This is a genomic window from Paraburkholderia dinghuensis, assembly GCF_003837865.1.
GTDB classification, from domain to species: Bacteria; Pseudomonadota; Gammaproteobacteria; order Burkholderiales; family Burkholderiaceae; genus Paraburkholderia; species Paraburkholderia dinghuensis.
In genome coordinates this window covers 230687-287949 of record NZ_RQIS01000001.1, presented here as the reverse complement: position 1 = coordinate 287949, position 57263 = coordinate 230687, and the positions used below count along the sequence as shown (strand labels likewise).

Below are 57263 nucleotides of genomic sequence, written 5' to 3'. Positions count from 1 at the left end.
GAGCCGACCCGTCACAAAGCCAACGATTACGACCATGAAACGAACGAGAACGACACAGTCGTCTGCAAACACGCTTCGCCTCGCGCCCGCCGCCGCCGCTGCACGCCAGCTCTTTCCCGTCATCGCCGTCTGCTTCTCCGTCTGTTCTGCCGGTTTCTCATCGCAGGCGCTCGCAGCCGATGCAGCGAGCGCGCCGACATCGGCGCCGGCGTCGAACGTTTTGCCGACCGTGAGCGTGCAGGCAACCGGCGCGACGCTGCCGGGCGACCTGTCCGCCGCTTACCCCGGCGGACAGGTGGCGAGCGGTGCGCAGATCGGCGTGCTCGGCCAGCAGAAGCTGATCGACGTGCCGTTCTCGGTGACGAGCTACACGTCGAAGCTGATCGAGGACCAGCAGGCCCGCACGCTTGCCGACGTCGTCGCCAACGACCCGGCCGTACGCACGGCACTCGGCTACGGGAATTTTTCGGAAACCTACATAATTCGCGGTTTCGAGGTCTACTCGGACGACGTCGCGCTCAACGGCATGTACGGCCTCACGCCGCGCCAGATGGTCGACACCGGCGCGATCGAGCGCGTCGATATCTTCAAGGGCGCCAATGCCTTCGTGAACGGCGCGTCGCCGGGCGGCTCCGGCGTGGGCGGCAGCATCAACGTGCAGACGAAGGTCGCCGACGACAAGCCGCTCACGCAGCTCACGGTGGCCGGCAGCGCGTCGGGCGAACTGGCCACGCACGTAGACGTCGGTCGCCGCTTCGGCGAGAACGACCAGTACGGGATTCGCGTGAACCAGACCGTCCAGGGCGGCGATTCCAGCATCGACGACGAAGCACGTCACGCACAGCAGACCGCAGTCTCGCTCGACTATCGCGGCGACAAACTGCGCCTCTATGCCGACTTCCTGTATCAGAAGGAGCGCATCACGGAAGGCCGTCCTGGCGTCTTCGTGAGCGGCGACGCACTGCCGTCCGCCCCGTCGGCGACGCACAACTACACGCAACCGTGGACGTGGTCATCGCTCGAAGACACCGTCGGGATGCTGCGCGGCGAATACGACATTGCACCGGACTGGACCGTTTATGCGGGCGTCGGCACGCGCCACACGCACGAGAACGGCGACTACCTGACCGCGACCTACGGCATCAACGGCGCGACGAGCGCATACCGTCTCGGCTCCGCGCACGACGAGTACTCGCTCTCCGCGCAGGCGGGCGTACGCGGGAAATTCGTCACCGGCGCGGTTAGCCACGCGATCAGTGCGGGATGGCAGATCAACCGCGTCGCCGCGTACAACGCGTTCGATTTCAGCCCGTCGTTTCCGACCAGCCTGTACAACACGCAGCCGGTTGCCCGTCCCGACGGTTTCTTCAGCGGCGGCGATTTCGCGGACCCCGGCCTGACAGCCGTGACGCTGATGCGCGGCTTTGCGGTGTCGGACACGATGGGTTTCTTCGGCGACCGCTTCCTGTTCACAGTGGGCGTGCGGCAGCAGAACCTGATCCAGAACGGCTACGACTACGGCACCGAAGTGCAGAATGCGGCGTACAACGCGTCGGCGACGACGCCGGTGTTCGGTGCGGTCTACAAGCTTCAGCCTAACCTGTCGGTTTATGCGAACCGCAGCGAGAGCCTCCTTTCGGGCGGCACCGCACCGGGCAACGCGGTCAACGTCGGCGCGGTCATCGCGCCGTTTCGCGCGACGCAGTATGAAGCGGGCGTGAAGTACGACGCGAATCACTATGGCGCTGCACTGGCGCTCTATCAGATTCGCCAGCAGGTCGCGTATACCGACAGCGTGACCGGCATTTACGGCGCGAACGGCATCCAGCGTCACCGTGGCGTCGAATTCTCGATGTACGGCGAGCCGCTCAACGGCGTGCGTCTGATCGGCGGCGTGTCGTATATCAACGCGAAACTGGAAGACACCAATTACGGTGCCGAGAACGGCAATCGTCCGATCGGCGTGCCCGCCTGGACCTTCAACGCGAACGTCGAATACGACGTGCCGCATGCAAGCGGACTCACGCTGATGGCGCGCGCGCTGTGGACCAGCACGCAGTATCTGGATCAGGCGAACACACTGCAGGTACCTTCATGGACACGCTTCGACATTGGGGCGCGTTATAAGACCCGTGTGTTCAATCGCGACACGAGCGTCAACATGATCGTGACGAATCTGGCGAACCGCTCGTACTGGTCGTCGGCGCTTGGTGGCTATCTGACACAGGGTGCACCGCGTACCGCGTGGTTCTCGGTGACGACGGAATTCTGATGGTGTGGTGACGGGATACGAACCGCGGAAAGCGGCCGTATGCCGTCACAAACTCGTAGGTGTAGTGGGTTTCAGCGAGACGATGGTAGACAGTCGAACGCGGAAAACCAGAATTATTTCGACGGGCTATGGCCGTCCGGAGACGTGCTGAGCATCCGCTCCACGTACCGCGCAATCAGATCGATCTCCAGATTCACAAGCGAGCCAGCCTGCAGATGCTTGAGCGTAGTGACTTCGACGGTGTGCGGAATCAGGTTGATCGAGAATTCGCAGCCATCGGCGCGGTCTTCGACCGAGTTCACGGTGAGGCTGACGCCGTTCACCGTCGCCGAGCCTTTGTACGCGAAATAACGGCCAATCTCGGCGGGCGCGAGAATGCGCAGTTCATGCGATTCGCCCACCGGCGCAAAGCGTGTGACGGTGCCGAGGCCGTCCACATGCCCCGACACGATGTGTCCGCCGAGCCGGTCGTTCGCCCGCAGCGCTTTTTCGAGGTTCACTTCGCCAGTTGCGGCGAGCCCCACAGTGCGATTCAGGCTCTCACGCGATACGTCGACGTCAAAACCCGTCGCCGATTTTTCGATCACGGTCATGCACGCGCCCTGGATGGCGATGCTGTCGCCGATCTGTACGTCGTCGAGGCCGAGCCCGCCGGCGTTGACGGAGAGACGCACGCCCGCATCGGCACCCGCGCCGAGCGGTCTGATCGATTCAATGCGGCCCACTGCCGCGACGATTCCGGTAAACATCGTGCTGTTCCTTGTGTTCGATTCGTTAGCGAGATTCACTGCGCCTGCAGGTCCTCGGCACGCACGAGCCGCGCGAGGATGCGCAGGTCGTCGCCGATGCGCTCGACTGAATGGAAGGTGAGTTGCTTGCGCTCGTCGAGCTTCGCCGGGGCTGCGAAGTCGATCATGCCGAGCGCGTCGGTGCCGAGCAGCGACGGCGCGACGTAGAGCAGGAGTTCGTCCACGCAGCCTTCACGCAGCAGCGAGCCGTTGAGTTTGTTGCCCGCTTCGACGTGGAGTTCGTTCACGCCGCGTGCGGCCAGTTCGGTGAGCATCGCGGGCAGATCGACCTTGCCGTGCTCGTTGCCTAGCGCCACCAGTTCAGCGCCGTGCGCGCGCAGCAGGTCTGCGCGCTCGGCGTTGCGCTCGTCGAGCGAGGCGCAGAACACGAGCGTCGGCGCGCCCACGAAAATCTGCGCTTCGGGCGTCACGTCGAGCCGGCTGTCGACGAGTACACGTTTCGGCTGGCGCGGCGTGTCGACTGCGCGCACGGTCATGCGCGGATCGTCTTCCTTCACGGTGCCGATGCCGGTGAGAATCGCCGAGGCGCGCGCGCGCCACGCGTGGCCGTCGGCGCGCGCGGCCTCGCCCGTAATCCACTGGCTTTCACCCGAGGGCAGACCGGTGCGGCCATCCAGCGACGCGGCGATCTTCATGCGCACCCACGGGCGCTTCCTCGTCATGCGTGAAACGAAGCCGATGTTCATCTCGCGCGCTTCGCTGGCAAGCAGCCCGCAACGCACGTCGATGCCCGCGTCTCGCAGCATCGAGAGGCCGCGCCCGGAAACGAGCGGATTCGGGTCTTCCATGGCAGCGATCACGCGCGCGACTTTTGCCTCGATCAGCGCATTGGCGCAGGGTGGCGTGCGGCCGAAGTGGCTGCATGGCTCGAGCGTCACGTAGGCCGTGGCGCCGCGTAGTTCGTGGCCGCGCGCGCGAGCATCCTTCATCGCCTGGATTTCGGCGTGGTCCTGGCCGGCCGGCTGCGTGAAGCCTTCGCCGATCACGATGCCGTCCTTCACCAGCACGCAACCGACGCGCGGATTCGGATCGGTCGTGTAAAGGCCGCGCGCCGCGAGGGCGAGCGCGCGTTCCATGTGGACGAAATCGGTTTGCGAGAACATCGTCGTGCTTTCTCCGCGGCGGCGGGTCGGGTGAGCCGGGTGAGCCACCCGGCGCTCTCTCGTGGCGTGCGTGGCGTGTATCGCTTCCGTTATGCCGTCGCGAATGCGCTTCGCGCGGCAGCGATGGTTTCGTCGATGATCGCGTCGTCGTGCGTACTCGACACGAAGCCCGCCTCGTAAGCCGACGGCGCGAAGTAAACACCCGCGTCCAGCATCTGATGGAAGAAGCGGTTAAAGCGTGCGATGTCGCTCTTCGTGACTTCCGCGAAGCTCGCGGGGACCTTGTCGGCGAAGTAGAGGCCGAACATGCCGCCCACCGAATCCGCGACGAACGGCACCTTCGCCTCGCGCGCCGCCTCGGTGAGACCGTGAGCGAGACGCGCCGTTTGCGCCGAGAGGCGATCGTAGAAACCGGGTGCCTGGATCAGTTCGAGTGTCTTCAGACCGGCCGCGACCGCCACCGGATTGCCCGAGAGCGTGCCCGCCTGATACACGGTGCCGTTGGGCGCGAGGTGGTCCATGATCTCGCGCCGGCCGCCGAACGCCGCCGCGGGCATGCCGCCGCCGATGACCTTGCCGAGGCACACCATGTCGGCCTCGACGCCATAGAGCGCCTGGGCGCCGCGCAGGCCCACGCGGAAGCCGCACATCACTTCGTCGAAGATCAGCACGGCGCCGTGCTTCGTGCACAGGCTGCGCAACGCCCCGATGAACTCCGGCGAGCCCTTCACGAGGTTCATGTTGCCCGCGACGGGTTCGATGATTACCGCAGCGATTTCGTCGCCGAACGCCTTGAACGCCTCTTCGAGCGCCGCGACGTTGTTGTACTCGAGCACGGTGGTGTGCTTCGCGATATCGACCGGCACGCCAGCCGAAGTCGGGTTGCCGAACGTGAGCAGACCCGAGCCGGCCTTCACGAGCAGGCTGTCGGCGTGGCCGTGGTAGCAGCCCTCGAACTTCACGATGCGGTCGCGCTTCGTGAAGCCGCGCGCGAGACGCAGCGCGCTCATGGTCGCTTCGGTGCCGCTCGACACCATGCGCACCTGTTCCATCGACGGCACGATCTTGCAGATTGCCTCGGCGATCTCGATCTCGGACTCCGTCGGCGCGCCGAACGAGAAGCCTTTCGCGAGCACCTGTTCGACGGCCTTGAGCACCTCCGGGTGGACATGGCCGACGATCATCGGGCCCCATGAACCGATGTAGTCGATGTAACGCTTGCCGTCGGCGTCCCAGATGTACGGCCCGGCAGCGCGCTCGATAAAGCGCGGGGTGCCGCCGACCGAGCGGAAGGCGCGCACGGGCGAATTGACGCCGCCCGGAATGGTGCGCTGGGCGCGTTCGAAGAGGACTTCGTTCCTGGACTGGGTGTTGGACATGAGTGCTAGATCTGCGTGAGTGGCGTGGCCGCTGTGGCCAGTGTGGCCGATATGGCGCGAAGGTCTCGCGCGGCGAAGGGACGTTCTCCCGAAATTGTACCGGAGTCGAACGCAACGGGCGGAGGCGCAACGTCGCCCCGCGCCGCACCCGCACAACGCCATGGCTGGCGGGGCTTCGCACCGTTTCGCCACCTCGCGGGTTCCGGTCCTGAGGCGCCAGATCGGCAGAAATGCGCTCGCGAGGCGGGCCGCGAGCCAGTGAAGGTCTGAAGCCGCCGGGCAACGCGAGGCAAAACCCGGAGCCGGTCCGGCCACGGGGCAGGGCGGCGGCGGCCTTGTTTCCGCGCAAGGCGCTTCAAAGCGTCGGGTACAATTGCGTGCTCTGACGCCGCCTCTCGTTACGCGCGAAGCGGCCTATAACACTTGCGGCCGCGACGCACCGCACGCGGCCCGTTTCCTCTCGCTCCCATGCCTCATTCGTCACGCCGCCGGCCCGATATCCGGTTGATCCTGCTGCTCGGCGCACTCGCGGCCTGCGGCCCGCTCGCGACGGACATGTACCTGCCAAGCCTGCCCAGCATCGCGCGGGCGTTCGAGGTGCCGACGGCTGCGGCGGCTGCAACGCTCACGAGTTTCATGGCCGGCTTCTCGATCGGCATGCTGCTTTACGGCCCGGTATCCGACGCCTACGGCCGCCGTCCCGTCCTGCTCGGCGGTATTGCGCTCTTCACCGTGGCGAGCGTCGCGTGCTGGCTGTCGTTCTCGATCCACGAACTCATCATCGTGCGCTTCCTCCAGGCGCTCGGCGCAGGGGCGGCATCGGTGCTTTCGCGTGCCATCGCCCGTGACGCCCACGAGCCGTCCGACGCCGCCAAAGTCCTCTCGATGGTCGCCATCGTCACGGCGATCGGGCCGCTGCTCGCGCCGCTGATCGGCGGACAGTTGCTGCTGCTCGGCGGCTGGCGCGTCGTGTTCGTTGCGCTCACGCTGTTCGGGCTCGTGTGCGCCGTCGCGGCATACCTTGGCGTGCCCGAGACCTGGCCGCGCGAGAAGCGCGAAAGCTCGGCCGTGTTCCGGTCGTTCGGGGCCTACGGGCGTCTGCTGCGCGATCCGCTCGTGTGGGGGCACATGCTCTGCGGCGGCATGGCGTTCGCGGCGATGTTTACGTACATCTCCGCCACGCCGTTCGTCTACATCGAGTACTTCCACGTCTCGCCGCAGCACTACGGGCTTTTCTTCGGCACGAACATCCTCGGCATCATGCTCGGCAACTTTCTCAACACGCGGTTCGTCGGACGATTCGGCGCGCTGCGCATGGTGTCGCTGGCGTCGACGGTGAGTAGTGTCGCGTCGATCTTCGTCGCGCTGATGTGCCTGACGGGGTGGGGCGGGCTATGGTCGATCGTGTTCGGCCTGTTCTTTGTCGTGGGCGTGGTGGGCGTGCTCAGCGCGAACTGCGCGACCGATCTGATGTATCGCTATCCGAAGAACGCGGGCGCGGCGGCAGCCGTGTTCGGCGCAACGCAGCTCGGCCTCGGCGCGTTCGCGAGCGCCGTGGTCGGCCGGTTTCCCGGTGTTTCGCCGTTCGGCATGGGCATCACGATCGGTGCATGCGGCGTGCTGACCTACGTCGGGCGCATCCTCGTCGTGCGCTGGCACAACCATCCGGTGCCGGGGCAGGTGCAGCAGCCCGTCTCGACGTGATCGTGCGAAAGCCGCCGCAATGAAAATGGGACGCCGAGGCGTCCCATTTTTTTCGAGCGTGCAAAGTGCAATCAGTCGCGCGTTGTCGAAGACGCCCCGTGGCTCAGCCAGTCGAGCACGGCGGACGCGTCGTCGTCGGCTTGCTCGCGCGCTCGCTCCACGGCGTCGTGCAGTTCGCCTTCCGACGACGCACGGCGGATCGCAACACCCACCGCGAGAATGTCGATCATCAGGAGATGCAGGATGCGCGAGATCATCGAGAGCTGCGACTCGCGTATCTCGATGTGATCGGTTTCGAGCGCGACGGTCGCGCGTTTCGCGAGCGGCGTGTTGCTCGACGTGATCGCGACCACCTTCGCGCCGGCCTGCATGGCGACGTCGAGCACGCGCAGCAACTCGGGCGCACGGCCCGATTTCGACACGGCCACGATCACGTCGCCCTTGCCGAGCAGTGCCGCCGACGCTGCCTGCATGTACAGATCGCCGTACGCGATGGTCGGGATACCGAAGCGAAAGAACTTGTAATGCGCGTCCTGCGCGACGATGTGCGAGTTGCCGAGCCCGTAGAACTCGATGCGGCGTGCGCCGTTGAGCAGCGTGATGGCTTCTTCGACGTGCTCGAAGTTCAGGTGCTCGCGCAACTGAAGGATCGCGGAAACGGTGTTGTCGAGCACCTTCGCGCCGAAGTCGGTCGCCGTGTCGCCGAGATGCACCTGGCTGTGGCTCACGGGGATCGTGCCCGTGAGACCCGTGGCGAGCTTGAGCTTGAAGTCGGAGAGCCCCTGGCAGCCGAGCGAGCGGCAGAAGCGGATCACGGTGGGCTGGCTCACGTCGGCCTTGCGCGCGATGTCGACGATCGGATCGTTGATGATCGAGCGTGGATGGTTCAGCGCGAGGTCGGCTACGCGGCGCTCGGCGGGCGTGAGTGCGTCGCGCATCTGGCGGATGCGCTCGAACACGGCCGACGAACTGCCGCCCGCGCGGTTCGACAACTGCTCCGCGAGAATCGCCGAGACGCCGAGGAACGCCGGATATTCGGCGGTGATGACGTAGGTCGGGACGTTCGCGAGATACGCGTCGAAGCGGCCCTTGGCTTCGAAGCGCTGGCGGAACGACGAGCGCGCGAACAGCTCGCCAAGACGCGGCACGACACCGCCGCCGATATAGATGCCGCCGAGCGAACCGAGCGTCATGGCGATGTTGCCGGCGAAGCTGCCGAGAATGCCGCAGAAGCATTCGACGGTTTCCAGCGCGAGCGCATCGCCTTCGTGGGCGCGCTTTACGATGTCGGCGGGGTCGACGTTCGGGTTCACGCGCTTCTTGTCGCGCGCGGCGAGCGCGCGATAGATCAGTTCGACGCCGGGCCCTGCGCACACGCGCTCGAACGAGACGTGCGGCCACTTCTTGCGCGCGAACTGCAGCACGATGTCTTCGCGCTCGTCCTGCGGCGAAAAGCTCGCGTGACCGCCTTCGCTGCCGAGCGCGATCCAGCGGTCATCGGCGGGAATCAGACCCGAGACGCCGAGGCCGGTGCCCGGACCCAGCAGGCCGATCACGCTGTTCTGGCGGCGCGTGCCGCCGCCCACCTGCGTGCGCTGGGCGTCGGTGAGCCCCGGCAGCGCCATGGCGAGCGCGGTGAAATCGTTCACGACGAGCAGCGTGTCGAAGCCGAGCGCGCGGCGCGTCGCCTCGATCGAGAAGGTCCAGTCGTGATTGGTCATGCGCACCTGGTCGCCGTCGACCGGATTCGCAATCGCAATCGCCGCGTGGTTCACGCGTGCTGTCTTCGTGTCGTGCAGGTATTGCTGGATCACTTCCGCCACGCCGGGATACTCGGCGCACGGATACACGCGGACCTGGCCGATCTCGCCCGGGCCGGTTTCGAGCGCGAAGCGCGCGTTGGTTCCGCCGATATCGGCGAGCAGCCTCGGTCCGTCGGCGTGCTGGCCCGCGGACGGGGCAGCTTTGTTAGGCACACCAGTAGACATCGAGTCTTACTCCCTTATCGTTCGCCAGCTTCGAGATGGCGTTGTTCTGTTCCGCCGCGGCGGCCTGTTGCAGGACTTCGAGCTTGCGCTCTCCCGCGATCAGCAGGAAGAGGCGGTCGACCTGGCGCAGCGCCTGCATCGACCACGACACGCGCGCATGCGGCGCTGCCTGCGGATGCACGGCGACGAACGGGCGCGCCGTCGTGATGGCCTCGTGCCACTCGGGCGCGTCCGCGAAGATCGACGCCGTGTGGCCGTCCTCGCCCATGCCGAGCACGGCGACGCTCGGCAACCGGCGCTGCGGATCGGCGTTGAGCGCGGCGACGTGCGCGTCGAGCGTGGTCGTTACGTCCACGAGCGGCAGGAAACGCACGTTCGCGGCCTCGTTTTTCAGCAGTGTTTCGCGCACCAGGCGCGCGTTGCTGGCCGGATCGGTTTCCGGCACCCAGCGATCGTCCACCAGCGTGACGTCGATTCGGGACCAGTCGAAGCGGTGCGTCGACAGGGCTTCCAGGAAGGGGCGCGGGCTTGTGCCACCTGAAACCGCAAGCGTCGCACGATGCGCGCCGGCGCCGGGCGCCGCCTGCTGAGCGATGAGCGACGCACGTAGTGCATCGCCCACGGCTCGCGCCAGCGCGTCGCATTGTACGCGCGGGTCGTCGAATACATGAAGCTCGATCACTTCTCCTCCATGCTGCTTTCTTGTACGTCTCTACTGCGTTTCGTCTTTCAGGTTCCGGCGGCCGCGCTTCGTGTGACCGCCGGCATGGCCATCATGTGTCAGTTTTCTTCTTCGAGCCAGCACGTCCCGTGCTGCGCGAGCATGGCGCTCGACGCGGCCGGTCCCCACGAGCCTGCCGCATAAGGCTTCGGCTGACGGGGAGTCGTTGCCCATTCGTTCAGGATCGGCTCGACCCACTTCCAGGCCGCTTCCTGTTCGTCGCGGCGCACGAAAAGCGCGAGCCTCCCATGGATCACGTCGAGCAGCAAGCGCTGGTACGCCTCCATCTGACCTTCGCGGAAGAAACGGTCGAACGCGAGGTCGAGGTACACGCTCGCGAGGTTCATTCCCTCGCCGGGCTGTTTCGCGAGGCAATACAGGCGAATGGTTTCGTTCGGCTGCAGGCGGATCACGAGGCGGTTCTTGCCGGCACGCAGCGCGCTCGGGCCGAGCGCCGAGTGCGGTACCGGGCGGAAGTTCACGACGATTTCGGCGACGCGGTCCGCGAGTCGCTTGCCGGTGCGAAGGAAGAACGGCACGCCGGCCCAGCGCCAGTTCTCGATTTCCACCTTGAGCGCGACGAACGTTTCGGTGCGGCTGTCGGGCTTCACGCCCGGCTCGGTCGCGTAGGCCGGCACGGCCTGGCCGCGGCTCACGCCAGCATGATACTGGCCGCGCACGGCGACCTTGTTGATGTCGTCGGCGTCGAGAGGTTTGAGCGCGCGCAGCACGCGCAGCTTCTCGTCGCGCACCGAGTCGGAATCCATCGAGTGCGGCGGCTCCATCGCCACGATCGACAGGAGCTGCAGCAGGTGATTCTGCACCATGTCGCGCAGCGCGCCGGTGTTGTCGTAGAAGTTGCCGCGCGCCTCGACGCCCAGTTCTTCAGCAATGGTGATCTGGATGCTCTCCACCCATTCGCGGCGCCACAGCGGTTCGAAGAGCGCGTTGCCGAAACGCAGCGCGAGCAGGTTCTGCACCGGCTCCTTGCCGAGGTAGTGATCGATCCGGTAGATCTGCTCTTCAGCGAAGATCTCGCCGACGGCATCGTTGATCGCATTCGATGACTTCAGGTCGTAACCGAGCGGCTTTTCCAGCACGATGCGCGCGCCGCTGTTCAACCCGACCGACGCGAGCGCCTGGCAGATCGGCACGAAGAGCGACGGGCCCGTCGCGAGATAGAACACGCGGATGCCCGGTAGCGGCGCGATGGCCTCGCGCAGCGTCGCGAAGTCTTCGGCGCGCGAGAGGTCAAGCTTCACGTAGTCGATGCGTGCGAGAAAGCTGGTCCACGCGGCTTCGTCGAGGCCGTTTTTTGCGGCGTAGGGCTTCACGTGCGTGTCGACCCAATCGATGTACTGCGCGCGGTTTTCCTCCTGGCGCGCGACGCCCACGATCTTGCCCGACTCGGCGAGCATGCCCGAACGGTGTGCCTCGTACAGGGCCGGGAGGATCTTGCGCATCGACAGGTCGCCGGTGCCGCCAAAGAGAACGAAGGTAAAGCCGGAATCAGTCGGGAATTGCATAGTCTCCAACGCAGTGCTGAGGGGCCGCTGCAGGAGAGCTCGGGCGGCCGTAGTCCGATAAAATTTTTTTTGACACTGAATTGTAGTTTAACTACAATCCAAATCAAGAGGTAACGTTCATTCGATAAAAAAAGCGTGGCCAACAGCGGTATAACGGCATCTTCACGCGCTTTCCCGGGTGGACCGAACATCCCTCATGCCATTGGACGAGAGAGTTGTCGTTTGGCGAGCCGGGCGGCCGGGTGGGCTGCCCTGAGGGACGTGGGGCCGTGTAACGTAGCGGCGCCTCGACCAGGCCCTGGCGCCGCGCAATCTGCATGTTGCCCGCCGAGCCGGTGAAAAACAGAAGAGGAGACAATCAGTTGCATCCCGAATCACTCATCTCTTGAGCGTCCGGCGGCTGCACGCCGGCACGCAGTTCGCGCGCGTTTGATGAAAACACGCGCGCGGCACTCCGGCACCCGGCCGTCCCGTGTTTTGCCTGTTTGAACCACAACCAAACCCTGGCGACATCAGGGGCCATTCGTTTCTGTTCAGGTGTCTGGAGGAGAAAAGTTATGACGATGAAATTCCGGGCGATCGCAGGTGCCCTGTGCGCCGCAAGTCTGATGGGCGGTATCGCGACGGCGCAGGCAGCCGAATCCCTCGAAGTGTTGCACTGGTGGACGTCGGGCGGCGAGTCGAAAGCCATCGGCGTGCTGAAGGACGACATGACGAAGCAGGGCTTCACGTGGAAGGACTTCGCGGTCGCCGGTGGCGCGGGCGCGGCGGCCATGACCGCACTGAAGACGCAGGTGATTTCGGGCAACGCGCCGACCGCCGCCCAGATCAAGGGTCCGCTGATCCAGGAATGGGCCTCGCAGGGCGTGCTCGTGCCGATCGATTCGGCTGCCGCCGACTGGAAGGCCAACCTGCCGCCGCAGATCGACAAGATCATGCGCGCGGATAACCACTACGTCGGCGCGCCGTTCTCGGTGCACCGCGTGAACTGGGTGTGGATCAACAAGGCGGCGCTCGACAAGGTGGGCGGCAAGCCGCCGACCACCTGGCCGGAATTCTTCGCGCTCGCCGACAAGCTGAAGGCCGCCGGTATCCAGCCGGTTGCCGCGGGCGGCCAGCCGTGGCAGGACCTGACGCTGTGGGAAGACGTGGTCCTCTCGCAGGGCGCGGACTTCTACAAGAAGGCGCTCGTCGACCTCGACCAGAAGACGCTGACGTCGCAGCAGATGGTGGGCGTGTTCGACACGGTCCGCAAGATCGAAGGCTACATGGATAACGCCCGCACCGGCCGCGACTGGAACCTCGCGACGGCGATGGTCATCAACGGCAAGGCCGGCATGCAGTTCATGGGCGACTGGGCGAAGGGCGAGTTCGCGAACGCCGGCAAGGTGCCGGATAAGGACTACGTCTGCGCACCGGTACCGCACACGGAGAAGGCCTACACTTTTAACGTGGACTCGTTCGTGTTCTTCCAGCAGAAGGACCAGAAGGCGGCGACGCCGGGTCAAATCGCGCTTGCGAAGACCATCATGAGCCCGGCGTTCCAGGAGCAGTTCAGCCTGTACAAGGGTTCTATCCCGGTCCGTCTGGGTGTGGACATGGGCAAGTTCGACGCGTGTGCGAAGCGGTCGTACGCTGACGAGCAGATCGCGATCAAGGCCGGTGGCTATGTGCCGTCGCTCGCGCATGGCATGGCTCAGCCGGACGCGACCGCCGGTGCGATCACCGACGTCGTGACGAAGTTCATGAACTCGACGCAGGACTCGAAGAGCGCAGTTGAAGCGCTCGCGAAGGCAGCGAAGACGAAGTAAGCAGGGTGAGTTCCGCGCGCGGCGTGCGAAGCGCCGCGCGCGGCCCCCTGGACATGACGGTTCGACCTGAACCCCATCATCGTGCGAAACCCTCTTTCGCACTGCACCAGGAGTTATGCAGTGACTGCTTCTCTTAGCGGTAACGGCAAGGCGGCGACGGCTGCTGCCCGCCGCGCGTCGCAGACGGCGGCGTTCGCAGACCGCTGGATCCCGAAGCTGGTGCTTTCGCCCAGCATCCTGATCAGCCTCGTATTCGTCTACGGCTTCATCCTCCTGACCGGCTGGCTGTCGCTGTCCACCTCGAAACTGATGCCGCGCTACGAGTTCGCCGGCCTCGATCGCTATCGCGAACTGTTCGAGAACGACGTCTGGTGGACGTCGGCGCAGAATCTCGGCTGGTTCGGCGTTCCGTTCATCGGCATCTGCGTTGCGCTCGGCCTGTTTCTCGCGATCCTGCTCGACCAGCAGATTCGCCAGGAAGGCGCACTGCGCGCGGTGTTCCTTTATCCGATGGCGCTCTCGTACATCGTCACCGGCACGGCCTGGCAGTGGATCATGAATCCCGATCTCGGCCTCCAGCGCGTGCTGCACGACTGGGGCTGGACGAGCTTCGTGTTCGACTGGCTCGACAATCCGGACCGGGCCATCTTCTGCATCGTGATCGCTGCCGTCTGGCAGTCCACCGGCTTTTGCATGGCGCTCTTCCTCGCCGGCCTGCGCGGCGTGGACAGCGAAATCTTCAAGGCCGCCCAGGTGGACGGCGCGACGCTCCCGACGATCTATCGCAAGATCGTGATCCCGAGCATGCGTCCGGTCTTCTTCTCGGTGCTGCTGATCCTGTGCCACATCACGATCAAGACGTTCGACCTCGTCGTCGCGTTGACCGCGGGCGGACCGGGCACGGCGTCGTCGCTGCCTGCGATCTTCATGTACACGTTTTCGTTCAACCGCGGGCAACTCGGCGTTGGCGCAGCCTCGTCGATGATGATGCTCGCGACTGTCGTGGCCGTGCTCGTGCCGCTGATGTATCTGGAATCGAGGAGCACGCGCAATGCAGCCTAAGATGAAGCTGAGCCGTGTGGTCGTCTATGCGGCGCTGATCCTGTTCGCGTTGTACTTCCTGTTTCCGCTCTACGTGATGCTGTCGACATCGTTCAAGGATATCGACCAGCTTCGCCAGGGCAACATGCTGACGCTGCCCACGCATCCGAGCTTCGCACCGTGGGTCAAGGCATGGAGCGAGGCCTGCACGGGCGTGCGCTGCGACGGTATGCAGCCGTTCTTCATGAACTCGGTGAAGATGGTGATTCCTGCCGTGCTGATCTCGTCGATCATCGGCGCGTTCAACGGTTATGTGCTCACGCACTGGCGCTTTCGCGGCGCGGATGCGCTCTTCACGATGCTGCTCGTGGGCTGCTTCATTCCGTTCCAGGCGATCCTGCTGCCGATGGCGCGTCTGCAAGGCTTCTTCGGCCTCTCGAACACGATCGGCGGTCTTGTGCTCGTGCACGTCGTGTACGGCATCGCGTTCACCACGATGTTCTTCCGCAACTTCTACGTGAGCGTGCCCGCCGAACTCGTGAAGGCCGCGCGCATCGACGGCGCCGGGTTCTTCATGATCTTCACGCGCATCCTGCTGCCGATCTCGCTGCCTATTTTCATGGTGTGCCTGATCTGGCAATTCACGCAGATCTGGAATGACTTCCTGTTCGGTATCGTGTTCTCGGGCGTCGATTCGATGCCGATCACGGTGGCCCTGAACAATCTCGTGAACACGTCCACGGGCGTGAAGGAATACAACGTCGACATGGCCGGCGCGATCATCGCCGCGCTGCCCACGCTGCTCATCTATGTGATCGCCGGCCGCTACTTCGTGCGCGGCCTCACGGCGGGCGCGGTGAAGGGCTGATACGGGGGCTTATCCCCAAGTTTGAGAAGAGGATTCACAGCATGGCAAGCCTTTCCATTCGCGACGTCTACAAGACCTACCCGAACGGGGTGCCCGTCCTGAAGGGCGTGAACATCGACATCGAGGACGGACAGTTTCTGATTCTCGTCGGCGGTTCGGGGTGCGGGAAGTCGACGCTGCTCAACATGATCGCGGGTCTCGAAACCGTCACCAAAGGCGAGATCGCCATCGACGGCAAGGTGGTGAACAACCTCTCGCCGAAGGACCGCGATATCGCGATGGTATTCCAGTCCTACGCGCTGTATCCGTCGATGACGGTGCGCGAGAACATCTCGTTCGGCCTGAACATCCGCAAGGTGCCCAAAGGCGAGCAATCGCAGATCGTCGATCGCGTCTCGAACATGCTGCAGATCCAGCACCTGCTCGACCGCAGGCCGGGTCAGCTCTCGGGCGGCCAGCGCCAGCGCGTCGCGATGGGTCGCGCGCTTGCACGCGACCCTGTCATGTTCCTGTTCGACGAGCCGCTCTCGAACCTCGACGCGAAACTGCGTATCGAGATGCGCTCGGAAATCAAGCTGCTGCATCAGCGTCTTGGCACGACGATCGTCTATGTGACGCACGACCAGATCGAGGCGATGACGCTCGGCGACCGCATCGCGGTGATGAAGGACGGGATCGTTCAGCAGTTTGGCGCGCCGCAGGAGATCTACGATTCGCCGTCGAACCTGTTCGTGGCGGGCTTCATCGGCGCGCCGCCGATGAACTTCATCGACGGCAAACTCGTGGAGCAGGGCGCGGGTGTGGGTCTCGAACTCGACACGGGTGTGGCGCGCAGCGTGCTGAACCTGCCATTCGATGCGAACAAGGTGCGCGGGCATGTCGGCCAGAATGTGGTGCTCGGCTTGCGGCCGGAGCGCATCACCGACGCGCGCAGCTCGCACGACGGCCACGGCCACGAACTGCAGCGCCATACCGTGAAGGTGGACGTGATCGAGCCGACCGGGCCGGATACGCTGGTGTTCGCGCAGGTCAACGGCAAACGTATCGTGAGCCGCGTGCACCCGGGCGCGAATCCGCAGCCGGAGAAGGAGATGGAGCTGCTGTTCGATGTTTCGAAGGCGGTGCTCTTCGATCCGAAGACGGAAGAGCGGATCGCCTGACGCGCTCAGGGTTCGCGATGTAATGCAAAAGCCTCACGTGCGGGTTGCGCGTGAGGCTTTTTTTTCGGTTCTTCCTGGATTTCCGGGGAAGGGCTCTGTTCGACCTCAAGCGGACCACTGCAAATCTCTGTACCGGACATTCAAATGGCTGTCACGGCAGTCACCCGATGAGTTCGATATCAGGGAGATTCGCTAGAACCTGGTCGTAGGTCGCATGGCGCTCAAGCGTCTCTACGACGACAGGTAGCGGTGCATCCCAGATTTCGGGGAGATCCCGTTCCTTTGGATCTCTAATAGGGAAAGCAAGCGCCTCTCGAGGAGGATGAAACTGTGCATCCACGCCCGCCTTGTTCCCTCGGGCATCAACGCGGTACCAGCCAAAATCTTTCAGGTACACGGCGTTCAAACCATGAAGGCAATACGGGGCGCCCCCGTTACCCACAGACAACCGCTGATAACACAACCCGGTCGGCACGCCGTTGGCTCGGAGCAAGGCTGCGAGCAGATGACTCTTGGCGTAGCAGTAGCCCGTTTTGTGTCGCAAAACGTCTGATGCCTTACAAGTAACCGGATTGAGCTTGTAGTCGGAGCTATGCCGTATTTCGTCCCGAACGAACTCGAAGGACAGATGCACCAGTTCGCTTTCTGACCCTGCGCGATTCGCTAGCTTGTGAGCGAGCGATCGGATTTCGACGGTATGCCAGTCGATATACGTGCTTGAGGAAAGATAACGCTGCACCTGCTTGACCTCGATAATATTCAACGTTCATGAGTGTTCGTTGCGTCTATCAGACGGCATGACGTCATGAGTCTTCGCGATACGTCCACTTACGACAAGAGGCGCGCCGGTCAACGCGACGTATGGGCTCCGGCAGGCCCAACCGCTTGCGGCTGCAGCAACACGAGCACCGCACCCGCACCGCCATCGTGCGCCCGCGCCTGGCAGAACGCGATCACCTCTTCCTTCTGCACGAGCCACGCGCGCACCTTGCCCTTGAGCACCGGCTCCTTGCCGACCGAGCCCAGTCCCTTGCCGTGAATCACGCGCACGCACCGCAGTCCACGCTTGCCTGCTTCGCGGATGAACGTCTGCAGCGCCTCGCGCGCTTCTTCGCGGCGCATGCCGTGCAGGTCGAGTTGCGCCTGCACGATCCACGTGCCGCGTCGCAGCTTCTTCACGACCTCGGCGCTGATGCCGGGGCGGTGGTAGTAGAGCGAGTCGTCGGTGTCGAGGAGCGTTTCGGGATCGAAGTCGTCGGAGATAGCTTCGTGCAGCACGGCTTGCTCGTCGAGCTGCGTCTGGGTGGGCAGCGGCACGGGCGCCGCGCGGCGCGCCGGCGCGCGCGGGGGCGCGTTCAGCGGCGCGATGGTGCCGATCTCGCGGCGGAAAAGTTCGCTGTCTGCGTCGGCTTCCACGCGGGCCGCAAGCGCCGCCGCGCGTTCGCGCTCGCGCTGGCGGGTCTGCGCCTTCAGCGCGTCGCGCAGGCTGCCGAGCCCTCCAAGGCCCGCGGCGAGATTGCCCTTCTCAATCGTGACGGCAGGTGTCGTGGCGGTGGGTTCGGGCGCGGCGGGGCGTTGCGCAGCGGGACGCTTGGGCTCGCCGGGATGAGGCTTGTTCTTCGGCATGGCGGAAGGCGTTGTCGTGATCGTCTGGTTTCGACCGCCGCCTGGCGCGCGAGGTGCGCCCGCAGTGCGGCGAGTGTAGCGATGGAAGAGGCACTTATAGCGACATGGCGACCGAAATCGCGACGACAGCCGTGTCGCGGTCGCAGCAAAAATTCGCAGCGACAAATTCCGGGCGCAAAATCGCGGCACAAAAGAAAAGGGCCGCCGGCTGGCTGGCCGCGGCCCTCATTCCGGTGCGCCGACAGGCTTCAGACCGCTATTTTAGCCGTCTGCGGCCGGCAAGCGCCGGAAGCTTTCAGCGCTCGGCTTCTGCGCTCATGACGTGCGGCTGGGTGATCTCGTGGATGCTCTCGAGATAGCGCTGCGCGTCGAGCGCGGCCATGCAGCCCGTGCCGGCGCTCGTGATCGCCTGACGATACACGTGGTCCTGCACGTCGCCCGCCGCGAAAACGCCCGCCACGCTCGTGGCAGTCGCGTTGCCGTTCATCCCGCCGTTCGTGATGATGTAGCCGTTTTTCATCTCGAGCTGACCTTCGAAGATGTCGGTGTTCGGCTTGTGGCCGATCGCGACGAAGAGGCCCTGCAGGTCGAGGTCGGTCGTCTCGCCGGTCTGCGCGTTCTTGATGCGCAGGCCGTTCACGCCGCCGTCGTCGCCCTTGACTTCGTCGAGCACGTGATTCCACCTGATCTCGACGACGCCTTCCTTTTCCTTCTCCAGCAGGCGGTCGATCAGGATCGGCTCGGCGCGGAACTTGTCGCGGCGGTGGATGACCGTCACCTTCTTCGCGATCCCCGCGAGGTACAGCGCTTCTTCGACGGCCGTATTGCCGCCGCCCACCACCGCGACGTGCTGGTTGCGGTAGAAGAAGCCGTCGCAGGTCGCGCAGGCCGAAACGCCGCGGCCCATATACAGCTCTTCGCTCGGCAGGCCGAGGTACTGTGCCGACGCGCCGGTCGCGATGATCAGCGAATCGCAGGTGTACTCGCCCGAATCGCCGATCAGGCGGATCGGCTTTTCATCGAGCTTCGCCGTGTGGATGTGATCGAACACGATTTCCGTGTTGAAACGCTCGGCATGCTCGAGGAAACGCTGCATCAGTTCCGGACCCTGCACGCCGTTCGCATCGGCGGGCCAGTTTTCGACGTCGGTCGTCGTCATGAGCTGGCCGCCCTGCGCGAGGCCGGTGATGAGGAGCGGCGAGAGGTTCGCGCGGGCCGCATAGACGGCGGCGGTGTAGCCGGCGGGGCCGGAACCGAGAATCAGGACTTTGGCGTGTTTGGTTACAGACATGGTCGAAATCCGTAAAAAGGCGCTGCGAATGACGCTATGAATACGCTGAGAGGCGCGCTGAAAAGCGCGCCGTAAAGCGAGGCCGCCCGGCGGTGCGACAAGGCACACACATGGATATGGGCATCAGCCGGCAATTATAAAGGGCGGGGCTTGCCGGCGCCTCATGAAGCTTCCTGATCGTGCCGATAGCCTGTACGGGGACGGGCGGCGAGGCGGCCGCGGACATGCCGGGACGCGGGGCACGGCGCGGCGCGCGCACCCGTGCGCGACAATGCGCCACGCGCGCAGGATCGGCCCTGGGCGCACTAGCGCCACTGTTGCCGGTAACCGTCATTTACAGCCGGGGCCGAAACAACGCGTTTACAATAGGCCGGATTGGACGAAAGGCGGCTGCGCGGGTCCGCTGCATCAGCCTGCAGCGCGCGCCGGCCGCGAACGCATCAAGGATCAGCACCAGGATTCAATGGCCAAAGCTACCTATTCCGCGCAGGCGCAGGCATTGCCCCACCGCATGTCGCGCCTGTTCACTGAAATCCGCTGGCTCTTGCAGGTCGCGCTCGGCGTCTTCCTGCTGATGGCGCTCATCAGTTACAGCCGTCACGACCCCAGCTGGACCCACGCCGCCCATGTCGATCACATCTCGAACTGGGCGGGCCGCGTCGGCGCGTGGACCTCTGACATTCTGCTGCTGCTGTTCGGCCTCTCCGCCTACTGGTGGGTCGTGCCGCTCGCCCGGCGTATTTCGGCGAACTATCGGCGCATCACGCTCAACGAAGCGCTCGCCGACGATGACGACAAACCGCGCGACCATGGCTGGATCACCGAAAGCCTCGCGTTCGTTCTCGTGCTGCTCGCGAGCGACGGCATTGCGGCATTGCGCATGTGGTCGCTCAGGGTGCAATTGCCGCGCGAACACACGCCCGGCGGCGTGGTCGGCGATGCCGTAGCGCGCGGCGTCTCGCACGCGTTCGGCTTCACTGGCGGCACGCTCGCGCTTCTGCTGGCGCTCGGCATCGGGCTGTCGCTGTATTTCCGTTTCTCGTGGCTGTCCGTTTCCGAGAAGGTCGGCGAGGCGCTCATCAACGCGGTCACGTTCGCGAGGATGCGCCGCGAGGCACGCAGCGACCGCAAGCTCGGCGAGGCCGCGGCCGTCAAGCGCGAAGGCAAGGTCGAGAGCAGCCGCGTGAAGATCGAGGAACACGAGCCGGTCATGATCGTGCCGCCGGTGGTCACGCCGCAGCGTTCGGAGCGCGTCGAGAAAGAGCGCCAGGTGCCGCTCTTCACCGACCTGCCGGGTGATTCCACGCTGCCGCCCATCTCGCTGCTCGATGCCGCGCCCGCCACGCAGGAAACGGTCTCCGACGACGCGCTCGAATTCACGTCGCGTCTCATCGAGAAGAAGCTCAAGGATTTCGGCGTCGAGGTCGCCGTGGTGGCCGCGTATCCAGGCCCGGTTGTCACGCGCTACGAAATCGAGCCGGCGACCGGCGTGAAGGGCAGTCAGATCGTGGGTCTTGCGAAGGACCTCGCGCGCGCGCTGTCACTCGTGTCGATCCGCGTCGTGGAGACGATTCCCGGCAAGAACTACATGGCGCTCGAACTGCCGAACCAGCGCCGCCAGACTGTGCGCCTGTCCGAGATTCTCGGCTCGGCGGTTTATGCCGACGCGCCGTCCGCGCTCACCATGGGTCTCGGCAAGGACATCGGCGGCAAGCCCGTGTGCGCCGACCTCGCGAAGATGCCGCACCTGCTCGTGGCCGGCACGACCGGTTCGGGCAAATCGGTCGGGATCAACGCGATGATCCTGTCGCTGCTCTACAAGTCGACTGCCGAGCAGGTGCGCATGATCCTGATCGATCCGAAGATGCTCGAAATGAGCGTCTACGAGGGCATCCCGCATCTGCTGTGTCCGGTCGTGACGGACATGCGCCAGGCCGGCAACGCGCTGAACTGGACCGTCGCCGAAATGGAGCGCCGCTACAAGCTCATGAGCAAGGTCGGCGTGCGCAATCTCGCGGGCTACAACAACAAGATCGACGAGGCAACGAAGCGCGAGGAGAAGATTCCGAATCCGTTCAGCCTCACGCCGGACGATCCGGAGCCGCTCGCGAAGCTGCCGCACATCGTCGTCGTGATCGACGAACTCGCCGACCTCATGATGGTGGTCGGCAAGAAGGTCGAGGAGTTGATCGCTCGCATCGCGCAGAAGGCGCGCGCCGCGGGCATCCACCTGATTCTCGCGACCCAGCGTCCATCCGTCGACGTGATCACCGGCCTCATCAAGGCCAACGTGCCGACGCGCATGGCGTTCCAGGTCTCCTCGAAGATCGACTCGCGCACCATTCTCGACCAGATGGGCGCCGAGTCGCTGCTCGGCATGGGCGACATGCTCTACCTGCCACCGGGCTCCGGCCTGCCGGTGCGTGTGCACGGCGCGTTCGTTGGCGACGACGAAGTGCATCGTGTGGTCGAAAAGCTCAAGGAGCAGGGCGAGCCGAACTATATCGAGGGCCTGCTCGAAGGCGGCGTGGCAGGCGACGGCGACGAAGGATCGGCGGGCGCGGGAACCAGCGGCACCGGCGACGAGTCCGATCCGCTGTACGACCAGGCCGTCGAAGTGGTCGTCAAGAACCGGCGCGCTTCGATTTCGCTCGTGCAGCGGCATCTGCGCATCGGCTACAACCGGGCAGCGCGGCTGCTTGAACAGATGGAGCAATCGGGGCTCGTTTCCGCGATGTCGTCGAGCGGCAACCGCGAGATCCTCGTGCCCACGCGCGACGCCGACGCTTGATGCCGACGCGGCCGCGCGCCTCTCTTTCCCTATGGAGAACGTTTTGAAGCAGTTCCAGGCAGGACTTCCCACCCGTTTTGTCCAGATGGGCGTACGTGCGGCGCTCGCGCTCGGCACTTCCGTGCTGTTGGCGTCGCACGCGTTCGCGAGCGGCACGGATCAGCTCAAGCAGTTCGTGGCGCAGGTGCATTCGGCGCGCGGCGAGTTCGTGCAGCGCGAACTGAAGGCGCCGCCGGGCGCGAAGAGCGCGAGCGAGGCGATCGCCACGGCCACGCTGAACGCGAGGACTTCGAGCGGCACGTTCGCGTTCGCGCGGCCCGGCAAGTTCATCTGGCAATACGAGAAGCCGTATCAACAACTGCTTCAGGCCGACGGCGAAACCCTCTTCGTCTACGACAAGGACCTGAATCAGGTCACCGAGCGCAAGCTTGGCGGCGCGCTCGGCGCGAGCCCGGCTGCGATCCTGTTCGGCAGCAACGATATCGAGAAGAACTTCACGCTGCGCGATGCGGGCGTGAAGAATGGCATCGACTGGCTTGAGCTCATTCCGAAGTCGAAGGACACGCAATTCCAGAACGTCGGCATCGGCTTTCGCGACGGCAATCTCGAAGCAATGGAACTGCACGACGTGTTCGGCAATGTGACGCTGCTCACGTTCTCCAATATCCAGAAGAATCCGCCGATGCCCGCGTCGGCGTTCAAGTTCGTGAGGCCGCCCGGCGCCGATGTCGTGACCGGCGGCGCAAACTGACGCGGCGGCGCTTGCTGCTTGTCATGTAGAACGGGCGGCTCGTTGTGAGCCGCCCGTTTGCTTTTTGTGCCGCGAATGCGGATCAGGTTGCCGCTCAGGCAGAGAATCGGATCACACCATCCGCACCCGTCGATCGCTTGAGCTTGCCCGCGAGCCACAACAAGTTCAGATGCGCGAGCGCTTCGCCCATCGCAAAGGTCGTCTGGTGGATGTCGAGCTGGCGCTTGAACATGAGCGGCACGATGTCGGCCGCGCTGCGCGGACTGGCGGCGCACGCCTCCATCACTTCTGCGAGGCGCGCGTCGTGGTGCGCACGCAGTTGCGCGATACGCGTGCGCACGCCGCGGAACGGCTTGCCGTGTGCGGGCAGCACGAGCGTGTCCTCGGGCATGGTCTCGTAGCGCCCGAGCGAATTGAGGTACAGGCCGAGCGGATTGCCCTCCGGCTCCACGTCGAACACGGAGACGTTGGTCGAGATGCGCGGCAGCACCATGTCACCGGACAGGAGCACGCGGGTTTCCTCGCAGAAGAGGGCGCAGTGCTCGGGCGAGTGGCCGAAGCCCGTCACGACGCGCCACGCGCGGCCGCCGATCGTCACGGTGTCGGCGTCGCGCAGGCGGCGGTATTGCGCCGGTAGCGCGGGCACGAGGTTCGTGTAGTAGCCGCCGCGGTTGCGCAGCAAATCCTGCGACTGTTGATCGACGAGGCCGTGCCGCCCGAAATGACGCGCTGCGCCTTCGCCTCCCGCGTTCGAGCTGTCGCCCGACGACATCACGCGCGCGCTCATGTATTCGCCGAGGGTCGTCCACAGCCGCACGTTCCAGCGCTTCTTGTCACCGCCCTCGCAGATCCAGTGGGCGAGGCCGATGTGGTCGGGGTGGCAGTGCGTGACCAGCACGCGCAGCACGGGCAGACCTTCCAGCGCCGTGTCGAACACCTGTTCCCAGTGCGCCTTGATCGTGTCGTTCGCGATGCCACAATCGACCACGGTCCAGCCCGCCTGGCCGTCGATCTCGTCGCGCAGCAGCCACAGGTTGATGTGGTCGAGCGCGAACGGCATCGGCATGCGCAGCCATTTGACGCCGGGCGCGACGTCGAGAGTGTGGCCCGGCTCCGGCAGGGTGTCAGTGTAGGGATAGTCGAGCTGGTGTTCGAGGGCGTTCATTGCGGGTGTTTTCTCCGTTTTTGTCGGCTGTTGCCGGTGCTTGCGCGCTGATATTGGCGCCGCACCGCATCAATCCTGCAGACGGTTCCTGAGCGGGCAGGTTGCGCAACCGGCAGGTTGACGATAACGTAAACGTCGATTCTATCGCCCAATGCGCCGCTCCGCTGGCGGCCACGGCCCCGTCGCTCATTACGCACATGACCCAGTACACGATTACCGAACTCGCCCACGAATTCGACGTGACACCGCGCGCAATCCGTTTCTACGAGGACCAGGGCCTGGTCGCGCCTAGCCGCGAAGGGGCGGGCGGCCTCAAGCGCGTGTTTTCAGGGCGCGACCGCACGCGGTTGCGGTTGACGCTGCGGGGCAAGCGGCTCGGCTTCACGCTCTCCGAGATCAGGACGCTGCTCGACCTGTACGATTCGCCCACCGACACGCTCCCGCAGTTGCAGGCGTTTCTCGATACGGTGGTGCGCCACCGCGAGATCCTGGAGCGCCAGCGCGCGGATCTCGACGCCACGCTCGAAGATCTCGCGCAGTACGAGATGCAGGCGCGCGAACTCCTGGCGCTGGCGGACGCGCGCGACGCTGAATCCGCCGACGTAAAGAAGTAACTGCGGAAGTAGCCGCAGAAGTAGCCGCAGTGAAGGTCCGGCTCAAGTCCCGGTTCAACGAAGGAGTCGCGTCACGACGCACCACAGGCCATCCCGCGATGAAACACTTTCCGAAACTGCTGTCCTCGCAAATAGGCTTCGACGTCGCCCAGACGATGCTCGAGGGCTTCGACAGTCACTACCGCAATTTCAGCGACGCGGCAGTGCGCGCGAGGGCGCTCTTCGAGTCGGCGGACTGGCACGGCCTGCAGCGGCTCGCGCGCGAGCGCATCGCGTCGTATGACGAGCGCGTCGAGCAATGCGTGGTGGCGATGGAGGACGAATACGACGCGGAAAGCATCGACGGTGAAGTGTGGCAGCAGATCAAGCTGCATTACATCGGCTTGCTCACAACGCACCGGCAGCCCGAGTGCGCCGAGACGTTCTTCAACTCGGTGTGCTGCAAGATCCTGCACCGCTCGTATTTCAACAACGATTTCATCTTCGTGCGGCCCGCGATTTCGACGGAATACATCGAAAACGACGAGCCCGCGGCGAAGCCGACTTACCGCGCGTACTACCCGGCCAAGGACGGGCTTGCCGCGACGCTCGAGCGCATCGTCACGAATTTCCAGCTGGAGACGCCCTTCGAAGACCTCACGCGCGACGTCCAGTGCGTGATACGCACGATGTTCGACACCTACGGCGAAGTCGAGCCGAAGACCAACTTCCAGATTCATGTGCTGTCGTCGCTGTTTTTTCGCAACCAGTCGGCGTACATCATCGGGCGCATCATCAATGGCGATGTGCTTGCGCCGTTCGTCTTGCCTATCCGCCATGTCGAGGGCGGTTGCCTCGCGCTCGACGCCGTGCTGTTGCGCTCCGAGCAACTGCTCATCATGTTCAGCTTCGCGCACTCGTATTTTCTGGTCGATATGGACGTGCCGTCGGCCTACGTCGAGTTCCTGCGCACGGTCATGCCGCGCAAGTCCAAGGGGGAGATTTACACGTCGCTCGGTCTGCAGAAGCAGGGCAAGAACCTCTTCTATCGGGATCTGCTGCATCATCTTTCGCATTCGTCGGACCAGTTCGTCATCGCACCCGGCATCCGCGGCATGGTGATGATCGTGTTCACGCTGCCTTCGTTTCCTTACGTGTTCAAGGTCATCAAGGACACCTTTCCCGCGCCGAAGGAAACCACGCGCGAAGAGGTCGAGGCGAAGTACCGGCTCGTGAAGCGCCACGACCGTCTGGGGCGTCTCGCCGACACGCTCGAATATTCGAGCGTCGCGCTGCCCGTCGCGCGACTCGACGACGCGCTCGTGCGCGAACTGGAGAAGCTTGCGCCCTCGATGATCGAGTACGAGGGCGACAATCTCGTGATCCGCCATGTGTACATCGAGCGCCGCATGGTGCCGCTCAATATGTGGCTGCAAAACGGCAGCGATGCGGACGTCGAGCACGGCATCCGCGAATATGGCAACGCAGTCAAGGACCTGATGCGTGCGAACATCTTTCCGGGCGACATGCTGTACAAGAACTTCGGCGTGACGCGTCACGGCCGCGTGGTGTTTTACGACTACGACGAAATCGAGTACCTCACCGATTGCAACGTGCGCGCCGTGCCGCAGCCTAATAATGAGGAAGACGAACTATCTGGCGATCCGTGGTACGCGGTGGGCCCGCGCGACATCTTCCCGGAGACGTATCGCACGTTCTTGCTGGGCGACCCGCGCGTCAAGCGCTACTTCCTCGAGTATCATCCCGATTTCTTCGACCCGGCGCTCTGGCAAGAGAGCAAAGCGCGTCTCATTGCAGGTGAGGTGCCGGACTGTTTTCCTTACGATCCGTCGATGCGTTTTTGCGTGCGCTACCCCGAAAGTTTCGCGCCGGAAAGCCCGACCGCCGCGGCGCGCGCGGCTTGACGCATGCGGATCAACCAGTTGAATCGACATGGCCCCATCCCCTGACCATCCGCTAGCCCCTCTGTTCGAGAACAACGACCAGTGGGTCACCGCGCGCCTTGCCTCCGATCCCGGCTACTTCTCGCGTCTCGCGCATCAGCAGGCGCCCGAATACCTGTGGATCGGCTGCTCCGATTCGCGTGTGCCCGCGAACGAGATCATCGGCCTGCCGCCGGGCGAGGTGTTCGTCCATCGCAACATCGCCAACGTCGTCGTGCACACGGACCTCAACTGCCTTTCGGTGATCCAGTTCGCTGTCGATCTGCTGAAGGTGAAGCACATCATGGTGGTGGGGCACTACGGCTGCTCCGGCGTCGGCGCGGCGCTGCACGGCACCCGTGTGGGTCTTGCCGACAACTGGCTCCAGCATGTGCAGGACGTGCGCGAGAAGCACGCGGCACTGCTCGACGAGTGGCCAATGGGCGAGGCGCGCCATCGCCGTCTCGTCGAACTCAACACGATCGAGCAGGTCGTGAACGTGTGCCGGACGACGATCGTCGGCGACGCGTGGGCGCGCGGCCAGACGCTCACGGTTCATGGCTGGGCGTACGGCGTGCACGACGGGCGCATCCGCGACCTCGGCATGACGATTGGCGCGCAAGACCAGTTGCACGATACGTATGCGCGGTGTGTGGCGGCGGTGTCCGCGCACGGCGCGCATCAGGCGGACAACGACGTGCTCGCCGAGGACGCCGCGCGTCTTGGCGACGTGCCGGCCGTCATCGCGGGAGTCATCAAGGAGCACAAACATGAGTGAGACAGTGAAGGACCCCATCGTGATCGTCTCGGCGGCTCGCACGCCGATGGCGAGTTTTCAGGGCGATTTCGCGTCGCTGAGCGCGCCGCAACTGGGCGCGGCTGCGATTGCGGCGGCGGTCGAACGCGCCGGCCTCACGCCTGCGCAGATCGAGGAAGTCGTGATGGGCTGCGTGCTGCCCGCGGGGCAGGGCCAGGCGCCCGCGCGCCAGGCGGCGCTTGGCGCGGGCCTGCCGCTCGCGGCGGGCGCCACGACCGTCAACAAGATGTGCGGCTCGGGCATGCGCGCGGCCATGTTCGCGCACGACATGCTGCTGGCGGGATCGGTGGATGTGATCGTCGCGGGCGGCATGGAAAGCATGAGCAACGCGCCGTATCTGCTGCCGAAGGCGCGCGCGGGCATGCGCATGGGGCATGGCCAGGTGCTCGACCACATGTTCCTCGACGGTCTCGAAGACGCCTATGACAAGGGCCGTCTGATGGGTACGTTCGCCGAGGAATGCGCGGGCGAATACGACTTCTCGCGCGAGCGCCAGGACGCGTTTGCGATCGAGTCGCTCAAGCGCGCGAAGCGCGCCAACGAGGACGGTTCGTTCGCGTGGGAAATCGCGCCGGTGAAGGTGGCCTCGCGCGCGGGCGAAACGACCATCGCACGCGACGAGCAGCCGTTCAAGGCCAACCTCGACAAAATCCCGACGCTCAAGCCCGCGTTCAGCAAGACCGGTACGGTGACGGCGGCGAATTCGTCGTCGATCTCGGACGGTGCCGCGGCGCTTGTGCTGATGCGCGAATCGACGGCGTTGCGGCTCGGCGTGACGCCGCTTGCGCGCGTGACCGGTCATTCGACGTTTGCCCAGCAGCCGTCGAAGTTCACGACTGCGCCGGTCGGCGCCATTGCGAAGCTCTACGAGAAGACCGGGTGGCACGCGTCGGACGTCGATCTCTACGAGATCAACGAGGCGTTTGCCGTCGTCACAATGGCCGCCATGAAGGAGCACGACCTGCCGCACGAGAAGGTCAACGTGAACGGCGGCGCGTGCGCGCTCGGTCATCCGATCGGCGCATCGGGCGCGCGTATTCTCGTCACGCTGCTTGGCGCGCTGCGCGCGCGCGGCGGCAAGCGGGGCGTCGCGAGCTTGTGCATCGGCGGGGGCGAGGCGACGGCGATGGGCATCGAACTGCTGTAACGCTAATTGCGGTAGTCTCGCGACAGACGCGCCGCAAGGAGGCGGCGCGCCCGACACCAGGGTGGCCAGATGAAAACAGCGTTGATCGTGGGTGCGTCGCGCGGAATCGGGCGCGAGTTTGTGCGGCAATATGCGAAGGCGGGCTGGCGCGTGCTCGCAACGGCGCGCGGCAACGTTGCGCTCGAAGGACTGCATGAGCTGGGCGCGCAGCCGTTTCAGCTCGACATCGTGCGTCCCGATGAGATCGCGGCGCTCGGCTGGAAGCTCGAAGCCGAGCGGCTCGATGTGGCGCTCATCGTGGCGGGCGTCTACGGCCCGCGCACCGAGGGCGTCGAGACGATCACGCCCGAGGACTTCGACCATGTGATGCAGACCAACGTGCGAGGCCCGATGCAACTGATTCCGGCGCTGCTGCCGCGCGTCGATGCGGCGAACGGCGTGCTCGGCGTACTGTCGAGCCGCATGGGCAGCATCGCACAGGCCACGGGCACGACGGGCTGGCTCTATCGCGCGAGCAAGGCCGCGCTCAACGACGTGCTCAAGATCACCGCGCTGCAGACGCGTCGCGCCACCTGTATCGCGCTGCATCCCGGCTGGGTGCGCACCGACATGGGCGGCCCTCAAGCGGCGATCGACGTGGCGCACAGCGTTACGGCCATGCGCGAGGTGATCGCGGAAGCGGCGGCGGCACGCGAAGTGTTCAACGGACGCTTCTTCCAGTACGACGGTACTGAACTCGACTGGTGACGTTGCCCCCGGCGCTGATCGCGAACCAACCCGCCGGGCACGGTCTTTCTGCCAGATAGCGACAGGGCGTGCCGTCCGGAGGATCCGCGTACGGCACCCGAATGGATTTTTTCTCCGATGACTGCTGAAACTTCCCGGGCCGCCCGGCCCATCGACTGTCCTTGCGGCGGCGCCGCGCCCAACCAGAAAACTTCCGCGAAGCCGCCGCGCTATGCCGATTGCTGCGGCCCTTTCATCGACGGGGGAGCGCTTCCACAAACGGCGCTCGAACTGATGCGCTCGCGCTACACGGCTTACGTGCTCGGTGAGACGGCCTGGCTGCGCGCGACCTGGGCGCCGCAAACCTGCCCGCCGGACCTCGACGTGCAACCCTCGGCACCGGATGCGCCGCGTTGGCTCGGCCTCGCGGTGAAGCGTCATGAACAGACGGACGCGGCTCATGCGGTCGTCGAGTTCGTCGCGCGCTACAAGACGGGCGGGCGCGCCTCACGGCTCCATGAACTGAGCCGTTTTACGCGCGGCGAGGACGGCCGCTGGCGCTATGTCGACGGCGATGTGACCGACGCCTGACTCCGTGCGCAGCGAGGACGCAAAGTGCCTCGCGCGGCGCATGCTGTACTTCGTGTTACACACGTAAGTGCTTAATTTCACGTAATTTTTTCCGATCGCCGTGGGCCGCGCACAAAGCGCCCAGGAGCGGCAAAAAGACTCGATTTGCCTACGAGCCAGGCCCCGTGGGGCTCACACCGCACTGGCATGCGTTATGCCGGGTTACCCCTCAATTGCGTAACGATCTTTTGTTGTGCGACGATGCAATCGCGGTGTTCGGCCGGTCGCGCAAGTTGAATGTAAGCAAAGCTTGTGAGTCCGGTGCAGGCCTGGCCGACCGAGGGTTTTGCTTCGATAGCGCCCCGGTTCAGGCGTAGGTCACTGCATGCCGAGCGTCCCGGAGGCGTCGTTGCACAACCGCATCGCGCCACCGCAGCGGTGTTCTGATCGGCTTTTTCCCCATCGTGGGTTTCACCGGCACGTGTCTTGCGACACGCCCGTGGCTTACGTTGTGCCGGAAGCGGGGCCGACCGGAGTAGCACGAAGTCAATCAGGTTTCTCGCAGGTGGGTTTGCGCATGGCGTTCAGGAAGCTCCTTACTGGATGGGCCTTGGCCGGCACGGTGTGTCTGCTTTCGGTCGCGCATGCAGCATCGCTGTCCGATCCGGCTGCCACGCAGTCGGCTACGCCGGCTCGCGCCGCCGCCGCAACGCACACCACCGCACCGGTTCCGGCCGGCCCGCTCGGCAGCGCCAATGTTGCCCGTCTTGCTCTCGACGAAGCCTGGCTGCCCGCTGTGCGTCCCAACATGAACGAGCAGGTGATCTACATTCCCGTCGATGGCGACGGCACGGTCACGCTCGAAACCACGATCTACCGCCCGGACGGCCCCGGCCCGTTCCCGATGGTGGTGTTCAATCACGGCAAGATCCTCGGTGACCCGCGTAGCCAGTCGCGCAGCGACCCGGTGTCGTTCGCGCGCGAATTCGTGCGCCGGGGCTACGTGGTCGTCGCGCCGAACCGCCGCGGCTTTGCGGGCTCGGGCGGCGCCTACGAGCAGGACGGCTGTGACGTGGCGAGCAACGGCCTCGGCCAGGCCGCCGACGTCGCCGCGACGATCGACTACATGTCGAAACAACCGTATGTCGACGCGGACCACATCGCGGTGGCGGGGACTTCGCACGGCGGCCTCGCGACGATCGCCTACGGTACCCAGGCCGCACACGGCGTGCGTGCGCTCATCAACTTCTCGGGCGGCCTGCGCCAGGACGCCTGCACGGGTTGGCAGGACAACCTGACCCAGGCCTTCGGCGGCTATGGCGGCAAGGCACGCGTGGCCTCGCTCTGGCTCTACGGTGACAACGATTCCGTGTGGACGCCGGGCCTCGTCGCGAACATGTTCGCGGCGTACCGCACTGCACAGGCCGGCCAGTCGCTGCCCGCTGCGGGCGCGAAGCTCGTCGACTACGGCTCGTACAAGAACGACGCGCATCGCCTCGTAGGCGATCGTGACGGTGTGCAGGTCTGGTGGCCGGAAGTCGAAGCGTTTCTTGCCCGCGAAGGCATGCCGACCGCAGTCGAGTACCGTGTGCCGGCACCGGCCGCGCCGCACGGCACGGACTTCGCCGCCATCGACTCGGTGAGCGCCGTGCCGTACCTCGATCAGGCGGGCCGCGACGGTTATCGCAACTTCCTCAAGCAGTATCCGAGCCGCGCCTTCGCGGTATCCGGTTCGGGCGCGTGGTCGTGGGCCGAGGGCGGCGACAATCCGATGGCCGTCGCGGTCGCGAACTGCCAGAAACACAGCAGCGACGCCTGCCACCTCTACGCGGTCAACGGCAACGTGGTGTGGTCCAACGACGCCACGGTCACCGCCCGGAACGATGCCAGCGCGGGCGCGACGCCTGACGCCGTGGCTACCGCCGACAACGACCGCCACGCACTCGCGAGCCGCTAGTCGTTTCGTCTGCCGCCTGCGCGCGGCGCCTTTCCTTCCTCCTTCGATTTCCTTTCTCCAGCTTGCTGGCACGCCGCGCGACGACCACGTTGCGTGAGGTGTATCGCGTCGATTCGCGCGTCCTCAATCACGCTGTTGAGCAGGCGTCACACTTTTTCGCGCAGGCGCGACAGATTTTTTTGCACAAGCGCGGTTCACTTTGTCGTCGCTATCTACGCTCATTTCAGGCCTTCGCTAAAGATCTGCCGCTTGCCGCTCCGAACACCGACCAACGTCGCGCCGCAACGCTTCGCGAAGCCATTTTCGGGGTAGTGCATTGCGCAGGCGTTCGCGCTAATCTCGGTCCCGCTGTCGTACCGGGAGTCGTCTTTGAATCAGCATTCCAACCCTGCCAGCGACCATTGGGTCGAGCGCAGCCTGCGCGCCGTCTGGCATCCGTGCACCCAGATGAAGCACCACGAGCGTTTTCCGCTCATCGCGGTCGCGCGCGGCGCCGGCCCGTGGCTCTACGACAACGACGGTCGGCGCTATCTCGACGCCATCAGTTCGTGGTGGGTGAACCTGTTTGGTCACGCGAACGAGTCGATCAACGCAGCGCTCAAGGCGCAGCTCGACACGCTCGAGCACGTGATGCTCGCCGGCTGCACGCACGAAAGCGCGGTCGAACTCGCAGAGCGACTGAGCGCGCTCACGGGCCACACGCTCGGTCATGCGTTCTTTGCTTCGGATGGCGCATCGGCGGTGGAAATCGCGCTGAAGATGAGCTTTCACGCATGGCGCAATCAGGGCGAGAGCGGCAAGCGTGAATTCGTCTGCCTTGCGAACAGCTATCACGGCGAGACGATCGGCGCGCTCGGCGTGACCGATGTGAAGATTTTCAGGGATGCTTATGATCCGCTGCTCCATCGGGCGCATGTGGTTGCGTCGCCCGATGCTCGCCAGGCGCGCGACGGCGAAACTGCTGCCGATGTGGCGCAGCGCGCGCTGGCTGACGTCGAGAAGCTCTTCGAAGCCCGCGGCGCGCACATTGCCGCGCTGATCGTCGAACCGCTCGTGCAGTGCGCGGCGGGTATGGCGATGCATGATCCGGCTTACCTCGTGGGCTTGCGCGCGTTGTGCGACCGCTATCGCGTGCATCTGATCGCCGACGAAATCGCCGTGGGCTGCGGCCGTACGGGCACCTTCTTCGCGTGCGAGCAGGCAGGCATCTGGCCCGATCTGCTGACGCTGTCGAAGGGCATTAGCGGCGGTTATCTGCCGCTTTCGATCGTGCTCTCGCGCGATGCCATTTTCGAAGCCTTCTATGACGACGATACGGCTCGCGGTTTCCTCCATTCGCATTCGTACACGGGCAACCCGCTCGCGTGCCGGGCGGCGCTCGCGACGCTCGATCTGATCGAGCAGGGGGATGTGCTGGCCGTGAACGCGCGCAAGTCGGCGCGGTTGCGTGAGGCATTCGGGCCGCTCGCGTCGCATCCGCTCGTGCGCAACCTGCGCCAGCGCGGCACGATCCTCGCGTTCGACGCGGCGATCAACGATGCATCGCGCGCGGCCACATTCTCGCGCCGCTTCTTCGAACATGCGCTCAAGCGCGAGTTGCTGCTGCGGCCCATCGGCACGACGGTCTACGTGATGCCGCCATACATCCTCGACGAAGCGACGCAGTCGCTGCTCGCCGACCGGACGCGCGAGACCTTCGAGGCCGTCGTCGCGGAGGACCTCTGATGCAACTCATCGACACCCTCGAACAAGACTTGCGCGAACTCGACGCGCGCGGCTTGCGTCGCCGCCGCCGCACGATCGACACGCCCTGCGACGCGCACATGCGCGTCGACGGCCGCGACACGATCGGCTTCGCGAGCAACGACTACCTGGGGCTTGCAGCGCATCCGCAACTCGTGGCTGCCCTCTCCGAGGGCGCGCAGCGCTACGGCGCGGGCAGCGGCGGGTCGCACCTGCTCGGCGGGCATTCGCGCGCGCATGCGCAACTCGAAGACGATCTCGCGGAATTCGTGGGCGGTTTCGTCGATGATGCTCGCGCGCTGTACTTCAGCACCGGTTACATGGCGAACCTCGCGGTGGTGACCGCGCTCGCGGGGCGCGGCACGACGCTTTTTTCCGATTCGCTGAATCACGCGTCGCTGATCGACGGGGCGCGCCTCTCGCGGGCGGACATCCAGATCTATCCGCACGCCGACGCCGATGCATTGAGCGCCATGCTTGAAGCGTCAGGCGCGGACGCGAAGGTCATCGTCACCGACACCGTGTTCAGCATGGACGGCGATGTGGCTCCGCTCCCGCGCCTCGTCGAGCTCGCCGAGCGGCACCACGCGTGGCTCATCGTCGACGATGCACACGGCTTCGGCGTGCTTGGACCGCAAGGGCGTGGCGCGCTCGCCGAGGCCGCGTTGCGCTCGCCCAATCTCGTGATGGTCGGGACGCTCGGCAAGGCGGCCGGGGTGGCGGGCGCGTTCGTCGCCGCGCACGCGACGGTGTGCGAATGGCTCGTGCAGCGAGCGCGTCCGTATATCTTCACGACGGCTTCGGCGCCGGCTGTTGCGCATGCCGTGTCCGCGAGCCTGCGGATCATCGCGAGCGAGGAGGGCGACGCGCGACGCGCGCATCTGCGCAAGCTGATCGCCCGAACGCGCACGATGCTCAAGGAGACCTGCTGGCTGCCCGTCGATTCGCAAACGGCCGTGCAGCCGCTCGTGATCGGTGCAAACGACGCGACGCTCGCACTCCAGGCTGCGCTTGAACGCGACGGCATCTGGGTGCCGGCAATCCGTCCACCGACCGTGCCCGAAGGCACTTCGCGGCTGCGCATCTCGCTTTCGGCGGCGCATTCCGACGACGACATCGAACGTCTGAATACGTCGCTGCAGCGCGTGAGCCGCGAGGCCCAGGAGCGCGCGCGATGAGCACGCCGCTCGGACTATTCGTCACCGGCACCGATACGGAAATCGGCAAGACGTTCGTGAGCGCCGCCTTGCTGCGCGGCTTCGCACGCGCGGGGCTGCGCGCTGCGGGCATGAAGCCGATTGCGGCGGGCGCATTCGAACGCGACGGCGCCTGGCACAATGACGACGCCGATCAACTCGACGCCGCCGCGAGCGTGCCGCTGCCGTCGGACCTGCGCACGCCTTATCTGCTCAAGGAGCCCGCCGCGCCGCATATTGCCGCTGCGCTCGAAGGTGTGACGCTCGATATCGGGCACATCGTCGCGTGCTACCGGCAGGCGCGCGAGCGTGCGGACGTCGTCGTGGTGGAAGGCGTGGGCGGCTTTCGCGTGCCGCTCGATGCAACGCGCGACACCGCCGATCTCGCCGTCGCGCTCGACTTGCCCGTGGTGCTCGTCGTGGGGATGCGGCTCGGGTGCATCAGCCACGCGCTGCTCACCGCCGAAGCGGTCGCCGCGCGCGGACTGTTCATCGCGGGCTGGGTCGCGAACTGCATCGATCCGGCCATGACGTTCCCCGAAGAAAACATCGATGCGCTGCGCGAGCGTCTCGCGGCGCAATACGGTGCACCGCTCATCGGCGTAGTGCCGCATTTGCGCGGCGTGAGCGCCGACGCAGCGGCCTCGCATCTCGACATTGACGCGCTGCTCGCGCGGCTGAGTACCGCCGCGCCCGCAGGCGCGTCCTGCTAAAACATCGTCACGAAGGACCTCCGACATCATGACTCAAACCACCCTCGCAAACGCCGGTCAACCGGCCCAGCAGTCGGCCGCGCGCTGGCGCGTCGCCGACGTCGTCGCACTCTACGACCTGCCGTTCAACGATCTGCTTTTCCGCGCCCAGCAGGTGCATCGCGAGCATTTCGACGCGAACGCCGTGCAGCTCTCGACGCTTCTGTCGATCAAGACCGGCGGATGCGAAGAAGATTGCGCGTACTGCCCGCAGTCGTCGCACTACGACACGGGCCTCGATGCGGAAAAACTGATGGAAGTTGACGCGGTGCTCAAGGCCGCGCGAGTCGCAAAGGACAATGGCGCAACTCGCTTTTGCATGGGTGCGGCGTGGCGCAATCCGAAGGACCGCCATCTGGAGCCGATCAAGGAGATGATCCGCGGCGTGAAGGCGATGGGCCTTGAATCCTGCATGACGCTCGGCATGCTGGAGGCGCATCAGGCGCAGGCACTGGCCGACGCGGGGCTCGACTACTACAACCACAATCTCGACACATCGCCGGAGTTCTACGGACAGATCATCTCGACGCGCACGTATCAGGATCGCCTCGACACGCTGGAGCACGTGCGCGACGCGGGCATCAACGTGTGCTGCGGCGGCATCGTCGGCATGGGCGAGTCGCGCCGCGAACGTGCGGGCCTCGTCGCGCAGCTCGCGAACATGGAGCCGTATCCGGAGTCCGTGCCGATCAACAATCTCGTGCAGGTGCACGGCACGCCGCTCGAAGGCACGGAAGCGCTCGATCCGTTCGAGTTCGTGCGCACGATCGCCGTCGCGCGCATCACGATGCCGCGCGCGATGGTGCGCCTCTCGGCCGGCCGCGAGCAGATGGATGAGGCGCTGCAGGCGCTGTGCTTCATGGCCGGTGGGAACTCGATCTTTTACGGCGACCACTTGCTCACGACGAGCAATCCGCAGGCCGAGGCGGACCGCAAGCTGCTTGCGCGGCTCGGCATTCGCGCAGAGGCGGCGCAGCAGTTGAGCGGGTCGGAGTCGGCGCAGCGAGGCGGCTGCGGCCATTGCGAATGAAGTGAACGCGATGTGGGGGCGAAGCGTTTGATTCGCGTTCGTCGTCCATACCAAAAAAAACGCCGCGCAGCGATTCAATCGCTGCGCGGCGTTTTTTCCATTTACGCGAGAGAGTCGCGCGCGGACGTGGCCGTACGCTTACGCGTAGGCCGCGCGACGCCGTGCTGCGAGCAACAGGTAGCAGAGGCCACCGATCACCAGCGACGGCAGCGTCGCGCCGAGATTCGGCAGCCACTGGTTGAGCGCCTGATAGGCGCCGAAGCCGATCGCCCACGCGACGAACGCGCCCACGTGCCAGCCGCCCAGATAGCCGTAGACGCCGTTCAGATCGGCGAGGGCCTGCGGTTCGATGCGGCGGCGTCGCACGATGAAGTGGTCGGCGAGCACGACGCCGAAGAGCGGCGCGAACACCGAGCCGATGAGAAGCAGGAAGTTCTCGTAACGCGCCATCGGCACGACGACGCCGATCAGCGTGCACAGTGCGCCGAACCCCGCCGAGAGCGTCGGCACGCTTGCACGCGTCCAGAACGTGCCCGTCGAGACGGCGGCCGAGTGAATGTCGGCGAAGGCATTGTCGATCTCGTCGATCAGCACGAGCAGGAGCGCGAAGCCGCCGCCCGCCTGCGCGAGCGCCGTGGTGAGCAGCGCATCGCCGCCACCTGCCGCGAGGCCGTAAACCGCGCCGAGCGCATAGAACCACATGTTGGCGATGCCATAGCCGAACAGTGTGCCCTGGAACGTTTCGCCGGCGCGGCGGCCGAAGCGCGTGTAATCGGCGATGAGCGGCAGCCACGAGAGCGGCATCGCGACGACGAGATCGATCGCGCTGCCGAACGGCATGTCGCCGGTGCCTGGGCGACGCATCAGCGCGCCCAGATCCTTCTGCACGAGCAGGTTCCACGTGAGCCACGCGGCGCCCGCGAGCAGGAGCCAGATGCCATACGTCCGCAGGAATCGACGCACGAAAGAGAGCGGACCGCTCACGGCGAGCAGCGTCGCGAAGAGGCCGAACAGCAGCGTCCAGACAATCGGCACCGAGAGGCCGAAGGCCTGCTTCGCGAGCGCATCGGCGGAATCGCGCATCACGATGATCTCGAACGAACCCCAGCCGACGAGCTGCACCATGTTGATGACGGCCGGAACCGACGCGCCGCGCACGCCGAGCGTCGGACGCAGCGACGACATCGCGGCGAGGCCTGTATCGGTGCCGATCACGCCCGCGAGCGCGAGCAGCACCACGCCGATCACGCTGCCGATGCCGATTGCCGTGAGCGCGGCGGGCAGCGAGAGGCCGGGCACGAGCAGCGCGCCGGCTTGCGCGACGAGCAGCCCGATGCCGAGCGAGAACCACAGCGCAAAGGCGTCCCCCGTGCGGAACTGGCGGCGCGCGTCCGGCACGGGCATGAGCGGGGCATAAGTAGAGCCGGTGTCGCCGGCCTGCGAGTCCTGGGTCATTGCGTAAACTGTCCTTTGGTGTCGTCGATCGTAATTGATTTATTCGGTTCTGCTGTTGGCCGGACTGGGTGACGGCGGTGCTTCGGCACGTGCCATGCGCAATTGCCGCGAGGTCAGGGGGCAGTGCTGCGCCCGCTCGGGGCCGGATCCGTCCCCCGGATCGCGGGCGTGCCTCGTGCGCTTCGCGCATCGTGTTTCGATTTGCACCCGCAAGCGTCCCGGCGCGTCCGGCCACCGCGTTCGCGCGCTCTATCCGGGCCTGCGCATCTCGCCAGGCCGCGCACGCTGTCATAATGCACGACTGCATCCGGCATGGCGTTACGGTCAGCGGCGTGCGAGCGCGCTTCTCCGGCGCGCCCGGCACCGCACTGTCCGCAGCGTGTCCCAAAGCCGACATTATCGCGAAAACGTCATGTTTGAAGAAACCCGTGCCAACGTCCCGCTCGCCGAGCGGCTGCGACCGCGCTCCATCGACGAAGTCATCGGCCAGAAACACCTGCTCGGTCCGAACAAGCCGCTGCGCGTCGCCTTCGAATCCGGTGAAGCCCATTCGATGATCCTCTGGGGGCCGCCCGGCGTCGGCAAGACCACGCTCGCGCGCCTCATGGCCGACGCGTTCCACGCCGAGTTCATCGCGCTGTCGGCGGTGCTTTCGGGCGTGAAGGACATCCGCGAGGCCGTCGAGACCGCGCAACTGCATCGCGTGCGCGGCAAGCAGACGCTCGTGTTCGTCGACGAAGTCCATCGCTTCAACAAGAGCCAGCAGGATGCCTTCCTGCCGCACGTCGAATCGGGTCTGTTCGTGTTCATCGGCGCGACGACCGAAAATCCTTCGTTCGAGGTAAACAGCGCGCTGCTCTCGCGCGCGGCGGTCTACGTGCTAAAGAGCCTCGACGACGACGAGCAGGGCGAACTGCTCGCGCGCGCAAGTGAGGAACTGGGCGGACTCACCTTCACCGACGAGTCGAAGAAGGCGCTGATCGGTTCCGCCGACGGCGACGGCCGCAAGCTGCTGAACAACCTCGAAATTGTCGCGCGCGCGGCCGCGCAGCAGAAGACCACCGAAATCGACGCGGCACTGCTCGGCAGTGCGCTCGCCGAAAACCTGCGCCGCTTCGACAAGGGCGGCGACGCGTTCTACGACCAGATCAGCGCCCTGCACAAGTCGGTGCGCGGCAGCAACCCGGACGGCGCGCTGTACTGGTTCTGCCGCATGCTCGACGGCGGTGCCGATCCGCGTTATCTCGCGCGGCGCATTGTGCGCATGGCGTGGGAGGACATCGGTCTTGCCGATCCGCGCGCGGCACGCATCACGCTCGACGCCGCCGAGACCTACGAGCGCCTCGGCTCGCCCGAGGGCGAGCTGGCGCTTGCGCAGGCGGTCATCTATCTGGCCGTCGCGCCGAAGTCGAACGCGGGCTACATGGCGTACAACGAGGCGCGGCGCTTTGTCAGCAAGGACCAGTCGCGCGCGGTGCCGATCCACCTGCGCAACGCGCCGACGAAGCTGATGAAGGAGCTCGGCTACGGTCACGAGTACCGCTACGCCCACGACGAACCCGATGCCTACGCGGCCGGCGAAACCTATGTGCCGGACGGCATGCGCGAGCCGCACTGGTACCAGCCGACGCCGCGCGGCCTCGAAGGAAAGATCGGGGAGAAGCTCGCACGCCTTGCCGATCTCGACGCGCAATGGCGCGAGGCTCACCCGGATCAACAGAACGAGGCGCGCGAGAAGAAGCGCAAGGACTGAAGCGCAGGCCGACCGGCCTGGCCGGACGGCCAGTGATGGCCTCGCACCACGGTACCGGCCCGCCGGTGCGTTAAAATCCTCCGTTCACACAACGTAACTGCGTCACACATTCCCATGCTCGACATCCAGCTGCTGCGCAAAGACCTCGACGGCGTCGCGAAGCGCCTCGCCGACCGCGGCTACACCCTCGACGTCACGGCCTTCTCCGCGCTCGAAGCGGAACGCCGCGCCATCCAGACCCGCACCGAAGAACTGCAGGCTCGTCGCAACAGCCTGTCGAAGCAGATCGGTGCGATGAAAGGCCGTGGCGAGGACACGTCGGCGGTGATGGCGGAAGTGGGCGGCATCGGCGACGAGATGAAGGCGTCGGCGGCGAAGCTCGAAGAGATCCAGACCCGCCTTTCGGATCTGCTGCTTGGCGTGCCGAACCTGCCGCACGAGAGCGTGCCGGCCGGCCGCGACGAAAACGACAACGTCGAAGTGCGCCGCTGGGGCGCGCCGCGCGCGTTCGACTTCGCGGTGAAGGATCACGTCGATGTCGGCACGCCGCTCGGCCTCGATTTCGAAACGGGCGCGAAGCTCTCGGGTGCGCGCTTCACGTTGCTGCGCGGCCAGATCGCGCGCCTGCACCGGGCGCTCGCGCAGTTCATGCTCGACACGCACACGCAGCAGCACGGCTATACGGAAGCGTACACGCCGTACATCGTCAATCCGGAAATCCTGTTTGGCACGGGCCAGTTGCCCAAATTCGCCGACGATATGTTCCGCGTGGAGAAGGGCGGCGGCGAGAACACGATCACGCAATACCTGATCTCGACGTCGGAAATATCGCTGACGAATACGGTGCGCGAGAGCATCGTCGAGGGTAGCGCGCTGCCGATCAAACTGACGGCGCATTCGCCGTGCTTCCGCTCGGAGGCGGGCTCGTATGGCCGCGACACGCGCGGCATGATTCGCCAGCACCAGTTCGACAAGGTCGAGATGGTGCAGATCGTTGCGCCCGAAACTTCTTACGAAGCGCTCGAGCAGATGGTGGGTCACGCTGAAACGATCCTGCAGAAGCTCGGCCTGCCGTACCGCGTGATCACGCTGTGTACGGGCGATATGGGCTTCTCGGCGGCGAAGACTTACGACCTCGAAGTGTGGCTGCCTGCGCAGAACACCTATCGCGAAATTTCGAGTTGCTCGAACACCGAGTCGTTCCAGGCGCGCCGCATGCAGGCGCGCTATCGCAATGCGCAGGGCAAGCCTGAACTCGTGCATACGCTAAACGGATCGGGGCTGGCGGTGGGCCGCACGCTCGTTGCGGTGCTGGAGAACTATCAGGAAGCGGACGGCTCGGTGACGGTGCCGGACGTACTGCGCCCGTACATGGGCGGAGTTGCGCGCCTCGAAGCGGGTGTCTGACGCGGGTGCCTGACGCGGGTGCCTGACCGAACTCGGTGCGCCGTCCCGTTTTTCCAGTCCGCCAATTTTTTTGAAAGACGGCTTGGAAAATTGGGCAGGTTGTTCTATAATCTTCGCTTCGCCAGTCAACGACCAGACTGGTGGGGCGGTGAGAACGGAAGGAAATTTCCGGAGCAGCCGCACTGGCAGTACCCCGGAGAGGTGGCAGAGTGGTCGATTGTACCTGACTCGAAATCAGGCGTACGTTCAAGCGTACCGTGGGTTCGAATCCCACCCTCTCCGCCAGATACAAAAAACCCCTGCATGCCTTACGGCTGCAGGGGTTTTTGCTTTTACCCTTGCGAAGTCCACGGTTAGCGCAGGTCTTCACCCTGCGCTTCGCGATTTGCTTGCACTATCCACCAACATGACCGCGCATTTGCAGTGCGCGCAGGTATTGCCCCGAAATCGCCGACGACCCGTGATGCACGACCGTCTCGTCAATCAGCGCCCACACCGGTAGGCCGGCTTCGCGCACGCGCTGGCAGAACGACAGGTCCTCGGAAAGATAGACGCCCTGGTCGGCAACCGTATCGAAGAATCCGTAGAAACGCCCGTCCGGCAGCAGCGATGCATACTGCGCCGGCGCACGGTAGAGCCGCGTGAGCGGTACCACGGCTTCGAGCGCGTCACGGCGGATCAGGAAGAGGCCTGTGCCTACGTGGCGGACTTCGGCCCAGCCGTCCTTCACGAAGCCGTCGCCGGCCGCGTTCGTCTGAAGCGCCGCCGTGTAATCGACGTTCTTTTCCAGCCAGTCCCGCAGCGAGAGCCCCACGTCGGCCTGCGTGATCGCGCGACCATGATCGAACTGGCGATGTGGATACGCCACGCCGGCCACTGGCTTGTCGCCCGCGATCAGGCGTAGCGGCGCCTCGTGCGAGAATTCCATGTCCGTGTCGAGGAACAGCAGATGCGTGAACTCGCCATGGCTCAGAAAATAATTCGCAAAGAAATTGCGGGCCCGGATGATGTGCGACGAAGCCGCATGGATCGTCTCGTAACGCATGCCCGCCTCGGTCAGTGCGCGGAATGTCCGGGCCAGCGCGAGCGCGAAATCGATGTGGACGGCGTGGTTGTAGGTTGGCAGCGCGATCAGGATGTTCGGCTGGGTACGGAGCGGCATGGTTCGGTGTTCCGTCGGCGTTGTAAGATATTTCTTAATGCTGCACCGGGCCTCGATGACCGACAATAAGACGCTTCTTAAAGCGCGACGCCTGCGATAGTGAATCTGGGTCGGCGCGCGGCGCTCTGCCCGGTACAATCACTCCTTTGAATTTTTGCGTTGGGCGCCATTGGCGCACTCGCACGTGTTTCGCTCCACAGATGGCTATTACCTACAAGTCCGCTGCCGACATCGAACGTCTGCGCATTGCCGGTCGCCTCGCCGCCGAGGTGCTCGCCATGATCGGAGAACACGTCAAGGCTGGCGTCTCCACCGATGAACTCGACGCGATCTGCCACGATTTCATCGTCGATACGCTCAAGGCCGTGCCCGCGAACGTGGGCTATCTGGGTTTTCCGAAGACGATCTGCGCCTCGGTCAACCAGGTGGTGTGCCACGGCATCCCGAACCGGAACGAGATCCTCAAGGACGGCGACATCATCAACATCGACGTCGCGGTCATCAAGGATGGCTACTTCGGGGACACGAGCCGCATGTACACGGTCGGCACGCCGAGCACGGTTGGCCGCCAGCTCGTCGACACTACCTACGAGGCGATGCTTGCCGGCATCCGCCTGGTGAAACCGGGCGCGACGCTCGGTGACATCGGGCATGCGATCCAGCGGCGAGCGCAGGCTGACGGCTTTTCCATCGTGCGCGAGTACTGCGGCCACGGCATCGGCAAGGTCTATCACGAGGAGCCGCAGGTGCTGCACTACGGCCAGCCGGGGCAGGGCCTGCGCCTGAAGCCTGGCATGGTCTTCACGATCGAGCCGATGGTCAACGCGGGCCGTGCCGGCACCGCTGTGCTGCGCGACGGGTGGACGGTGGTGACGAAGGACCGCTCGTTGTCGGCGCAGTGGGAGCACATGGTCGCCGTCACCGACGACGGCTACGAACTGCTGACGCCCTGGCCGGACGGCACGGGTGACTACGAAGCGCCATGACTGCTCGGTGGCCGGCTGTAAAGTGCCGCGTGCGCGTCGGGGCCGGTGTGAAGCGCCGGCGCGACGATCTGACATTTTTATGAAATAAGCATTTGACTCGCGCGCGCGTTCGGTTAAAGCTACGCGTTGATGCTTTATAGGGGTTTACGACTGCATGAGTCCGTCACTGACCGTTCGCCGTACCGTTGCCGATCAGGGTTCCGTGCTCCAGGAGCTACGAACTGCGTCGTTGCGCGATGCGCCTTACGCTTTCGGTGATACCACGCTCGAAGACACCCTCCGGGCCGATGCGGCCTTTTTCGATGCTGCGGCAGCCCGACACGCGGACTCGCACACCTGTGCCTCGTTCATCCTGTACACCGAGGGTCATCCCGCCGGGCTCATCGGCGCGAGCTTCGAGGCCGAGCCGTCACACCGCGCGTTCGTTTCGGCACTGTGGGTTGCGCCGGCGGTGCGGCATCTGCGCGGCGGCGAACTGCTCCTGAACGCCGCGATCGGCTGGCTCGTCTCCGAGGGCGCCGCGCAGATCTTCGCGTGGATCCCCGACAACAACACTACGGCCATGCGCTTCTACGAGCGCCTCGGCTTCGCCGCGACCGGCGAGCACGTCCCCAGCAAACATTCGCCCGAACAGTGGGAAACACTGCTCGTACGCGACGTTGCGAGCAGCGTGCGCAGCGCATGACCGCGCTGACACATTGACGTCACCTCACGCTCGCGCGGCGTCTCGATGCGCTCTGCAGCGCGAGGCCATCGCTCCCCATTCGACCTGATCACCGGCAATTCGCGGGTCGCCCACGTCCGTCAGGCGCGCGATGCAGCGCATTCGCTTTGTCATCGCGTGAGTTAGCCGCTAAAAATAATGGCCGCGCGCGTCGACGCCTGTAAAATACGCAAAATTTTTCGTCGAACGCCATGTCGCCCAAGAAATCGCCATATTTTGAACTGAAGAGCGGTTCCGTCGATACGCTTCTGTTCGTGGTCAAGACTACGGAGCTGGATGCCATGCGCGCCGAACTCACTCGGCGCTTCGAGGCCACGCCCGAATTTTTCGCGAACGATACCGTCGCTATCGACGTTCGCAGACTGGGCGACGGCGAGCAGGTTGCAGTCGGCGAGATCGCGCGCCTGCTCGAAAGCGTGAGCATGCGTCCGGTCGGCATAGTCGCACAGGCCGCGCAGCACAGCTGGGCCGCAGAAGCAGGGCTGCCGTTCCTTGAAGCCCGCGACCGCCGCAGCGCGAGTGCGAAGTCCGCAGCGGAGGACGCGCCTGATGCCGAGCCGGTCGCCGCGGCGCCCGACGCACAGGGCACACCCGTTGCGCTCGCGCAGCCCGAACTCTTTTCCACCCAAAGCGAATCCGACGCCGATGCCGCGCTCGCGGCCGCCGATACCGCGGCGCCCGGTACGCGCGCGGAGCCGACGCTCGTGATCGATCGTCCGCTGCGCTCGGGTCAGCGCATCTATGCGAAGGGCGACCTGGTCGTGCTGGGTCTCGTCTCGAACGGGGCGGAAGTGATCGCCGAAGGCAACATTCACATCTACGCGCCGCTGCGCGGCCGTGCGCTCGCGGGCGTGCACGGCAATCACGACGCGCGCATTTTCTGTACATGTCTTGAGGCGGAACTGATTTCGATCGCGGGCATTTACCGGACCACTGAAGTCCCGTTGACCGCGGACGTGGCCGGCAAGCCGGTGCAGATCCGCCTGGATGACGAAAAGCTGTTGATCGAACCGTTGAGGCTCACCTGACGCGCCGCCCGGCTGCTTCGAGCAGCGTGCAGTAGAGAGAAGCGCCTGGGTGGCACGCGGTGGGACCAAACTGAAGATTCTGACGAACGCAAGGTAAGGGAATGGCAAAAATCATTGTGGTGACTTCGGGCAAGGGTGGCGTGGGCAAGACGACCACGAGCGCGAGTTTCGCATCGGGCCTCGCGTTGCGCGGGCACAAGACCGCTGTCATCGACTTCGACGTGGGCCTGCGCAATCTCGACCTCATCATGGGTTGCGAGCGCCGCGTCGTGTACGACCTCATCAATGTGATCCAGGGTGAAGCGAATCTGAATCAGGCGCTCATCAAGGACAAGAAGTGCGAGAACCTCTTCATCCTGCCGGCCTCGCAGACGCGCGACAAGGACGCGCTCACGAAGGAAGGCGTCGAAAAGGTCATCAACGATCTCGTTGCGATGGACTTCGACTACATCATCTGCGATTCGCCGGCGGGCATCGAATCGGGCGCACTGCTAGCGATGCACTTCGCCGACGAAGCGCTCGTCGTGACGAACCCGGAAGTCTCGTCGGTACGCGACTCGGACCGCATTCTCGGCATGCTTTCGTCGAAGACAAAGCGCGCGATCGAGGGCAAGGATCCGATCAAGGAGCATCTGCTTATCACGCGTTACAACCCGAAGCGCGTGAGCGAAGGTGAGATGCTCTCGCTTTCCGATATTCAGGAGATTCTGCGCATCGAACTGATCGGCGTGATTCCGGAATCGGAAGCCGTGCTGCACGCGTCGAACCAGGGCTTGCCGGCCGTGCACCTTGACGGCACCGATGTCGCTGAGTCGTATAAAGACGTGGTCTCGCGCTTTCTCGGCGAAGACAAGTCGCTTCGATTCACCGACTACCAGAAGCCGGGCCTCTTTCAGCGCCTCTTCGGCACCAAGTAACGGAGGCGCAACCCATGTCGTTTCTTACGTTTTTTCTCGGCGAGAAGAAGAAATCCGCCTCGGTAGCGAAAGAACGCCTGCAGCTCATCATTGCTCACGAGCGGGCAGGCGGTCATCCGCCTGCCGATTATCTGCCGGCGCTGCAACGTGAACTGGTCGCGGTGATCTCAAAGTACGTCAAGATCTCCGACGACGATATCCGCGTCAGTCTCGAACGTCAGGACGATCTCGAAGTGCTCGAGGTCAAGATCGAGATTCCGCAAGCCTGATGGTGTAGCCGCACGCGGCCGCCGCTGTTTGCCACTGCGGTTTGCCGCGGCTGCGCTGTCGTGACCGTTTCCGTGGGCGTGCGTGGTTTTTGCGCACGCGCCTCCATCCTGCTTTATCCCCGCTGTATTCCCCTTGCTCCAGACGCTTTTCGAGCTGGTTCGACTTTGCACGCTCAGGTAAAGCATCGGGTTTCACTTCGCCGCTTGCCATGGAATGCCCGACGTTTGCGCAATGACCGCGTAGCACCCCATCCAGCGCGGAAACCGTAACGTGAAGTCAACACAAACAACGGAGTGAACCCGATGCTCACCACCACTGTGTTCGTGCCCGCCTGCACTCCCGCAATCGGTTCGCCGGTCTTTGCTGACCCTGTCGACGTCAAACCGGCCGCGCCACCCGCCAGGCGGGCGCGACACGGCGGCTTTATCCCGGCTAGAGGTTACTGGAAGTTGGCCCACGGCCATTATGTGTGGGTTGCGGGCCGCTGGCAGCGCGGAGTCGAAGTTCGTTGCCTGGTCGTTGGCTCCCGGACCGCGCGCGGCCCCAGTTGGCATCGGCCGGATAGCCAGCAGGTTTCGGGAAAGCGTCAGCCTTTGGGGGCTTCGTTCGCCTGCGGGCTTTCCGGCTCGTTGTGCCTGAGCGGCTCCGGCATGTCGGGCACGGCGGTCGCCCGCAAGGGCTGAGACGGAGTTTCGGACGCAGACTGCGGTTGAGCCCTGTAGCGCAGTGACAGCGTTTCGTAGAGCGGCGGTGTGAAGAGGTGAGCGACGCGGCTCGCGATCAGCGCCGTCGCCATCAGCGAGATCACGAGTGCGTGGCCGTCGATCATCTCCATCACGATCACGAACGATGTGATCGGCGATTGCGTGACCGCCGCGAGATAGCCAACCATCGCTAGCGCGATCAGCATCTGCAGGTGCATGCTGCCGAACACCATGTGCAGCAGGTTGCCAAAGCCCGCGCCGATCGACAGCGACGGCGCGAAAATGCCGCCCGGAATTCCGGGAAGATAAGAGCCCACCAGCGACGCCATTTTCAGGAACGGATAAGCCATCGAAAGCTGTTCGTGTCCGTCGAGAAGCCTGCGTGCTTCGGAGTAGCCGCTACCGAACGTCGTGCCGCCCGAGGCGACGCCGATCACGGCGATGACGAATCCGCAAAGCGTCGCGAATGCGATTGGCCGCTCGCGGTGCAGTTTTTGCAGCGGCGCCGGAATCCAGCGCGTCGTGTTAAGGAGCAGCCAGCTGAAAACACCGCCCGCGACGCCGGTCACGACGGCGGTCAACACGACCGCTACGGCGAGCAGATCCGGAAAGTGAGCGCCGATCACGATCGTGCCGAAATACGTGTAGTTGCCGTTCAGCCCAAGCGCGATTACGCCCGCGATGATGATCGTCGTGATGACGACGCCGCTCGCACGGGCCTCGAAGCTGCGCGTGAGTTCCTCGATGGCGAACACGATGCCGGCCAACGGCGTATTGAACGCGGCGGAAAGCCCTGCGGCTGCGCCGGCGAGTATGAGCTTGCGTTCGATATGCACGTTCGTGCGCGGATAGAACCGGCGCATGTTGAACATGAGCGCCGCGCCAACCTGCACGGTCGGGCCTTCGCGGCCAATGGTGAAGCCACCGAGTATGGCGAGAAATGACACCGCGATTTTGCCCGCGAGAATGGGCAGCGTGAGGAGCCTCGCGCCTGATTCGCCCGGCTTTGCGTGCAATGTGGCAATGACCTGCGGAATGCCGCTGCCTTCGGCACCGCGAAAGAACGTGCGCGTGAGCCAGACCGAAGCGGCCGCGACGGCCGGCGTCACGATGAGCGGCAGCCACGCATGCTGTTGCCGCGCGTGTAGAAATGCGTCGTAACCCCAGTCGATCAGCCGTGCGTAAAACACCGCTACGAGACCCACGGCGACGGCGCCGAGCCACAGGACTCCGTACTGCCGCCACAGGCGCCGCGCGCGTCGCGCGATAGTCGAGGAGAGGTCTGGGCTAACCGGGAGCATGAGCTTTTTCGGAGGAGCGGATGCAAAATTATATCGGTGGGCCGCCTTTTGGCGTTTCGTGGAGGGCACGCATTCCACGAGCGCGGGAGCATCGGCGGTAAATCAGGGATCGATTCCGCGGCGCCAGCGTATCGGATGACGTCCTTGAGCGGCGGCGATTCCGATAGAATCTCGGTCAAAGCATGGAGGCCCGGCCGGCAGGACAATGAAACGAATTCTGATTATCAAGGTGACCTCGCTCGGCGACATCGTGGAGGCGTTGCCGGTAGTAGCCGACATTAAGCGCGTTTTTCCGGGCGTGAAAGTCGACTGGGCGTCGGACGAGTTGTTCGCCGATATCGTGCGCTGGAACGCGGGCGTCGACCGCGTGCTATATGCGCCCTTGCGCAGCTTCAAGAAGTCGCGCCGCTGGAGCGATCTGAAGGCGATTGCAGCCTCCATCGGTGAACTGCGCGCCGAGCGCTACGACGCCATCATCGATATCCACGGTGTTTACAAGAGCGCCATCATCGCGTGGCTCGCGCGTTCGAAGCGGTGTTATGGCTATCTCGCGAAGGACCTCGGCGAGCGCGGCGCGGCGTTCGCATACAACGGCCGCTTCGGGCCGCGTCCGAAGTGCGATGCGTGGCTCGGCATGCGGATCAGCGCGGGTGAGGCGCTCGGCTACACCGTCGATACGCCGCCCGACTTCAACATGCGCATTCCGCGTGACGGCGATGCGCTGCCCGCGCCCGACAGCCCCACCGCGATGATCTTCCACGCGACGTCGAAGGAAGAAAAGAAGTGGCCCGTCGCGCACTGGGGCGAGGTTTGCCGCGAACTGCAAGCGCGCGGCTTGCGCATCGAACTGCCGTGGGGCTCGGATGCCGAGCGCGCAACGGCGCTCGAGATTGCCGACCTCGTGCCCGGCGCCGTCGTTCTGCCGCGCCTCTCCGTCAAGCAGGTGGCGCAACGTATCGAGGACGTGGCGCTCGTCGTCGGCACCGATACGGGCTTCGTCCACCTCGCCCACGCGCTGCTCAAGCCGACCGTCATGATCTTCGTCGCGACATCGGCGGAGCATCTCGGCGTGCGTGCGCCGGGCCGTTCGGTTTCCATCGGCGACGGTCATCACGTGCCGCCCGTGAAGGTCGCGATCGACGCGATCGATGCAGTCTATCCGCCGCGTAGCAGCGCTTCGGCCGACGGCTCCATTGCCTCGGCGGCCTGAGCACCTCGTAGTCTGACGTGGCCTCGGGCGGGTGCGCGAGGCCACAGTGCGCCGCGGCACGTCTTGCCGTGCTGCCTCGCGCGTAAATTTCCGTTTACTGATTTGTTAAAAGTGTCGCCGCGGATTGGTGAATCTGCCGCGCGGGGCACTGTGGCGGGACGCGCCGCTTCGCCTGTAACACGTTCCACACGGCCACTTACAAATTGCAACGCCTGGCGAGCGCACCGTCGTGTTCAATCGAAACTGTCCAGAGGCCATTAATGAACGGCCGGACTACAGACATTGACTCGACGGGAGAATGAAGTGAAACGACTGACGCTTACCCTCATTGCAGGTGCATTGCTCGCAGCGTCGCTGAGCGGGTGCATCGTATTGCCGCCGGGAGGCTACTACGGTGGTGGCTACCATCACGATCGTGGCTACTATTGATTGGTGGTTCGGGAGGGCGAAGGCGGTGTGAGCGCCGCGATGGGGATGCCGCTCAGGCGAGCAGCATTTCTATCGCGACGACGGCGGCGATTGCCGCGGCGTTCGCCGCAATCGCCTCGACTATCACGGCACGCCAACTCGCGGTGCGCAACCGGAAAGCCAGTACGAGCGAAATGCCCAATGCGAGCGCGATCATCAGGACAATGTCGGCGTTGCTCAGATGAATGTTCATCATCGGCTCCCAGGCGCGGGTAGAGCAGGGTTGGCTAACTGGAATGACTGACCTGTTGATCCGAGTATAGCCACGCACCGGGCAAGGTCAAAACGGACAAAATAGCGCGGACAAAAAAGCGGAGCCCGTCTGACGGGCTCCGCTTTTGCGCTTATGAGGGCGTTTTGTTTTACATCAGCGAGTTGTGTCGCGTTTCACGCATGGTCAGGACGCCGAACAGGCTCACAGCAGCCGCAATGGAAACGTAAGCGCCAACCCACGAGAGCCCGCCGCGCGCGGCGAGCACCTGGGCGATATACGGCGCCACCGAAGCACCGAGAATGCCGCCCAGGTTATACGCGACGCCGGCGCCGGCGTAGCGCACGCTGGTCGGGAAGAGTTCGGGCAACAGCGCCCCCATCGGCGCGAACGTGGCGCCCATCAGGAACAGCTGGATCACGAGGAACAGCAGCACGAGCGGCAGTGCGCCGCTGCCGAGCAGCGGTTCCATCGTGAAGCCCGAGAGGATCGCGGCGATACAGCCGACGATCAGCACCGGCTTGCGGCCGAAGCGGTCGCTCGCCCACGCGGAGAGCGGCGTCGCGAGGCCCATGAACACGACCGCGATGCAGAGCATGCCGAGGAAACTCGGACGCGGGATGTGCAGCGCCGTTACGCCATGCGAGAGCGAGAACACCGTCGCGTTGTAGAAGAGCGTGTAGCAGACGACCATCGCCAGCGCGCCTTGCAGCGTCGGCCACCAGTGCTGCGAGAGCAGCGTGGCGACCGGGACGCGCACGCGCTCTTCGCGTTCAACGGCGGCCTTGAACGCCGGGGTTTCGGCAATCTTCAGGCGCACGTAGAGGCCGATCGCGACAAGCACCGCCGAGACGATGAACGGAACGCGCCAGCCCCAGTCGCGGAACTGCTGATCCGAGAGCGTCGAGGCGAGTCCGAAGAAGAGGCCGTTCGAGGCTAGAAAGCCCACCGACGGGCCAAGTTGCGGAAACATGCCGAACCAGCCGCGCTTGCCTTGCGGCGCGTATTCGGTGGCGAGCAGCGCTGCGCCGCCCCATTCGCCGCCGAGACCGATGCCCTGTCCGAAACGCAGAATGCACAGCAGGACAGGTGCAACGCTGCCGATCGCGTCGTAGCCGGGCACGAAGCCGATCAACGTCGTGGAGAGGCCCATGACGAGCAACGAGGCGACGAGTGTCGACTTGCGGCCAATGCGGTCGCCGAAATGGCCGAACACGAACGAGCCGATCGGCCGCGCAATGAATGCGATGCCGAATGTGACGAACGCTGCCAGCGCCTGTGCCGTCGCCGAACCGCGCGGGAAAAACACCGGCCCGATCACGAGTGCGGCGGCCGTTGCGTACACATAAAAATCGTAGAACTCGATCGCCGTGCCGATAAAGCTCGCGAAAATGACTCGCGAGGTGCTTTGCTGTCGCGATGCGTCCGATTGGTCGGCGCGCACGGGCGAAATCGGTGAGGTGGACATCGTAGGGGTCTCCAGTCGTTGTGACGCGCGACGTCGCCATGGCGCGGCGCACGGTTCTTTCTATGACGCGTCTGGCCGGCGGCCTGGGACTGGACGTCCCGGCACACGTCGCCGGTCATTGGCCGATCGTTACCGGTGATCTGCAACGATTCGTCAGCATGTAGCACGCGAGCCGGGCTATGCGCTCGCGATCAGAACGGCTCACCGGCGCCAGGATGGACGCGTGCGCAGCCGATGCCCGTCGAGGCGAGGCGGGTGGCGCGCGTCGACGAACGAAGCCGGGCAGCGCCGGCCAGGGGGTATCGAAAAATTATAACGACCGTGCTGCGCATGCAGCAAGATGTCGCACGGGCGGGGCGACGCGGATTGTCTGGCACGTCAGCCGCGGCTCAGTCGAAATTCTGTGCCTGCGGAGATGCTAGCGTGCGCAACTGGAACTTGCCGTCGTCGTTGAAGAGCCAATCCTCGAACAGTTCAAGCTGCCCGAGCGAGTTGACGAGCCGCGCGGGCGGTGCAGGCAGCGGCGCGGCGCGGCGCAGCGTTGAGAGCGCGGTGGCTTCGGCATCGTTGTCGCCGTTGGAGCGATAGACGGACGATTTCACGACCCGGCCGTCGCGGTCGACCACAAACGACACGACGACGAGCGAGCGCAGCATTGGCTGCGGCGTCCCGTGCAGGACATAGGAAGGATTGCGTTCGAGGATGCGCCGCGCGACCGCTTCGCGATACTGGTCGAGCGTATAGCTGTTGATGGCCGCGGGGGGAACAGCGACGACCGGACGAGGCTGCGGCGTGATCGTGCAGGCGTTAGCGATTAGCAGGAGCAAAGCGGGCCCGAGGCGCCTCAGCGCAAGGGCGCTCGATGCGGCGGGGCCGCGGGGCGGACAGACGCTAGGCAGCATCGGCGACCAGGCTCGTAGGCGAGAACTGATTCGAGCTTAGTCGAAACGCTGAGGGATGCAATCCGCAGTGCCCCGCGCCGAGCGAAGAACCGGCGGCGCGGAAGACGCGAGGAAGCTGGCAGGCTTACTCGAGGGCGAATTGTGAGCAGGAATCGCCTGAAGCGGTCGCGCAGGCGTCGTACGTGAACTCGCCGCTCTTCAGGATCAGTTCCTTGCCTTGCTGAAAATCCAGGCGAAGGTCGGGCGAGCTTTCCCAGGCAATGTAGCTGCTACACGTGACGGCAGACAGAACTACGAGCGAAAACGCAAATTTTTCAAGAAGCTGGTAACGGTGCGGCATGGTGACGATTCCCCTGAACGGGGGAGATTCTATCGCAATATCAGGGTTTGTACCTACATCCTGGTTTTGGCGACTAGCCGCTTTGCCGGATTGATGCGTTCGCGCTCCTGACTGGTCCACCGTCAGCTCGTGCGTGGGTATGACGCCGGCTGCCGGGTGTCTGCCCGGCGTTCCACCGGTTATTGCCGGCCGACGCGAAAGGTTCGTGGCCGGAAATTGTCTTGCAGGTGCGCAGGCGTTGCCTCCATCGCTCGACGCTGTGCATCAGCGAACATTTCGCGCAGTTGTTGCCGCTCGGTGTCGGTCAGATGCGCAGCGGCGGCCGGTATCGTGAGCACCAGCTGAAGCGTCAGGTCGCCGCGCGAGCCGTGACGATCTGCAAGCCCAAGCCCGGGCAAACGGATTGCGGTTCCCGAATGCGCGTTCGGAGGGATCGTCAGTTCCTGCATGCGGCGCAGAATTTTGACTTCGACGCTACCGCCAAGCGTGGCAGTCACGAAGTCGACCTCGATCTCGGAGGTGAGATCGAGTCCGTTTCGACTGAAGCCCGAGCCGCAGACGATGGCGACCGAGAAAATCGCGTCGCCCGATGGGCCGCCGTTTACCCCGGGATGACCGCCGCCTTCGACCACAAGACGCTGGCCGTCCCACGCGCCCCGCGGAATCGGCACGATTTCAGACTTGCGCCAGGTTCTGATGCCCGTGCCGAGACACCGCGCGCACTGCAAGCCACCTTTGTCTCTCTCGCACGGATGACACGGTCCCTTCACCGGGTAGCTCGCTTCGACACCGCCGCCATCGATGGCGACTTCGAGCGGCACGAAGAGTTCGACCAGACAGTTCGAGCCACGCATCGGTGGCGATCTGCGCGTTTCGCGCGGGGAGGACGAATCGCCGCGATTCCTGTCCGGTCCGGGCGCCGGGCTTGCCGATGACGCGTCGCGCTTGCCGGTGAGGATCTCGAACGCTTCCTGAATGAGCTTGAACACCGGCTCGACTGCTGCTTCGCGCCCCTTGTTGCGGTCGGGGTGGTACTTCGCTCGCAGTCGCCGGTACGCGCGTTTGACTTCCGCCGATGATGCAGTCTCCGGCAGTTTCAGTCGCCTGTAGTATTCGTCGAAGCTCAAGCGTTTTCCTGGTTGTTATCTTTCGGGTCGGACAGCGGCGCTTCCCGTGTTCCGGCCTTGTCTGCGTGATGTCGGGGTTGCGGAATCCCGCGTGATGTCAATGCCGATTTCGAAGCGCCGCGATTTTCTCACGATACGCAGTATGGCATTTGCCGGCACATCCCCTTCGACGGAATAGCCTTGTTCTGGCACATCAATTTCCCGAATTAACTGCGGGAAAGCATGCGCATTGATTTTCGTTTCGGAGCAATGCGTGCGGTCCTGGCGTCACGTTACCTGTGCGATCTGGCAACGAATTCCGTGTCGATATTGGTTTGGCGGCGTGTTCGCGTCAACCGCAACAGACGCATTCACGCCGTCGCCAGGTCGACGAAGTCAACATCGTCCGAATAAGGTTGCATAGCCTCTAAAGTCTGGTTGCGACGTGCCGATAGTGACGATAAGCCGGGCTAGATATATTTTTTTGACTCCCGCCTTCGTTGGTTTGATATCAGGCGGCGTGTGAGGAGGGTTGTCGGCGTTGTAGCGGTTCCGATTCTGGCCGATGGCGCTGCATTGGCAAGCGAGCGCTTGTGTCGTGAATCAGAAGTGGCCGTACAGACAAGAATCGTTGATGAAAAAATAGAGGCGGCTAAGATTCGCAAAATGATTTGTTATTCTGACAAATCAAAGTTTGCAGCTGGATCGCTCGATTTCTACGTTTAGTGCAGCAATATTAACCAGAGATATCCGATTTCGATTCCGGGATTTTCAGGACGGGTCGCCCGGCAGGTCAGGCATGATTGAAATTGCGGATGAAGATGCTGTTGTGCGGCGTGCCACCGATCTTGCCCGACATTGTCGGTAGGGTGGCTCTTCATGGTGACTCGTCGCCCCTCGCTAAAGTCCGCCGGAAGCGCCAGTTAGAGCTGCTTCACAATATCTTGCATACCCGGATATCTCTTGAAATGAAAAATAGACCAATCTCACTGACCATCATCGCATGGTTGTCCATCGTCATGAGTCTGCTGTCAGTGCTCAACGCGTTGCACGCGCTAAACGATTCAGCATCCATGGAGATTCTGTCCAGCGGTATCACCCGGTTACCTGCGCGGGCGACAATCGCTATTGGGATTGTCGTCAACGCCGTTTATTTCGTGCTGGGAATTGCGATCCTCAAGCGGCGCGCGTGGGCACGGACCGCCTATGTGGTGCTTTTAGTGCTCGGAATCGTCGCTTCGCTGATTAACTGGCAACCGGGGATGTACGTCATGGTTGTGCCTGGCATCCTGCTCGCCGCGTTGATCGGCTACGTGCTGTATCGTCGACCCGCGACTGAATATTTTCACGGTCCGAGTGCATGAGCACGGTACGCAACGTAGTCGCGATCGTGCTGTTCGTGCTTGCGGGCTTATGCCTGACCACTGCACAGATGGCGGCTTTCATTGATTTTGGCCATCCGGCAATGTTGTACGCAGTGATAGGTGCGGTGTTCGTGTTTTCAGTCGTACTGCTTGTCGCGGGTGCGTTTGTTGGCACGTTCCGTCCGCGAGCCCGGCGCGTGGGCGTTGTATTGATCACTGTGACCGCAGTTGCTGCATTCGCGGTGCTCACCTGGGTATCGATCCTGCTTTCGCCGGCGATGGTTCATATCTTCCTGACTCAGGCGGCCTTAGACTTATCCCTGTCAATGTTTCAGGCAGGGCCGGGTTTGGTTGCGATAGCAGTGACGGCGTTCGCGGGAATGTGGCTCGTGCGGCGGCGCTAATGCGCAAACGGTGTCGTGAATCGCATGGGGCCGGATCTGGCGAGCTTCCTCTCGTCGCTCAAAAGCCAGCCCCATTCATTGACACTCCATAGCCGCCTACGCGTCGGACATCGAGGAAGCCGTCTCCAGCGCGCAGCGTCCCCGCATCCTGAATGCCGACCCAGTGTCATCACCAGGTGCGGGGCATTCCTCGGCGACTACCGTAGACCGATGACCCTGCGCTTGCCCGGATACTGCACGGTGTAGCTCGCGCCGACACTGACTTCTTCACCGCCATCAAGCGTGCGCTTCCATGCGACTATGCCCTGGTGGCCCTGCCACGCCGCTTCGTCCGGTTTGGGCGTGAAGGTGGACGTGACCTTGATGTCGGCGGAGTCGCTCACTGGCGCCGATTCGACAATCTCCACGTTGATCGGTTTGCGATGCCCGTTCTTGACCGTGTATCGTGCGCTGAGCGTTTTCGACGCGTCGCCGTTTGACGTTTTAACGGTGCCAGTCGTATCAGGGCCATCGGCCTTGCTTGCGAACACCTGTTCGTCGGGGCCGAATGGCAGCGCAAGTTGGTCGTCAAGGATGACTTCCGACCAGCTCGTTTGACCCACCTGCGCGCCGTCGCGGCGCAACTGAACATCGCCGTCCGGCCAGTCGCCGTCCGGCCGGTTCGCCATTGCGACGAGCCACGCACGCGTCGACTGCGCGGGTATCACGCGGGCGATCACCTTCGCGGGCAACGATTCGTGGGACAGCGTGAAGCCTACCTTCTGTGCATCGGACGGAACGTCGATGTTGCCGGGGATTTCGAATTTCGTGAGGAACGTGCCTTCGATTCGAGTCGGTGCGAATAGCGGCGTATCCGTGTCCGCGCGGCGTGGCACTGGCACCATTTGAGCGGCCATGGCCGGCGGTGGCGGCGCCGGAGCGTAGCCGTTCGGGCGCGGCTCTTCAAGCGCGAGGCGCCATGTGTCAGGCTGAAGGATGCGTGTGTTTCGAACGGGCGTGGACGTCGAGAGTTGCAGCTTGACTCCCTGCCAGTCTTCTCCGGTCGCTTGCGCGACCAGTGCGCGGCGTTCCAGTGTGACCTGTCCGCTCGACGAGTCGAGATCGGCCTGATAAGCCGGAATCCATCCTGCGCGCTGCGTGTCATAGGCGATAGTCAGCCGTCCGCCCCGCGGTGCGTCGAGCGCGATGCGGATCGTGCGCTTGGGAACGGGATCGCCAGCGTCGCCGCGAAGCGCGTCGAGCCGCATCTGTGTCTCTTCCTGTTGCTGCCTGATCTCGTCGCGCTGCGCGAACACGGCATAACCGCTTTCCTCGAGTGCACGAGACACAGAGAGCATCGACGACTTGCCGCTCGTGCCAGCGTTCTGTTCGCTCACGCTCTTGAGATAGGCAGCCGAGAGTTCGACTGCCTGTGTGCGCGCTTTCAACTCTGCCAGCTGTGCCTGCAATGTCCGGATGCGCTTGTCGGTGGCCGTCGTCGGACAAAGGCCATTCAACTGCCCGTCGGTGTCGGCCACGTCCTCGATGCGATAGTCACCAAGCTGAACATCTGGCGGCGCGACGAGGCGCAGACTCTGCGGGTCGAACGAAGCAGGCAGGCAGG

The 57263-nt window shown here is 64.4% G+C and carries 50 protein-coding genes and 1 tRNA gene (1 of these 51 cut by a window edge); 32 read left to right on the top strand and 19 right to left on the bottom strand.

The annotated features are described in order from the left end of the window. Positions 1-34 precede the first annotated feature (34 nt). The gene (locus D1Y85_RS01345) at positions 35-2272 is read left to right on the top strand and encodes a TonB-dependent receptor (protein WP_124149222.1); all 2238 of its coding nucleotides are present in this window, start codon (positions 35-37) and stop codon (positions 2270-2272) included. Between the two features lie 113 nt (positions 2273-2385). Here D1Y85_RS01345 and D1Y85_RS01340 read toward each other — a convergent pair whose 3' ends face one another. From D1Y85_RS01340 to hemL, 3 genes are all read right to left on the bottom strand, one after another. Beyond that, positions 2386-3021, bottom strand: a complete 636-nt coding sequence (locus tag D1Y85_RS01340) for a riboflavin synthase (RefSeq protein ID WP_124149221.1) — start codon at positions 3019-3021, stop codon at positions 2386-2388. Positions 3022-3056: 35 nt separating this feature from the next. Further along, a complete protein-coding gene (gene ribD / locus D1Y85_RS01335; protein WP_124149220.1) occupies positions 3057-4184 on the bottom strand; it encodes a bifunctional diaminohydroxyphosphoribosylaminopyrimidine deaminase/5-amino-6-(5-phosphoribosylamino)uracil reductase RibD in 1128 nt (375 codons plus the stop codon). An 89-nt stretch (positions 4185-4273) separates the two neighbouring features. Further along, positions 4274-5563 (bottom strand): glutamate-1-semialdehyde 2,1-aminomutase, encoded by a 1290-nt coding sequence (gene hemL / locus D1Y85_RS01330; protein WP_124149219.1) that lies wholly within the window; start codon positions 5561-5563, stop codon positions 4274-4276. A 468-nt stretch (positions 5564-6031) separates the two neighbouring features. On the opposite strand from hemL, the gene D1Y85_RS01325 reads away from it, so the two are divergent. Next, entirely contained in the window at positions 6032-7267 is a 1236-nt protein-coding gene (locus D1Y85_RS01325; RefSeq protein WP_124149218.1) for a Bcr/CflA family multidrug efflux MFS transporter, read from the top strand. 71 nt (positions 7268-7338) lie between these two features. Here the strand turns inward: D1Y85_RS01325 and D1Y85_RS01320 are convergent, their stop codons facing one another. The 3 genes from D1Y85_RS01320 to zwf form a co-directional block, all read right to left on the bottom strand. Next, the gene (locus D1Y85_RS01320; RefSeq protein ID WP_124149217.1) at positions 7339-9255 is read right to left on the bottom strand and encodes a bifunctional transcriptional regulator/glucokinase; all 1917 of its coding nucleotides are present in this window, start codon (positions 9253-9255) and stop codon (positions 7339-7341) included. Further along, a complete protein-coding gene (gene pgl, locus D1Y85_RS01315) occupies positions 9236-9937 on the bottom strand; it encodes a 6-phosphogluconolactonase (RefSeq protein ID WP_124149216.1) in 702 nt (233 codons plus the stop codon). Before pgl ends, D1Y85_RS01320 begins: the two co-directional genes overlap by 20 nt. A gap of 98 nt (positions 9938-10035) precedes the next feature. Further along, positions 10036-11502: a glucose-6-phosphate dehydrogenase gene (gene zwf, locus D1Y85_RS01310; RefSeq protein WP_124149215.1), complete on the bottom strand. Its 1467-nt coding sequence runs from the start codon at positions 11500-11502 to the stop codon at positions 10036-10038. A 563-nt stretch (positions 11503-12065) separates the two neighbouring features. On the opposite strand from zwf, the gene D1Y85_RS01305 reads away from it, so the two are divergent. The 4 genes from D1Y85_RS01305 (at position 12066) to D1Y85_RS01290 (ending at position 16382) form a co-directional block, all read left to right on the top strand. Continuing rightward, positions 12066-13313 (top strand): ABC transporter substrate-binding protein, encoded by a 1248-nt coding sequence (locus D1Y85_RS01305; protein ID WP_124149525.1) that lies wholly within the window; start codon positions 12066-12068, stop codon positions 13311-13313. Positions 13314-13433: 120 nt separating this feature from the next. Further along, a complete protein-coding gene (locus D1Y85_RS01300) occupies positions 13434-14375 on the top strand; it encodes a carbohydrate ABC transporter permease (protein WP_124149214.1) in 942 nt (313 codons plus the stop codon). Then, positions 14365-15222: a carbohydrate ABC transporter permease gene (locus D1Y85_RS01295; protein ID WP_185218871.1), complete on the top strand. Its 858-nt coding sequence runs from the start codon at positions 14365-14367 to the stop codon at positions 15220-15222. The genes D1Y85_RS01300 and D1Y85_RS01295 overlap by 11 nt, the downstream gene beginning before the upstream one ends. Positions 15223-15263: 41 nt before the next feature. Then, positions 15264-16382, top strand: coding sequence for an ABC transporter ATP-binding protein (locus tag D1Y85_RS01290; RefSeq protein ID WP_124149213.1), 1119 nt, complete (start codon positions 15264-15266; stop codon positions 16380-16382). Positions 16383-16542: 160 nt separating this feature from the next. Here the strand turns inward: D1Y85_RS01290 and D1Y85_RS01285 are convergent, their stop codons facing one another. From D1Y85_RS01285 to trxB, 3 genes are all read right to left on the bottom strand, one after another. Next, on the bottom strand, positions 16543-17145 hold the full coding sequence (locus D1Y85_RS01285) for a transglutaminase-like domain-containing protein (protein WP_221410255.1): 603 nt from the start codon (positions 17143-17145) through the stop codon (positions 16543-16545). A gap of 86 nt (positions 17146-17231) precedes the next feature. Next, positions 17232-18008 carry a Smr/MutS family protein gene (locus D1Y85_RS01280; RefSeq protein ID WP_124149212.1) on the bottom strand — a complete coding sequence of 259 codons (777 nt, stop codon included), beginning with the start codon at positions 18006-18008 and terminating at the stop codon, positions 17232-17234. A 295-nt stretch (positions 18009-18303) separates the two neighbouring features. After that, positions 18304-19299 (bottom strand): thioredoxin-disulfide reductase, encoded by a 996-nt coding sequence (trxB, locus tag D1Y85_RS01275; protein WP_124149211.1) that lies wholly within the window; start codon positions 19297-19299, stop codon positions 18304-18306. Between the two features lie 463 nt (positions 19300-19762). Between trxB and D1Y85_RS01270 the strand changes: the two genes are divergently transcribed. Continuing rightward, positions 19763-22090, top strand: coding sequence for a DNA translocase FtsK (locus tag D1Y85_RS01270; protein ID WP_124149210.1), 2328 nt, complete (start codon positions 19763-19765; stop codon positions 22088-22090). An 85-nt stretch (positions 22091-22175) separates the two neighbouring features. After that, positions 22176-22841, top strand: a complete 666-nt coding sequence (gene lolA / locus D1Y85_RS01265) for an outer membrane lipoprotein chaperone LolA (protein ID WP_246024749.1) — start codon at positions 22176-22178, stop codon at positions 22839-22841. A 94-nt stretch (positions 22842-22935) separates the two neighbouring features. Here lolA and D1Y85_RS01260 read toward each other — a convergent pair whose 3' ends face one another. Then, positions 22936-24006, bottom strand: coding sequence for an MBL fold metallo-hydrolase (locus D1Y85_RS01260; RefSeq protein ID WP_124149208.1), 1071 nt, complete (start codon positions 24004-24006; stop codon positions 22936-22938). A gap of 197 nt (positions 24007-24203) precedes the next feature. On the opposite strand from D1Y85_RS01260, the gene D1Y85_RS01255 reads away from it, so the two are divergent. The 11 genes from D1Y85_RS01255 to bioB all read left to right on the top strand — a co-directional run bounded on the left by D1Y85_RS01255 (position 24204) and on the right by bioB (position 36480). Beyond that, positions 24204-24620 carry a MerR family transcriptional regulator gene (locus D1Y85_RS01255; protein ID WP_124149207.1) on the top strand — a complete coding sequence of 139 codons (417 nt, stop codon included), beginning with the start codon at positions 24204-24206 and terminating at the stop codon, positions 24618-24620. A gap of 98 nt (positions 24621-24718) precedes the next feature. Further along, on the top strand, positions 24719-26524 hold the full coding sequence (gene aceK, locus D1Y85_RS01250; RefSeq protein ID WP_124149206.1) for a bifunctional isocitrate dehydrogenase kinase/phosphatase: 1806 nt from the start codon (positions 24719-24721) through the stop codon (positions 26522-26524). A gap of 28 nt (positions 26525-26552) precedes the next feature. Then, positions 26553-27320 (top strand): carbonate dehydratase, encoded by a 768-nt coding sequence (gene can / locus D1Y85_RS01245; protein WP_124149205.1) that lies wholly within the window; start codon positions 26553-26555, stop codon positions 27318-27320. Continuing rightward, positions 27313-28506 (top strand): acetyl-CoA C-acetyltransferase, encoded by a 1194-nt coding sequence (locus D1Y85_RS01240; RefSeq protein ID WP_124149204.1) that lies wholly within the window; start codon positions 27313-27315, stop codon positions 28504-28506. The genes can and D1Y85_RS01240 overlap by 8 nt, the downstream gene beginning before the upstream one ends. A 69-nt stretch (positions 28507-28575) precedes the next feature. Then, positions 28576-29253, top strand: coding sequence for an SDR family oxidoreductase (locus tag D1Y85_RS01235; protein WP_124149203.1), 678 nt, complete (start codon positions 28576-28578; stop codon positions 29251-29253). A gap of 117 nt (positions 29254-29370) precedes the next feature. Beyond that, positions 29371-29823, top strand: a complete 453-nt coding sequence (locus D1Y85_RS01230; RefSeq protein WP_124149202.1) for a YchJ family protein — start codon at positions 29371-29373, stop codon at positions 29821-29823. 556 nt (positions 29824-30379) lie between these two features. Next, a complete protein-coding gene (locus D1Y85_RS01225) occupies positions 30380-31759 on the top strand; it encodes a dienelactone hydrolase family protein (RefSeq protein ID WP_124149201.1) in 1380 nt (459 codons plus the stop codon). A 369-nt stretch (positions 31760-32128) separates the two neighbouring features. Next, positions 32129-33484 (top strand): adenosylmethionine--8-amino-7-oxononanoate transaminase, encoded by a 1356-nt coding sequence (gene bioA, locus D1Y85_RS01220; RefSeq protein ID WP_124149200.1) that lies wholly within the window; start codon positions 32129-32131, stop codon positions 33482-33484. Continuing rightward, positions 33484-34680, top strand: coding sequence for an 8-amino-7-oxononanoate synthase (gene bioF, locus D1Y85_RS01215; RefSeq protein WP_124149199.1), 1197 nt, complete (start codon positions 33484-33486; stop codon positions 34678-34680). The genes bioA and bioF overlap by 1 nt, the downstream gene beginning before the upstream one ends. Then, a complete protein-coding gene (gene bioD, locus D1Y85_RS01210) occupies positions 34677-35411 on the top strand; it encodes a dethiobiotin synthase (RefSeq protein WP_124149198.1) in 735 nt (244 codons plus the stop codon). The genes bioF and bioD overlap by 4 nt, the downstream gene beginning before the upstream one ends. Before the next feature lie 28 nt (positions 35412-35439). Continuing rightward, on the top strand, positions 35440-36480 hold the full coding sequence (bioB, locus tag D1Y85_RS01205; protein WP_124149197.1) for a biotin synthase BioB: 1041 nt from the start codon (positions 35440-35442) through the stop codon (positions 36478-36480). 138 nt (positions 36481-36618) lie between these two features. On the opposite strand, the gene cytX is transcribed toward bioB, so the two are convergent. Continuing rightward, positions 36619-37935 carry a putative hydroxymethylpyrimidine transporter CytX gene (gene cytX / locus D1Y85_RS01200; protein ID WP_124149196.1) on the bottom strand — a complete coding sequence of 439 codons (1317 nt, stop codon included), beginning with the start codon at positions 37933-37935 and terminating at the stop codon, positions 36619-36621. A 412-nt stretch (positions 37936-38347) separates the two neighbouring features. On the opposite strand from cytX, the gene D1Y85_RS01195 reads away from it, so the two are divergent. The 3 genes from D1Y85_RS01195 (at position 38348) to D1Y85_RS01185 (ending at position 41380) form a co-directional block, all read left to right on the top strand. After that, positions 38348-39688, top strand: coding sequence for a replication-associated recombination protein A (locus tag D1Y85_RS01195; RefSeq protein WP_124149195.1), 1341 nt, complete (start codon positions 38348-38350; stop codon positions 39686-39688). A gap of 114 nt (positions 39689-39802) precedes the next feature. After that, entirely contained in the window at positions 39803-41095 is a 1293-nt protein-coding gene (gene serS, locus D1Y85_RS01190) for a serine--tRNA ligase (protein ID WP_124149194.1), read from the top strand. A 195-nt stretch (positions 41096-41290) separates the two neighbouring features. After that, positions 41291-41380 (top strand) — tRNA-Ser (locus D1Y85_RS01185). Positions 41381-41489: 109 nt separating this feature from the next. Here D1Y85_RS01185 and D1Y85_RS01180 read toward each other — a convergent pair. Further along, positions 41490-42257 (bottom strand): glycosyltransferase family 2 protein, encoded by a 768-nt coding sequence (locus D1Y85_RS01180; RefSeq protein ID WP_124149193.1) that lies wholly within the window; start codon positions 42255-42257, stop codon positions 41490-41492. Between the two features lie 200 nt (positions 42258-42457). Here D1Y85_RS01180 and map point away from each other — a divergent pair, with 200 nt between their 5' ends. The 6 genes from map to D1Y85_RS28045 all read left to right on the top strand — a co-directional run bounded on the left by map (position 42458) and on the right by D1Y85_RS28045 (position 46865). Then, positions 42458-43243, top strand: coding sequence for a type I methionyl aminopeptidase (gene map, locus D1Y85_RS01175; protein WP_124149192.1), 786 nt, complete (start codon positions 42458-42460; stop codon positions 43241-43243). Between the two features lie 154 nt (positions 43244-43397). Continuing rightward, positions 43398-43928: a GNAT family N-acetyltransferase gene (locus tag D1Y85_RS01170; protein WP_124149191.1), complete on the top strand. Its 531-nt coding sequence runs from the start codon at positions 43398-43400 to the stop codon at positions 43926-43928. Positions 43929-44158: 230 nt separating this feature from the next. After that, on the top strand, positions 44159-44995 hold the full coding sequence (gene minC, locus D1Y85_RS01165; protein WP_124149190.1) for a septum site-determining protein MinC: 837 nt from the start codon (positions 44159-44161) through the stop codon (positions 44993-44995). Positions 44996-45096: 101 nt separating this feature from the next. Next, a complete protein-coding gene (minD, locus tag D1Y85_RS01160; RefSeq protein WP_124149189.1) occupies positions 45097-45912 on the top strand; it encodes a septum site-determining protein MinD in 816 nt (271 codons plus the stop codon). 14 nt (positions 45913-45926) lie between these two features. Further along, on the top strand, positions 45927-46181 hold the full coding sequence (gene minE / locus D1Y85_RS01155; protein WP_124149188.1) for a cell division topological specificity factor MinE: 255 nt from the start codon (positions 45927-45929) through the stop codon (positions 46179-46181). Between the two features lie 303 nt (positions 46182-46484). Beyond that, positions 46485-46865 (top strand): YXWGXW repeat-containing protein, encoded by a 381-nt coding sequence (locus D1Y85_RS28045; RefSeq protein WP_124149187.1) that lies wholly within the window; start codon positions 46485-46487, stop codon positions 46863-46865. On the opposite strand, the gene D1Y85_RS01145 is transcribed toward D1Y85_RS28045, so the two are convergent. Next, on the bottom strand, positions 46769-48187 hold the full coding sequence (locus tag D1Y85_RS01145; protein WP_124149186.1) for a chloride channel protein: 1419 nt from the start codon (positions 48185-48187) through the stop codon (positions 46769-46771). The two genes, D1Y85_RS28045 and D1Y85_RS01145, sit on opposite strands and share 97 nt — an antisense overlap. Before the next feature lie 205 nt (positions 48188-48392). Between D1Y85_RS01145 and waaC the strand changes: the two genes are divergently transcribed. Then, positions 48393-49397: a lipopolysaccharide heptosyltransferase I gene (gene waaC / locus D1Y85_RS01140; RefSeq protein WP_124149185.1), complete on the top strand. Its 1005-nt coding sequence runs from the start codon at positions 48393-48395 to the stop codon at positions 49395-49397. Between the two features lie 303 nt (positions 49398-49700). Continuing rightward, positions 49701-49826 (top strand): hypothetical protein, encoded by a 126-nt coding sequence (locus D1Y85_RS27870; protein WP_267954833.1) that lies wholly within the window; start codon positions 49701-49703, stop codon positions 49824-49826. 52 nt (positions 49827-49878) lie between these two features. Here D1Y85_RS27870 and D1Y85_RS01135 read toward each other — a convergent pair whose 3' ends face one another. The 5 genes from D1Y85_RS01135 to D1Y85_RS01115 form a co-directional block, all read right to left on the bottom strand. After that, complete coding sequence (locus D1Y85_RS01135; RefSeq protein WP_124149184.1) at positions 49879-50058, bottom strand: hypothetical protein; 180 nt, start codon at positions 50056-50058, stop codon at positions 49879-49881. A 169-nt stretch (positions 50059-50227) separates the two neighbouring features. Next, complete coding sequence (locus D1Y85_RS01130) at positions 50228-51544, bottom strand: MFS transporter (RefSeq protein ID WP_124149183.1); 1317 nt, start codon at positions 51542-51544, stop codon at positions 50228-50230. Positions 51545-51933: 389 nt separating this feature from the next. Next, positions 51934-52446 (bottom strand): energy transducer TonB family protein, encoded by a 513-nt coding sequence (locus D1Y85_RS01125; protein ID WP_124149182.1) that lies wholly within the window; start codon positions 52444-52446, stop codon positions 51934-51936. 124 nt (positions 52447-52570) lie between these two features. After that, complete coding sequence (locus D1Y85_RS27390; protein WP_246024728.1) at positions 52571-52906, bottom strand: hypothetical protein; 336 nt, start codon at positions 52904-52906, stop codon at positions 52571-52573. A gap of 59 nt (positions 52907-52965) precedes the next feature. Further along, positions 52966-53913, bottom strand: a complete 948-nt coding sequence (locus D1Y85_RS01115) for a DnaJ C-terminal domain-containing protein (protein WP_124149181.1) — start codon at positions 53911-53913, stop codon at positions 52966-52968. 794 nt (positions 53914-54707) lie between these two features. On the opposite strand from D1Y85_RS01115, the gene D1Y85_RS01110 reads away from it, so the two are divergent. Both D1Y85_RS01110 and D1Y85_RS01105 read left to right on the top strand, forming a co-directional pair. Next, positions 54708-55256, top strand: a complete 549-nt coding sequence (locus tag D1Y85_RS01110; protein ID WP_124149180.1) for a hypothetical protein — start codon at positions 54708-54710, stop codon at positions 55254-55256. After that, positions 55253-55660 carry a hypothetical protein gene (locus D1Y85_RS01105; RefSeq protein WP_124149179.1) on the top strand — a complete coding sequence of 136 codons (408 nt, stop codon included), beginning with the start codon at positions 55253-55255 and terminating at the stop codon, positions 55658-55660. The genes D1Y85_RS01110 and D1Y85_RS01105 overlap by 4 nt, the downstream gene beginning before the upstream one ends. Before the next feature lie 197 nt (positions 55661-55857). Here D1Y85_RS01105 and D1Y85_RS01100 read toward each other — a convergent pair whose 3' ends face one another. Then, on the bottom strand, positions 55858-57263 hold the 3' portion of the coding sequence (locus D1Y85_RS01100) for a DUF4139 domain-containing protein (RefSeq protein ID WP_124149178.1). The gene runs 190 nt beyond the window's last position; 1406 of the gene's 1596 nt are visible here — the last part of the coding sequence; its start codon lies beyond the right edge, outside the window; it ends in the stop codon at positions 55858-55860.

Excerpts from the sequence above, each read along its gene's own strand:
- D1Y85_RS01280 (WP_124149212.1), bottom strand. The coding sequence starts at position 18,008 with ATGCCGAAGAACAAGCCTCATCCCGGCGAGCCCAAGCGTCCCGCTGCG.
- bioF (WP_124149199.1), top strand. The coding sequence starts at position 33,484 with ATGCAACTCATCGACACCCTCGAACAAGACTTGCGCGAACTCGACGCG.
- minE (WP_124149188.1), top strand. The coding sequence starts at position 45,927 with ATGTCGTTTCTTACGTTTTTTCTCGGCGAGAAGAAGAAATCCGCCTCG.
- map (WP_124149192.1), top strand. The coding sequence starts at position 42,458 with ATGGCTATTACCTACAAGTCCGCTGCCGACATCGAACGTCTGCGCATT.
- D1Y85_RS01225 (WP_124149201.1), top strand. The coding sequence starts at position 30,380 with ATGGCGTTCAGGAAGCTCCTTACTGGATGGGCCTTGGCCGGCACGGTG.
- D1Y85_RS28045 (WP_124149187.1), top strand. The coding sequence starts at position 46,485 with ATGCTCACCACCACTGTGTTCGTGCCCGCCTGCACTCCCGCAATCGGT.
- minD (WP_124149189.1), top strand. The coding sequence starts at position 45,097 with ATGGCAAAAATCATTGTGGTGACTTCGGGCAAGGGTGGCGTGGGCAAG.
- D1Y85_RS01240 (WP_124149204.1), top strand. The coding sequence starts at position 27,313 with ATGAGTGAGACAGTGAAGGACCCCATCGTGATCGTCTCGGCGGCTCGC.
- D1Y85_RS01135 (WP_124149184.1), bottom strand. The coding sequence starts at position 50,058 with ATGAACATTCATCTGAGCAACGCCGACATTGTCCTGATGATCGCGCTC.
- D1Y85_RS01305 (WP_124149525.1), top strand. The coding sequence starts at position 12,066 with ATGAAATTCCGGGCGATCGCAGGTGCCCTGTGCGCCGCAAGTCTGATG.
- bioD (WP_124149198.1), top strand. The coding sequence starts at position 34,677 with ATGAGCACGCCGCTCGGACTATTCGTCACCGGCACCGATACGGAAATC.
- D1Y85_RS01320 (WP_124149217.1), bottom strand. The coding sequence starts at position 9,255 with ATGTCTACTGGTGTGCCTAACAAAGCTGCCCCGTCCGCGGGCCAGCAC.
- aceK (WP_124149206.1), top strand. The coding sequence starts at position 24,719 with ATGAAACACTTTCCGAAACTGCTGTCCTCGCAAATAGGCTTCGACGTC.
- D1Y85_RS01340 (WP_124149221.1), bottom strand. The coding sequence starts at position 3,021 with ATGTTTACCGGAATCGTCGCGGCAGTGGGCCGCATTGAATCGATCAGA.
- zwf (WP_124149215.1), bottom strand. The coding sequence starts at position 11,502 with ATGCAATTCCCGACTGATTCCGGCTTTACCTTCGTTCTCTTTGGCGGC.
- D1Y85_RS01255 (WP_124149207.1), top strand. The coding sequence starts at position 24,204 with ATGACCCAGTACACGATTACCGAACTCGCCCACGAATTCGACGTGACA.
- serS (WP_124149194.1), top strand. The coding sequence starts at position 39,803 with ATGCTCGACATCCAGCTGCTGCGCAAAGACCTCGACGGCGTCGCGAAG.
- D1Y85_RS01295 (WP_185218871.1), top strand. The coding sequence starts at position 14,365 with ATGCAGCCTAAGATGAAGCTGAGCCGTGTGGTCGTCTATGCGGCGCTG.
- D1Y85_RS01230 (WP_124149202.1), top strand. The coding sequence starts at position 29,371 with ATGACTGCTGAAACTTCCCGGGCCGCCCGGCCCATCGACTGTCCTTGC.
- D1Y85_RS01110 (WP_124149180.1), top strand. The coding sequence starts at position 54,708 with ATGAAGATGCTGTTGTGCGGCGTGCCACCGATCTTGCCCGACATTGTC.
- D1Y85_RS01195 (WP_124149195.1), top strand. The coding sequence starts at position 38,348 with ATGTTTGAAGAAACCCGTGCCAACGTCCCGCTCGCCGAGCGGCTGCGA.
- D1Y85_RS01170 (WP_124149191.1), top strand. The coding sequence starts at position 43,398 with ATGAGTCCGTCACTGACCGTTCGCCGTACCGTTGCCGATCAGGGTTCC.
- D1Y85_RS01180 (WP_124149193.1), bottom strand. The coding sequence starts at position 42,257 with ATGCCGCTCCGTACCCAGCCGAACATCCTGATCGCGCTGCCAACCTAC.
- D1Y85_RS01290 (WP_124149213.1), top strand. The coding sequence starts at position 15,264 with ATGGCAAGCCTTTCCATTCGCGACGTCTACAAGACCTACCCGAACGGG.
- D1Y85_RS01105 (WP_124149179.1), top strand. The coding sequence starts at position 55,253 with ATGAGCACGGTACGCAACGTAGTCGCGATCGTGCTGTTCGTGCTTGCG.
- waaC (WP_124149185.1), top strand. The coding sequence starts at position 48,393 with ATGAAACGAATTCTGATTATCAAGGTGACCTCGCTCGGCGACATCGTG.
- can (WP_124149205.1), top strand. The coding sequence starts at position 26,553 with ATGGCCCCATCCCCTGACCATCCGCTAGCCCCTCTGTTCGAGAACAAC.
- D1Y85_RS01270 (WP_124149210.1), top strand. The coding sequence starts at position 19,763 with ATGGCCAAAGCTACCTATTCCGCGCAGGCGCAGGCATTGCCCCACCGC.
- minC (WP_124149190.1), top strand. The coding sequence starts at position 44,159 with ATGTCGCCCAAGAAATCGCCATATTTTGAACTGAAGAGCGGTTCCGTC.
- hemL (WP_124149219.1), bottom strand. The coding sequence starts at position 5,563 with ATGTCCAACACCCAGTCCAGGAACGAAGTCCTCTTCGAACGCGCCCAG.
- D1Y85_RS01125 (WP_124149182.1), bottom strand. The coding sequence starts at position 52,446 with ATGCTGCCTAGCGTCTGTCCGCCCCGCGGCCCCGCCGCATCGAGCGCC.
- bioB (WP_124149197.1), top strand. The coding sequence starts at position 35,440 with ATGACTCAAACCACCCTCGCAAACGCCGGTCAACCGGCCCAGCAGTCG.
- D1Y85_RS01345 (WP_124149222.1), top strand. The coding sequence starts at position 35 with ATGAAACGAACGAGAACGACACAGTCGTCTGCAAACACGCTTCGCCTC.
- ribD (WP_124149220.1), bottom strand. The coding sequence starts at position 4,184 with ATGTTCTCGCAAACCGATTTCGTCCACATGGAACGCGCGCTCGCCCTC.
- D1Y85_RS01260 (WP_124149208.1), bottom strand. The coding sequence starts at position 24,006 with ATGAACGCCCTCGAACACCAGCTCGACTATCCCTACACTGACACCCTG.
- D1Y85_RS01235 (WP_124149203.1), top strand. The coding sequence starts at position 28,576 with ATGAAAACAGCGTTGATCGTGGGTGCGTCGCGCGGAATCGGGCGCGAG.
- D1Y85_RS01325 (WP_124149218.1), top strand. The coding sequence starts at position 6,032 with ATGCCTCATTCGTCACGCCGCCGGCCCGATATCCGGTTGATCCTGCTG.
- cytX (WP_124149196.1), bottom strand. The coding sequence starts at position 37,935 with ATGACCCAGGACTCGCAGGCCGGCGACACCGGCTCTACTTATGCCCCG.
- D1Y85_RS01145 (WP_124149186.1), bottom strand. The coding sequence starts at position 48,187 with ATGCTCCCGGTTAGCCCAGACCTCTCCTCGACTATCGCGCGACGCGCG.
- lolA (WP_246024749.1), top strand. The coding sequence starts at position 22,176 with ATGGGCGTACGTGCGGCGCTCGCGCTCGGCACTTCCGTGCTGTTGGCG.
- trxB (WP_124149211.1), bottom strand. The coding sequence starts at position 19,299 with ATGTCTGTAACCAAACACGCCAAAGTCCTGATTCTCGGTTCCGGCCCC.
- D1Y85_RS01130 (WP_124149183.1), bottom strand. The coding sequence starts at position 51,544 with ATGTCCACCTCACCGATTTCGCCCGTGCGCGCCGACCAATCGGACGCA.